Here is a 57,671-nt window from a genome sequence, read left to right as displayed (position 1 = left end):
CTGGGGCCTGTACGACAGCCATTACACCGAACGCTACATGGACCTGCCGGCGCGCAATGAAGCGGGTTACCGCGAAGCGCGCGTGCTGACCCATATCGATGGCCTGCGCTCGCCGCTGCTGCTGATCCACGGCATGGCTGACGACAACGTGTTGTTCACCAATTCGACCAGCCTGATGAGCGCGTTGCAGAAGCGTGCACAGCCGTTCGAGCTGATGACCTACCCGGGTGCCAAGCATGGCCTGTCCGGCGCCGATGCCCTGCATCGCTACCGCGTGGCCGAAGCCTTCCTGGGACGTTGCCTCAAGCCCTGATCCAGAAACGGGAAGGAGCCCGCCGATGACCCTGCCACCGCCGATTCCCGCCCATGACCCGGCATCCGCCGGTTGGTGGTGCCGCCACTGGCGCTGGGCGATGCCGTTGATGGTGGTGCTGGTGCTGGGTGGTGCAGGGGGTGTGGTGACCTGGAGCGTGCTGCGCTGGAGCGAGGCGGCACGCGAGAGCCCGCCGATGCGCGAGGCGCTGCGGCGGGCGGGCTGCAGTATTGAACTGGTGGAAGCGTTCGGTGAGCCGTTGAACATCGAGTCGATGCCGCTGGGCAGCATGCAGACGGCGATCAACGGCCAGCGTGATGTCGGCCTGACCGTAGCCCTGGAAGGACCGCATGCGCACGGGCGGTTGTTCGTGCAGGGTACCCGTCGCGATGACGTGTGGGACTACCCGGTGATGTACGTGTTGGGCGAGGACAAGCAGACCTTCGACCTGACGGCGCTGGATGACGACGAGGCCGCGCAGGAGTGCGAGCTGAAGGCCTGCCGTGATCGCGGCGAATGCCCGCTGACCGCCGCGCTGTGACCTCCGGGCGCAGGCGACTGCGGGACGTCGACTGGGTAGAGTCGACCGGGTAGGGTCGACCGGGTAGAGTCGACTGTCAGTCGACTGCTCTTCGATCAGACAGCGAAAACCCCCGCGCTGCGCGCGATGGTCGACCGGGGTAGAGTCGACTGTCAGTCGACTGCTCTTCGATCAGACAGCGAAAAACCCCGCGCTGCGCGCGATGGTCGACTGACAATCGACTCTACTCCCGCCAGGTTTCCGCGGAGCCCGGCTGCACAACCAGCCCGCCATGACTTCCCACCGATTGTCGCCATCGCCGTGAGCGCGTAGGGTGCGGGCAACCCTTTGCTGGAGTGTCCCATGAAGCCGATTGCGCTCGCCGTTGCCCTGGCCCTGACTGCCGCACCGCTGCTGTCCGCACCACCGGCGCTGGCGGCACCCTCCGCCAAGGCCGCCACCCCGGCCAGCCCGGCCTGGGTCGCCCGCAGCAATGCGCTGGCGCAGATTCTGCTGGACGCCCAGGGCCCGTTCCAGCCGGAGGAAACCGGCTTCTTCGGCGTGCCCGGCTACGACGACAAGGTGGCCGATCTCGGCCCGGACAACGGCAAGCGCTACCGCGCTGCCATGGCCAAGGCACGTGACGAACTGAAGGCAAAGCTGGCCGTCGAGAAGGATCCCAATGTCCGCCAGGACTTGGAAATCATGATCCACGCCGCCAGCCAGAACATCGAAGGCAGCGAGCTCAACGAGAAGTACCTGCTGCCGTGGAGCGATGCGCCGCAGACCGTGTTCAGCGGCCTCAACCTGCTGCTGTCCGACCAGGTGCCGGCCGAGCGCCGGGCCAAGGCGGTCGACCGCCTCAAGGCCTATGCCGGCCTGCAGCCGGGCGGCACCGCCTTCACCACGCTGGCGCGCCAGCGCTACGAGGAACGGCTGAAGGACAGCAGCCTGTTGCAGCCGACGAAGATTGAAGTGCAGCAGTCGCTGGACAACGTCGAGACCTACATCACCGGTATCGAGTCGCTGCTGAAGAAGTACCAGATTGCCGGCGCCGATGAAGCAATGAAGGCGCTGGCCGGGCAGATGAAGGACTACGCCGCCTGGACCCGCAAGGAGGTACTGCCGAAGGCACGTGCCGACGCACGCCTGCCGGCGCCGTTGTACGCCTACCAGCTCAAGCAGGTCGGCATCGACATCGACCCGAAGCTGCTGATGCAGCGCGCACAGCTGGAGTTCATGGAAACCCGCTCGGCGATGCAGCAGCTGGCACCGCTGGTGGTGAAGGACAAGGGGCTGAAGGTGGCCGACCCGAGCGATCCGGTGGCGGTGATCCGCGCGCTGAAGGCCGACAAGATCGCCGACGATCATCTGGAAGGCCACTACCGCAAGGTGATCGATGCGATCGATCCGCTGATCCGCGAGCACGCCATCGTGGACGTGCCCAAGCGCGCCATGCAGATGCGCCTTGGCTCGGCCGCCGAGAGCGCGGCCAGCCCGGCCCCGCACTTCCTGCCGGCCCCGCTGGTCAACAACACCGGGCAGCAGGGCACCTTCGTGCTGCCGCTGGGCAACCCGGCAGCGGGCCCGGGCGCGCAGTACGACGACTTCAACTTCGGTGCGGCAGCATGGACGCTGAGCGCGCATGAAGGCCGCCCCGGCCACGAGCTGCAGTTCACCGCGATGGTCGAGCGTGGTGTGTCGCTGGCACGCACCATGTTCGCGTTCAATTCGGTGAACGTGGAAGGCTGGGCGCTGTACGCCGAAGCCGAGATGGTGCCGTACGAGCCGCTGGACGGGCAGATGATCGCCCTGCAGTTCCGCCTGCTGCGCGCCGCGCGCGCGATGCTCGACCCGATGCTCAACCTCGGCCTGACCGACCGTGCCAACGGCGAGCGCGTGCTGATGGAGCAGGTCGGCCTGTCCAAGGCGATGGCCACGCAGGAACTGGACCGCTACATGGTGCGGATGCCGGGCCAGGCCGGTAGCTACTTCTACGGCTACACCCGCATCCTGGAACTGCGCATGCAGACGGAACTGGCGCTGGGTGCGAAGTTCGACCGCCTCGCGTTCAACAACTTCCTGCTCGACCAGGGCCTGCTGCCGCCGGACCAGTTGGCCGACGCGGTGAACAAGGTGTTCGTACCGAAGTACAAGCGCTGAGCATCACCGGGTAGTGCCGGCCGCTGGCCGGCATTGCCCCTGGCGCAGGAAGGACTCTTGGGGTTGCCGGCCAGCGGCCGGCACTACCTGCGGTGACGCTGCTGCGTCACCGCTGCGGGGTAATCACCTGTGTCGGCAACCGCGCCGGCGGTGCCGGATTCGGCACCCAGATCGCGACGCCTGCGGCGCGCTTCTGCGTGGTCGGAATCCCGATGCCGACGCCGCCACCGACGTGCGAGCCGAACGTGCCCGCGCCCACGGACATGCCTACCGGCGAACCGCTGCTGCCCACGCCCATCAGCACCACGCCGTTGGCGCCCAGCGCTGCGGCTTCACGCTTCAGGCGGGCCACGGCGGCGTCGGTCTGGCCCTGGGTGCCGAAGCCAACGGCGGAAGACGATTCCAGCTGGGCGATTTCCTGGGAGCCGGCCGGTGGCGTCGAATAGATCTGCACCAGCGCCGGATCGATCGGTGCGCGGGCGCGGCCCAGCATCACCTTGGAGGTGCTGGCACAGCCGGCGGCGACCAGCAGCATGGCCGCCAACGCGGCCCAACGGATGTTCATGGCACTTCCCCTGCAGGACTGGTTGCGATGATCGGCGGGCCACTCTGAATCGGCGCCAACACCCGGGCCAGGGCACGCACGACAGCACGCTAGCACGGGTCGGGTGACAGCCCCGCCAATGGCAGTAGGCGGCAGCAACGGGAACGATTATGGTGGGGCCAGGAACCAACTGCGGGAGAGCGGCATGGGTGTGATCAGTCTGTTGTGGGGCGTATTGGCGCTGTTGTGGATGATCCTGGCGTTGATTCCGCTGCTGGGCTGGGGCAACTGGTTCCTGATCCCGTTCGCCGCGGTCGGTGCGGTGATCGCCGCGCTGGGCATCCTGTTCACCCACCCGAGCAAGCGTGGCCGGGCGTGGGCCGGGTTGGTCCTGAACGGTATCGTGGTGGTGGTCGGCATCCTGCGTCTTGGCCTGGGCGGCGGCGTGGTCTGAGCCCGGTCCCGGGTGCGACAGGGCGTCGCAGGCACACGGCCGATGGCCGGGCGGGGGCGTACAATGAATGGCTGCGCGAGCCCCCCGCGTGCCTGTGAATCCGCGCCCCGCGCGGCTGCCCCATGATCATCCGACCCCGTCCCCACGGCTGGCAACTGCTGTACATCCTGCGCGGTTCGATCGTCAAAGCGATCGCGCCGAAGGTGCTGGCCATCCTGATCCTGTCCATCGCCGTGGCTGCGGTGGTCGAACTGGCGCCCCCCACCGGCATCGAACGCGTGTCGGTGACCCCGTTCACCCTGCTTGGCCTGGTGCTGTCGATCTTCCTCAGCTTCCGCAACAGCGCCTGCTACGACCGCTGGTGGGAAGGACGCAAGCTGTGGGGCCAGCTGGTCTACGAATCGCGTTCGCTGGCGCGCCAGGTAAACCTGCTGCTGGCCGACGACGCGGGCCGTCGTCGTCGCGTCGCCTACCTCACCACCGCGTTCGCCCATGCGCTGGCGGCGCGACTGCGTGGTCGCATCGTCGCCCTGGCAGCACTGCCGTGGCTGGACAAGCGCCAGCGCGAACAGCTGGGCCAGCGCGAGAACGTGCCCGATGCACTGCTGGCGATGATCGCGGCCGAACTGGCGCATGCGCTGCGCGCCGGCCAGCTCGAGCCCATCCTCTACACCCAGCTGGAAGAGCGCCTGCACGCGATGTCGTCGATCCAGGCCGGCTGCGAGCGCATCCTCACCACGCCGCTGCCGTTCGCCTACACCCTGCTGCTGCACCGCTGCGCGTGGATGTTCTGCGTGCTGCTGCCGTTCGGCCTGGCCAGTTCGCTGGGCTGGGGCACGCCGGTGCTGTCGGCGGTGCTGGCCTATGCCTTCTTCGGCCTGGACCAGCTGGGCGAAGAAATGGAAGACCCGTTCGGCCTGGAGCCGAACGACCTGCCGCTGGACGCGCTGGTGCGCACGATCGAGATCGACCAGCTCGATGCGCTCGGCGAACGCCCGTTGCCCGAACCCCTGCTGCCGCAGGGCTACCTGTTGCAATAGCCACTCTTCGGAGCCTGCCATGTCCCATCCGCTTTACCGCCCGCGCCGCATGCGCCACGACGAGTTCTCGCGTCGCCTGATGCGCGAGAACACGCTGACCACCGATGACCTGATCTACCCGGTGTTCGTGCACGAACTGGCCGGCCGCACCGCAGTGCCGTCGATGCCGGGCGTGGAGCGGCTGTCGATCGAAGAACTGCTGAAGGTGGCCGAAGAGGCGCTGGAGCTGGGCATTCCGGTAATCGACCTGTTCCCGGTGATCGACCCGTCGCTGAAATCGCTGGATGCATCGGCGGCGTGGGCCGAGGACGGCCTGGCGCAACGCGCGATCCGCGCGCTGAAGTCGCGCTTCCCGGAACTGGGGGTGATGACCGATGTGGCGCTGGACCCGTACACCACCCACGGCCAGGACGGCATCATCGACGACAAGGGCTATGTACTGAACGACATCACTGTCGAAGCGCTGGTCAAGCAGTCGGTGTCGCATGCCGAAGCCGGCGTCGACATCGTTTCGCCGTCGGACATGATGGATGGCCGCATCGGCGCGATCCGCCGTGCGCTGGATGCCGACAACCACGTCAACGTGCGCATCATGGCTTACTCGGCCAAGTACGCCTCGGCGTTCTACGGTCCGTTCCGTGATGCGGTGGGCAGCGCGGCCAGCCTCGGCAAGGCCGACAAGAAGACCTACCAGATGGACCCGGCCAACGGCGACGAGGCCCTGCGCGAGATCGCACTGGACCTGGAAGAGGGCGCCGACATGGTGATGGTCAAGCCGGGCATGCCGTACCTGGACCTGGTGCGCCGGGTGAAGGAGAAATTCGGTGTGCCGACCTTCGCCTATCAGGTGAGTGGCGAGTACGCGATGATGAAGGCCGCCTTCGCCAACGGCTGGCTGGACGAGCGCGCCTGCGTGCTGGAGTCGCTGCTGGGCTTCAAGCGGGCCGGTGCCGATGGCGTGCTGACCTATTTCGCGCCGCAGGTGGCGCGATGGCTGCGCGAGCGCTGACAATAGCGCCACGATAGACGGAGGACTGCGCGATGGGACCCGAACTGGGATGGATGCAATGGCTGATCTGGGGCACCGGCACGCTGGTGTTCGGCGCCATCATCGTCGGTGTCTTCATCGCCGCCTGGCGCGCGGGCAAGCGTCCACCGGAGCAGCTCTCCGCCGCCCGCCACGTGGCCCGTGAGCAGGCCCTGCCGGACAGCGTGCAGGCCGAGCTGGCCGCGCTGAACCAGCGCAAGGACAATGGCCAGCTGAGCGAGATGGAGTACGAGCAGTTGCGCGCCAAGGTGTTGTCGCGCTGACGGGCAATGCCCGGGGTCGGATCCCTTTCCGCAGGAAAGGGCTCTGACCCCTGCGCGGGCGCCATCCACGCGCGGCGTGGATCTACCGCACGCACCCGGCCACCGCCGCCACCTTCGGCACCGCCAACCGGTACACGTCCACGCCACCGGCACGCGGTGCCCTGGCCGCGCTGCTGGCCACCATCATTTCGCCTGGCTTGGCGTTGTCGATCACCGGCGCGCCGGTCCAGCCGCCGGTCTGGTTGAACGACAGTCCCAACGGTTGCAGGGCCGCGCCACTCCACGCGCAGCCGCTGCTCCACACCTGTGCGGTCGTGCCGTTGCCGCGGCTGAACACCACTGCGCCATCGTTGCCCAGCCAGTCGCCGTCGGTCTCGTCATCGGCGCTGTTCAACGCTGTCAATGCGGTGGCCGGGCCGCGCATGCCCTGCGCATCCAGCGTCGCCACGAACAGGTTCCAGCCGGCGCCACGGCCCTGTTGGCGGGCAAACAGCAGCCGCGTGCCGTCCGCGCTCAGGGCCGGCCCGCGCTCTTCGTGGCGTCCACCGTCGCCGGCCATGGGGTGCGCCTTGCCCAGCCGGCCATCGGCTTCCACCGCAGCCCGGTACAGCGCCAGCGCGCCTTCGCGGCCGGCGGCGAACAACAGCCAGCGGCCGTCGCGGCTGAAGTAGGGATCGCGGGCCTCGCCGGCCACGCCTACCGGCAGGGCCTGCGCCTGCTGCCAGCGGCCATCGACCACGCGCGCCTCCCACAGGCCCCAGCCGGCTTCGCCGCGGCGGGCGAAGACGATGCGCTGGCCGTCGGCACTGATCGTGGCGCGGCCCTCGTCGGCACGGGTCGAGACCACGCCCATGCCTTCGATGCCGTACTCGTTCAACGCCATCGCCACGGGGGCAGAGAGTAGACTGGCGGCAAGCACCAGCAGGGGCAGGGTGATGCGCATCATCCGGTTCCATGCACGAACAGAGCATCAGTCTAGCCAGCTTGAGGATTCCATGACCGACCGTTACGCCGTCTTCGGACACCCCGTTGCCCACTCGAAGTCGCCGCAGATCCACGCGACGTTCGGTCGCCAGGAAGGCATCGCGGTGGATTACCGCGCGATCGACCTGGCCCCGGAGGCGTTCCTGGCCGGCCTGGAGGCCTTCGCCGCCGACGGCGGTGTCGGCGCCAACGTCACCTCGCCGCACAAGGAGGCCGCGTTCTCGGTGTGCACCACCCTGACCGCACGCGCGCGCCGCGCCGGTTCGGTCAACACGCTGCTGCGCAAGGGCGACCGCTGGCATGGCGACACCACCGACGGCATCGGCCTGGTGCGTGACCTGACCGACCGCCATGGCCTGGACCTGCGTGGCCGCCGCATGTTGCTGATCGGTGCCGGTGGCTCCGCGCGCAGCGTCGCCCCGGCGCTGCTTGATGCCGGCATCACCGAGCTGGTGGTGGTCAACCGCACGCCGGAACGCGCCGATGAACTGATCGATGCGATGGGTGAGCCGGGTCGCGCGATCAGCCGCTACTGGGAAGACCTGCGTGATCTGGGTGACTTCGAACTGATCGTCAACGCCACCTCGGCCGGCCGCGACCGTGACATCGAGTTCAAGCTGCCGCTGTCGCTGGTCAACTCGATGACCACCGCCGTCGACCTCAACTACGGCGAAGCGGCGATCGCCTTCCTGGCCTGGGCGCGCGCCGCGGAGTGCCGCAATACGGTCGATGGCCTGGGCATGCTGGTCGAGCAGGCCGCTGAGAGTTTCCTGCAGTGGCACGGTGTGCGCCCGCAGACCGACGAGGTCTACCAGTCGCTGCGCCAGGGCTCGGCCGTGCTGGCCGGCGAGGACTGATCGATGGACGGCACAACCCTGCTGGTCACGGTGCTGAGCATGGTGGGCGTGCGCCTGCCGGTGCTGATCGCGCTGTGCGTGGGCCTGGTCTGGGTGGTCGGCGCACCGCGCGATGCCACCCGCACCGGTGCCCTGGTCGGCCTGCTGCTGTTGCTGCTGGCCAGCCTCGGCGGCATGGCGGCGGGCATCCTGCCGATGTGGATGGTCCGCAGCGGTGATTTCAGTGCCGTGTCGAGCTTGAGTGCCATCCTCGGCGTGCTGCATTTCGCGCTGGCGATGGTCGAGGCCATCGGTGTGGTGCTGGTGGTGTGGGCGCTGGTGCGCCTGCTGCGTACCCGTACGCTCCCGGCCGCCTGACCGGTCGCGCCGGGCCATGCCCGGCGTATCTGCCCCTGGGATGGTCCGGTCATTGGACCGGGACCGCCAGCGGGCGTCGTCGCTGGCCCGTTCAGGGTCCCAGCGGCGGTGAATGCGGCCGGCCATGCGACAATGCCCGGCCTGATCCAGCTACGGTAATTCCCGGCGTGACCGAAACCGTCGCCGCTCCGCGCACCCTCGATGACACCTTGAAGGACGCGATCCGCAAGGCGTACACGACGCTGCAGGCCAATACCCCCGGCTTTTCCACCCGTCGCTCGCAGAGCCAGATGATCGGCGTGGTGTCGCGTGCGCTGTCGAAAAGCGGTGGCGTCGGCGTGGTCGAGGCGCCCACCGGCGTCGGCAAGAGCCTGGGCTACCTCACCGCAGGCGTGCCGATCGCATTGGCCAGCAAGAAGAAGCTGGTGATCAGCACCGGCACCGTGGCGCTGCAGTCGCAGCTGGTCGAGCGCGATATCCCGAATTTCCTGAAAGCCACCGGCCTGGAGGCGACCGTGGCGCTGGCCAAGGGCCGTACCCGCTACCTGTGCACGCGCAATGCCGCCGAGGCGCAGGGCGAGGGCTCGCAGGGCGGCATGTTCGAGGATGACGCGCCGCTGTTCGACCGGCCGCTGGCGCCGATCGAAATGGACATCGCCAAGCGCCTGACCGACGCCTTCACCAGCGGCAGCTGGGATGGCGATATCGACAACGCACCGGAGACCATCAGCCCCGGCCTGCGCAGCCGCATCACCACGCCGGCTTCGGGTTGCGCCGGGCGCCGTTGTGCGTACTCGGCACAGTGCGCGGTGCTGCGTTCGCGCAACACCGTGCGTGACGCGCAGATCGTGGTCACCAATCACGCGCTGCTGCTGTCGGCGCTGTCGATCGGCGACAGCGACAACGGCCAGCCGTTGATCGCACCGCCGTCGGACATGCTGCTGGTGCTGGACGAAGGCCATCACATCGGCAACGTGGCGATCGACCAGGGCGCGGCCAGCCTGGCGCTGGACGAGATGGCCAAGCGTACCGGCCGCCTGCAGATCCTGATCGCCGGCGCCTACCGCGCGGTCGACAAGGATCGCCTTGGCAACCTGCTGCCGAACGAAGCGATCGAGGTGGCCAGCAACGTGGCCAAGCAGCTGCGCGCGTTCCGCGATCATATCGAGCGGGTGTGGATGCCGGCGCCGGCGGACGAAGAGCCGATGTGGCGCGCGGCCAATGGGCGACTGCCCGAGGCCTGGCGCGAGCCGATCGAGGCGTTGGCTGACGATACCCGCAGCCTCTACAACTGGGCGCACGCCGCCACCGCGCAGGTGGCCAAGGGCAAGCCGGACGATGCCGCGCGCGAGCGCCTGCAGCGCAACCTGGGCATGGCGCTGGAAATGATCGAGCAGCAGTACAACCTGTGGCAGGCCTGGCGTCGCGAAGACAAGGACGGTGCGCCGCCGATGGCGCGCTGGGTCACCGCCACCCGCGACGGCGACCTGGTGCTGCACGGCTCGCCGGTTTCGGCCGCGCACGTGCTGCGCAAGCTGCTGTGGGATGAAGTGGACTCGGTGGTGATGACCTCGGCGACGCTGACCGGCGGCGGCGATTTCCAGTCGCTGGCGATCGACAACGGCATTCCGGAAGAGGCCGAGATGGTCTCGCTGTCGTCACCGTTCGACCTGCCCAACCAGGCCGAACTGATCGTGCCGAAATTCCCGGTCACTCCGGACGACCGCGAAGGCCATCCGCGCGAAGTGGCGCGCTATCTCGACACCGAGCTGGACTGGGCCAAAGGCTCGATGGTGCTGTTCACCTCGCGCTGGAAGATGGAGAAGGTGGCCGGGCTGATGTCGGCCGCGCGCCGCAAGCAGGTGCTGGTTCAGGGCGAGATGTCCAAGACCCGCCTGATCGACGAGCACCTGCGCCGCGTGGCCGCAGGCGAGGGTTCGGTGCTGTTCGGACTGAACTCGTTCGGCGAAGGCCTCGACCTGCCCGGTGAAGCCTGCACCACGGTGGTGATCACCCAGGTGCCATTCGCGGTGCCGACCGATCCGCAGACCGCCACCCTCAGCGAATGGTTCGAGGGGCGTGGGCTGAATGCCTTCAACCTGATCGCCATTCCGCATGCGTTGCGCACGCTGACCCAGTTCGCAGGCCGCCTGATCCGCACTTCCACCGACACCGGCCGCGTGATCATCCTCGATTCGCGGCTGCTGACCCGCCGCTACGGCAAGCGCATCATCGACGCGCTGCCGCCGTTCAAGCGTGTGATCGGCTGACCGGTAGTGCCGGCCGCTGGCCGGAAAAAAGGGGACGGAGGGAATTAAGTCGTTTATGGCACAAACGACTTAATTCCCTCCGTCCCCTTTTCCCAGATGCCGGCCAGCGGCCGGCACTACCGTATGGCGGTCAATCGCCCAGAAGCGCGGTGTTGCGTACGGCGCCCTTGTCGGCGCTGGTGGCCAGCAGGGCGTAGGCCTTCAGCGCGCTGGTGACCTTGCGTGGGCGCGGCGCGCGCGGCTTCCAACCACGCGCATCGGCGTCGCTGCGGCGCTGGGCCAGCGTGGTCTCATCCAGCAGCAGGTCGATTCGGCGGGCCGGAATGTCGATGCGGATGCGGTCGCCATCTTCCACCAGGCCGATGACACCCCCGCTGGCGGCTTCCGGCGAGACATGGCCGATCGACAGGCCGGAGGTGCCGCCGGAGAAGCGGCCGTCGGTGAGCAGTGCGCACTGCTTGCCCAGTCCCTTCGACTTCAGATAGCTGGTCGGGTACAGCATTTCCTGCATGCCGGGGCCGCCCTTCGGGCCTTCGTAGCGGATCACCACCACCTCGCCCGGCTGCACTTCGTCGGCGAGGATGCCGGCGACGGCGGCGTCCTGGCTTTCATAGACACGCGCGGGACCTTCGAACACATGGATCGATTCGTCCACGCCGGCGGTCTTCACCACGCAGCCATCCACGGCCAGGTTGCCGCGCAGCACGGCCAGCCCACCTTCCAGCGAATACGCATGCTGCAGCGAGCGGATGCAGCCCTCGGCGCGGTCTACGTCCAGCGTCGGCCAGCGCGTGGCCTGGCTGAAGGCCTCCTGGGTGGGGATGCCGGCCGGGCCGGCCTTGAAGAAGGTATGCAGGGTGTCGTTGTCGCTGCGCACCACGTCCCAGCGTTCCAGTGCTTCGGCCAGGCTGGCGCTGTGCACGGTCGGCACCGTGGTTTCGAGCAGGCCGGCGCGGTCCAGCTCACCGAGGATGCCGAACACACCGCCGGCGCGATGCACGTCCTCGATGTGGTACTTCGGCGTATTCGGCGCCACTTTGCACAGCTGCGGTACGCGCCGCGACAGCGCGTCGATGTGGGTCAGGTCGAAGTCGACCTCCGCTTCCTGCGCGGCGGCCAGCAGGTGCAGGATGGTGTTGGTGGAACCGCCCATGGCGATGTCGAGGGTCATCGCATTGGCAAACGCCGCCTGGGTGGCGATGCCGCGCGGCAGCGCGCTCGGGTCTTCGCCGCCATACCAGCGATGGCAGAGTTCGACGATCAGGCGGCCGGCACGGCGGAACAGCGCCTCACGGTCGGCGTGGGTGGCCAGCGTGGTGCCGTTGCCGGGCAGTGACAGGCCCAGTGCTTCGGTCAGGCAGTTCATCGAGTTGGCGGTGAACATGCCCGAGCAGGAGCCGCAGGTGGGGCAGGCGCTGCGTTCGAACGCTGCCACCTTCTCGTCGGAAGCGCTGTCATCGGCAGCCACCACCATCGCATCGACCAGATCCAGCTTGTGCTCGGACAGCTTGGTCTTGCCCGCTTCCATCGGCCCGCCGGAAACGAACACCACCGGGATGTTCAGGCGCAGCGCGGCCATCAGCATGCCGGGGGTGATCTTGTCGCAGTTGCTGATGCACACCAGTGCGTCGGCGCAATGCGCGTTGACCATGTACTCCACGGCGTCGGCGATGATCTCGCGGCTGGGCAGCGAATACAGCATGCCGTCGTGGCCCATCGCGATGCCGTCGTCCACGGCGATGGTGTTGAATTCCTTGGCGACGCCGCCGACCTGCTCGATCTCGCGCGCGACCAGCTGGCCGAGGTCCTTCAGGTGCACGTGGCCGGGCACGAACTGGGTGAAGGAGTTGGCGATGGCGATGATCGGCTTGTGGAAGTCGCCGTCCTTCATGCCGGTGGCACGCCACAGGGCGCGGGCGCCGGCCATGTTGCGGCCGGCGGTGGAGGTGCGGGAACGGTATTCGGGCATGGCTGGCGGAACGGGCGGGCCGTACGACGTGGGGGTCAGCCGATCATGGCCAATTTTTTCGGTTGCTGCTGCAACCACCGGGGAGAGAGCGGCAGGGCTGCGCCCTGCACCCGGGGTAGTGCCGGCCGCTGGCCGGCAACCTCAACAGCAACAGCTGGGCTATCCGTGGGATGGCGGGGTGGGTCCGGCTGCGGGGGACGGCGCAAGTACGTCCATGTAGCCTCGGTCGCGCCATCCATGGCGCTCACGCCCCCGCAACCGGACCCACCCCGCCTTCGACAGTTTCCTGCGATCTGACGGGGTCGGATCCCGTTGCTGCGCGACGGGCTCTGACCCCCGATTCCTGATTGGAGCGACGAAAATGAAAGTCCGTTCATCTTTCGGACTTTGCCGATTCCGGTTGCTGGTCCGGATTTGGCATCATTGGGGCATTGATCCGTCGACAGGGCATGAGGCCATGAAACGTTCCCGCACCACCGCGCTGCTGCTGATGAGCGCCGCGCCGCTGCTGTTCACCGCCTGCCAGAAGGAGCCGGAGGTGAAGGTGCAGGAAGGCCTGTACACGTCGGTCGAGGCCTGCACCGAGGCCACCGGCGATCCGTCGTCGTGCCGCAATGCCTTCGCCGAAGCGCAGAAGCAGGCCGCCGATGCGGCGCCGAAGTACGCCAGCAGGGAAGCCTGCGAGAAGGATTACAAGCCGGAGCAGTGCGTGCAGCAGCACACCTCGGCCGGTACCTCGTTCATCGGCCCGATGATGATGGGCTTCTTCATGTCGCAGATGCTGAGCAACCGCGGAGGCCTGGCACCGCAGGCACCGGCATCGGCGCCGGCCTACCAGGACAAGAATGCGGGTTGGGCGCGCCCGGCACCGGGTGGCACTGGTGGCCTGAACACCGCCAGCGGCATCGGCGCGGGCAAGGCCGGCCTGGCCCCGGTCACCAGCGAACCGAACCGTGCGGTCACTGCCAGCCGTGGTGGCTTCGGCAACACCAGCGCGCGTCGCAGCAGCAGCGGCAGCTACGGCGGCTGATCGACCCATGCAGCGCATCCGGATTGCCGAGCGTGCCCAATGGCGGGCGCGCGCGGAAGAGGCAGGTTTCCGCTTCCACACCATCGACGGCCAGCCGTACTGGGACGAAAGCGCGTACTACGCGTTCACCCTGCGCCAGATCGAGCAGGACATCGAAGACCCCAGCGCCGAGCTGCACCAGATGGCGCTGGACCTGGTCGGCGATGTCATCGCCAGCGAACGCTTGATGGACCAGCTGGCGATTCCGTCGCATTACCGCGACTGGATCGCCGACAGCTGGCGCCAGCGCCAGCCGCATCTGTACGGTCGCCTGGACCTGGCCTACGACGGTACTGGCCCGGCCAAGCTGTACGAACTGAACTACGACACGCCGACCTCGCTGTTCGAGGCCAGCTTCTTCCAATGGCAGTGGCTGGAAGACCAGCGCAACGCCGGTCGCCTGCCGCAGCACGCCGACCAGTTCAACGCGATTCACGAAGCGCTGGTCGAGCGTTTCGGCGAACTGGCCACGCAGCTGCCGCCGCCGCTGTACTTCAGTGCCGTGGGCAGCTCCGAAGAAGACCGCGGCACCGTCGACTATCTGCGCGACTGTGCATCGCAGGCCGGCCTGCATGGCCAGGCCATCGCCATCGAGGACATTGGCCTGTCCGAGGACGGCCGCTTCACCGCGCTGGACGATTCGGTGATCGGCACGCTGTTCAAGCTGTATCCGCTGGAAGACCTGATGGCCGAGGAATTCGGCCGCGCGCTGCCCGGCTCGGGCGTTCAGCTGCTGGAGCCGGCGTGGAAGGCGGTGTTGAGCAACAAGGGCATCCTGCCGCTGCTGTGGCAGCGCAACGTGGGCCATCCGAACCTGCTGGAAGCGCATTTCGATGACGGCAGCACGCTGGCGTCGGGCTGGGTGCGCAAGCCGCTGTTCTCGCGCGAAGGCGCGAACATCGAGATGCATCTGGCCGATGGCAGCACCCAGCGCAGCGACGGTCCCTACGATGGCCCGGCGATCATCCAGCGCGCCCATCCGCTCACCCGCTTCGAAGGCGGCTATCCGCTGATCGGCAGCTGGGTGGTGGGTGACCACGCCTGCGGCATCGGCATCCGCGAAGACGACAGCGCGATCACCCGTGACAGTGCGCGCTTCGTGCCGCATGCGATCGTTGACGAGGCGCCGACGCGGATCTACGTCTGATGGCGGTGCGGCGTTGGCCTGGCCGGCATGGGCGTTCTTCGCCCGTGCCTGGCCGGCACTTCGATGACGGGCGCAGCCTGCAGGCCTTCGCGGACCGTGTCGCGGTGCGTTGCCATCGCTGCGACACCCCCGGCTGGGTGGTCGCCAGCTGGGAACCTTACCGGTGGACCGCGCGATTCCGCTGCACCGGCTGCAGTTCTGCACTGGACAGTGGTGACTGGGTCGGTGCGGTCTACATGCTGGGCCGCCAACCTTGTGGATTCTGTGGGCATCAGTGGCTGCACGTGCGTCGTCGGGTTCCCGCTGGCGTTCCTGCACCGGCGTCCTTCGCTGCTCGATGTGCGCAATGTGATCGCAGTACCGATGTTTCGGTCTCGGTGCGTCCATTGCGTGATGCCGAGCCTACCGATCCGCACTTCGGATTGCCGCTGTGCCTGGTCGAACAGACCCGCGCAGGCCTGCTCTGGGCCTATAACGCTGAACATCTGCACGCATTGCACGAGTACGCGAGCGCGACATTGCGCGAAAGCCGCGGCCATCACCGATCCATGTTCTCGCGCCTGCCGCAGTGGATGAAGCTGGCCCGCAACCGGGTGTTGCTGCAGCGCGCGGTGGAGCGATTGCAGCGGCGATTGCTGCAGGGGTAGTGCCGGCCGCTGGCCGGCAACCGTTGCTGGTAGATGCCGACCCTGGTCGGCGCTGTGGGTTTCGTGCCAACCAAGGTTGGCACCTACCAGAGCGATGTGTCGGTAGTGCCGGCCGCTGGCCGGCAACCGCTCCCGGTATCAGAGCAACCCTTCGCGCTTCACCGCCAGATAGCGCTCCACCAGTGCACCGGGCAGGGCGTCGGCGGTCACGTCCAGCACCATCACCTTCTCGCTGCGCAGCGCTTCATGCGCTTTCGCGCGCTGCTGCAGGTACAGCGCCGCGGCGCCGGCCTGTGCCGCGTCCTCCAGCGACTGCACCTCTTCATCGAGGACAGCATCCAGTTCGCGCTCGCGCAGGCTGGCCACGCACACCAGGTGGCGTTTCTGCAGCAGGCGCACCGCCGCCAGCAGATCCTCGATGTCTTCGTCGCGCACGTTGCTGACCAGCATCACCAGCGCGCGCCGGCGCTGGCGCAGCGACACTTCGGTGGCGGCGGCCAGGTAGTCGGTGGCCACCGCGCGCGGCTGCAGATCGTAGCTGGCACGCAGCAGGTGCTCGACCGTGCCCATGCCACGCTGCGGTGCCACCCAGCGGCGCTCGCCACCGGTGGCGAACAGGCCGGCAGCATCGCCCTGGCGCAGCGCCAGGTAGGCCACCACCAGAGAGGCGTTCAATGCATGATCGAAGTGCGAGAGCCCGCCTTCGCTGGCCAGCATGCGGCGGCCACTGTCGAGCATCAGCAGCAGCTGCTGGTTCTTCTCGTCCTGGTACTCGCGCGAGACCAGCTTGCGCGCACGCGCGGTGGCCTTCCAGTCCAGCTGGCGCAGGCTGTCGCCGATGCGGTACTCGCGCATCTGGTGGAAGTCGGTGCCTTCACCACGGCGGCGCTTCACGTGTGCGCCGACCAGCCGCGAGGCCTGGTCGGCACTGAACAGGGCGAAGCGAGTGAGCGGTACGAAGTTCGGATAGACCCGCACGTCCAGCACGGGAGGCAGCGTGCGTTGCTGCCACCACAGCCGCCATGGCGAGCGCATGCGCAGGTGCACGCCGTCGAAGCGGAAGCGCCCGCGCTGCAGCGGCTGCAGGTGGTAGTGCAGGGTGGACGCGCTGCCGGGCTTCAGGCGCACGCGCTGCGGCAGCGACTCCAGCGGCCAGCCGCCGGGGACCAGGTCGAACACCTGCACCGTCATCGATGCGTCCGCCTGCAGCCGCAGCGCGGCCTCGCGGCGCACGCCCAGTGCCAGCGCTTCGGGCAGCTCACGCTGGATCTGCGGCGATGGACGCCGCGTCTGCCGCCACAGATCCATCAACGCTGGCACGGCAATCGCCACCGCCGCCAGCGCCCAGCTCCAGCGCGGCAGCAGGCCGCCCAGCACCAGGCCACCCAGGGCGGCCCAGGCCAGCAGCAGCGCCAGCAGCAGCGGGGCCGGCCTCATCGGCGCGGTGCTTCCACCTTGGCCAGCAGTGCACCCAGCACGTCGTCGGCGTCCTGGCCTTCGATCTGCAGTTCCGGTGCCAGCGCGATGCGATGGCGCAGCGCGGGGCGCGCGATGTCGCGCACGTCGTCGGGGGTGACGAAGTCACGGCCGGCCAACACCGCCTGCGCGCGCGAGGCACGTACCAGCGCGATGCTGCCACGCGGGCCAGCGCCGACCGCGATACCCGGCCACTGCCTCGTGGCCGCCACAATCCGCACCGCGTAGTCGATCACTTCGTCATCGACGGTGATCGCCGCCGTGGCACGTTGCAGTTCCAGCAGTTCGCCGGCACCGAGCACGCGCGGCACCTGGCTCAGGTCGAAATCGCTGGCGGCGCGGCCGCTGGTGATCGCGGTCACCATGCGCTTCTCGTCCTCCAGCTGCGGGTAGTCGATCAGCACCTTCAGCAGGAAGCGGTCCAGCTGTGCTTCGGGCAGCGGGTAGGTGCCTTCCTGCTCCAGCGGGTTCTGCGTGGCCAGCGCCATGAACGGCGGCGCCAGGGTGAAGGCCTTGCCTTCGATGGTCACCTGGCCTTCCTGCATCACTTCCAGCAGCGCCGACTGGGTCTTGGCCGGTGCGCGGTTGATCTCGTCGGCCAGCAGCAGGTTGGTGAACACCGGGCCGCGACGGATCTTGAAGCTCTCGCTCTTCGGGTCGTACACCGCGTGGCCACTGACGTCGCTGGGCATCAGGTCGGGGGTGAACTGCACGCGGCCGTAATCCAGTTCCAGGGCCTGTGCCAGCGCGCGCACCAGCAGGGTCTTGCCCAGCCCGGGCACGCCCTCGATCAGCACGTGGCCACCGGCCAGCAGGGCCACCAGGATCTGGTCCAGCACATCAGCCTGGCCGATGAAGGCGTGGCCGACGGCATCGCGGATGGCATCGACGCGTTCGATCAGGCGGGCGTTGGCGGCCGCCGGCAGCTCGGGGACTTCGGTCATAGCAGGGATCTCATCTGGAGCAGCAAGCGGATGCGCTCGCGCAGGGCGGAGGAATCGTGCGGCGGAGGGGGCGTGAGCGCGCTGGCAACGCGGCCTTGCGGCCACTTCAGCAGCTCGGCGATGGCCTGATCGCGCGGCGCACCATCCAGTGCGGCGGCAATCGGTGCGCGCAGGCGCAGGCGGTGCAGGAACAGGGCGAGTACGGCCTCGTACAGGCGCGCGCCGTGGCCGAAACGCAGCAGCAGTTCACCACTGGCGCGCACGTGCTCCAGCAGCGAACGGCGTTCCAGAACCGGCGACGGCAGCAGGCTGCCGAAGCGCTGCGAGCGGCCCCACAGCCAACCCAGCAGGGCCAGCAGCAACGGTGCCCACAGCGGCCAACCCTGATAGAACATGCGCGACCACAGCGACGGCGGGCGGCTGGCATAGACCAGCCAGACCGCACCCTTGCCGTAGTTCGGATCGAGCAGGTAGCGGGTCAGGTCGCGATGCGACGCGTCGTGCAGGCCGTCGCTGGCCTTGCCCCCTGCGGAGGCCAGGCGCGCCGCCGGTGAGTCCACCTCGCTGCGCATGAACTCCATGTCGGCCAGCACGCTCACCTTGCCCTGGCCATGGCGCAGGCGCGCGAACACCAGGTCGCGATCCGTGCCCCAGCGACGTTCGGCCTGCGCACTGGCGGCAAAACCCAGGGTGAAGCGACGGCCACCGCAGAATTCGACGTGGCCAGGATCGTCGTCGACATGGAACGGCTGGCAGTCGCTGCGCTGGAACAGGCTGTCCACGCCCAGCCGGTCCAGCAAGGGGCCCTGCGTGCTGCCGGCATCGTCCTCGGCCGGCGGCGGTGTACGTACCAGCAGGTGGCCGCCACCGTCGACCCAGTCCAGCAGCGCGCTGGCAACGGGCGGCGGCAGTTCGCTGCTGTCCTGCAGCAGCACCACCGTATCGTTCGGCCCCAGTGCCATCTGCTGCAGTTCCAGCCGTGGCCGCGAGTGCACGTCAATGCCATCGGCGCGCAGCGCCTGGCCGAGTACGTACAGCGGGTTGTAGGCGGCTTCGCCCTGTGGCGGCAGCCGGATCGTCTCGGTCACCCGTTCGTGCGTGCGCAGGTAGAGGATGGTCAGCGGTACACCGAACAGCACCAATGCACCGAGCAGCAGCGACCAGAACAGGCGCGGACTCATGCCTGCCACCCGTACTGCTGGCGCAGGGTATCGGCCAATGCATCGAAATCGGCGCGGCTGGGCAGGCGGCCACCGTAGGCGGCGTACTGCCACATGCGCACGATGCGCGCGAATAGGTCACGGTCGCTGGCCTCGGGCATGCGCCGCGACGCGCGCAGGCATTGCGCTTCGGTGGCACCGGGTGGAAGCGCGATACCGCTGCGCTCGCCCACCGTGCGCACACTGGCGCGGTACAGCAGGGCCAGCGCCTGCCGCGGCCGGCCCTGGTCCCAGAGCAGGCCAGCCTGGGTGGCCACGTCCGGCGGCAGCACCACCGGCAACTCCACCTGTTCCTCCAGCACCTCCGGTGCAGCGTCGGCCTTGCGCCGGCCACTGCCACGCAGCCATGGCAGCCACAGCCGCGCGGTCAGCAGCAGCACCAGCAGCAGGATGCCGAGCAGGCCCCACAGGCCCCATTCGGCCAGCCGTGCCAGCCAAGCGATGCCGTCCCTGCGCGCTTTGCGTTCACCTTTGCTGTTGGTGTCACGCTGCAGCTGCTTGTCTTCCTTCTTTTTTTCCTCGGCCTGCTCGATCGGCTTCCAGCGGGTGACCTCGCGGGTCGGGCGCTGCAGCGGGTCCTCATAGGCGCGGTTAACCGCTTGACGGAAACCGGCGGTGTCCACCGGCGTGCCACCGAAGATCGTTGCCGGCGTGTCGGCCGGGTCGATGGTCGGTGCTTCGTTTCCTTCCTCGGCGTCGATGCCATGGTCGTTGGGCTTGCCCATGGCACGTTCGGGCTCGGCATCTGCGACCTGCGCGTGCACCGGGGCGGAGACCAGTGGCAGTGCCAGGCACAGCAGCAGCGCCAGCGTCGATGCCGCCGGCAGCAGGCGATCGCGCAGGCGGCGCAGGGCGATTTCGACGTCCCAGGCTTCCATCTGCGTACGCCGGTTCAAGTACAGGCCAAAGCCCGCACCGACGAAGAACGGGCCGATCAGCGCCGAGGCCAGCCAGTAGGCCAGATTGAAACCGAAGCGTGCCCATGCCGGCGTGTCCTTGCCGATCATGTCCCACGCCGCACGCCAGGATTCGGACATCAGGTCCAGTGGCATGAACATGAACACTGCACCGATGGCACCAGATACCAGCACCGCTTCGAACGCCATGCAGGTCACGGTCAGCACTGTCGCCGCACCTGCGGCGCCGGCAGCCACCGCACGGCGGCGTGGACCGCGCTGACCCGGTGCGTTGCCTTCCAGCAGGTTCACCGGCAGGCACAGGCTGCGCAGCACGCTGAAGCGACGCCAGCCCAGGTAGCCCCAGGAACCAGTGTTGCCCCAGTGGCGCTGCGCACGCAGGGCCGAAAGTGTGCTGACCGGTTCGCCGAAGATGCCGCGCGACAGCACATACAGCGGCGCACGCTCGAACAGTGGCTTGCACCACCACATCGCCAGCCAGGCCCAACCGAAGGCATCCAGCCACCATCCCAGCCCGTTGAAGATCACGAACAACGGAGCACTGGCCAGCAGCCAGCTGCCCCACACGGCGCGCGCATGGCGGCGGGCGAGGGCACTGCCCAGCTCCATCGCTTCCCAGCCGCTGCGTGCACGCAGCACCACGTCCAGACGGTCAATGCGCATGGCCGCCTCCACGCCCGCCACGCCATAGCCACAGCAGCACGCCGGCCCAGAGCACTCCGGCGACGCCGAACTTGGTCCATGCGGGGACTTCGGCGATCGACGACCAGAACGCTTCGATGAAGGCTGCGACCAGCAGCATGAACGCCACGCCCAGGCACAGCCGCGCACCGATGCGGCCACCGTCGACCAGCGCGTCCAGGCGGCTGCGCCGGCCCGGTGCCAGCAGCTTCATGCCCAGCTGCAGGCCGGCACCGCCGGCGATCACGATCGCGGTCAGCTCGAACGCGCCATGGCCGGCCACGAAGCGCCAGAATGGTCCACCGTGTCCGATGTGCTGCAGGTGGCCGGCCACCGCGCCGATGGTGACGCCGTTGAACAGCAGCACCAGCAGCGTACCCAGCCCGGCCAGCAGGCCGCTGGCGAAGGTGCGCAGGGCAATGCTGATGTTGTTGAGGATGTAGTGGCCGAACATCATCCAGTCGGTACCGCTGTCGCGGCCCAGTCGTTCGGCGGCAGGGTCGTACATGCGCTCCATCGCGGCGATCTGGCGGTTGTCCATCAACGTATGGATCAGGTCCGGGTAGACCTGTACAAGCACGAAGCAGGCGATTGCCGGCAGCGCGAACATCGCCAGCGCCACCCACATGCTGCGTGCCTGGCTGCGCACGAGCAGCGGGAAGTCGGCCACCAGGAATTCCAGCGCGGCGCGCCAGCGCGTCGGCCGTGTGCGGTACAGCACACTGTGGCCCTGCTGCATCAGCTGCTGCAGGCGCTGGACCAGCTGCGGGCTGTAACCGCGCTCGCGGGCCAGCGCCAGCTGCTGGCACAGGCGCCGGTAGCGCTGCGGGACGGCGGTATCGTCCAGTGCCAGGCCGCTGGCCTTGCGGCGCGCGCGGCGCGAGGCGCCGGCACGCAGCAGCAGCCACTGTTCCAGCTCCTGCCATTCCTGCTGGTAGCGGGCGACGAACTGTTCCTGTTTCATCGCCGCCCCAGCAGCCAGTTGGCCATGGCGTACAGGCGCAGCACGGCGACCTGGCCGTGGGTACCGGTCAGGGGCTCGGCAATGCCGGCCAGCTCCTGCTGGCGGGCCGCCGACAGCCGTGGCGCGCGCTCGGCGAAGGCCATCAGCGCGGCCTGTTCCTCCGGCCGCAGTGGCTGCGGCGGGGCCAGCACGCTGTCGATGGTAGGTGGCGGCGGCAGGTACAGCACAGGCGCGTGCACCACCACGGTGCCGGCCACCAGGTCGCCGAGGCGGCGGCCGTGCGGATCGAACAGGCTGCTGACCAGGCCCAGTGCATAGCCGAACGGCAGCATGTCCACCGTGCGCAGCAGGTTGCGGGTGATCGCCGCCATCCAGCCCACGGGCGCGCCATCGCGGGACAGCACGCGCAGGCCCAGCGCGCGCTTGCCCAGGGTACGGCCCCACAGCGCCTCGCACACGATCGGGTAGACCCAGTAGACCAGGAACATCAGCACCAGGTTGAGGCCGGAGCCGAATTCGTCCAGCACCGCCAGCGGAATCGCCATCAGCACCAGTACCGCGATGCGCACGCCAAGATCGACCAGCCAGGCCATGGCCCGCGGCAGCGGTCCGGCTACCGGCAACTGAAGCAGCACACCCTCCGGCGTCACCACCTCACGGTAGGTATCGAGCATCGGTGCGGCCATCAGCGCGGTGGCCTTCGTTGTGGGCGCCGGAGTCCTCTCCGGCTGGCAACCACAGGCATGGGGGTCTCGACAGGTCCTGGTCGGGCCCAGACTTTAGCAGAGCCGCGCGGCAGCGTTGGCTGCTCAGCCCCGGTATTCGTCCTTCAGCCGCACGTAGTGGTCGGCCGAATAGTGCAGCGACTCGATCTCCTTGTCGCTCAGCGTGCGTGCCGGCCGGGCAGGGTTGCCGACCCACAGCTCGCCTTCGCCCACCACCTTGCCGGGGCCGATCACCGCACCGGCGCCGACGAAGCCATGGCGCTCCACGCGGGCACCGTCGAGGATGCAGGCGCCCATGCCGATCAGGCTGTAATCGCCGATCGTGCAGGCGTGGATGATGCAGCCGTGGCCGACGGTCACGCCTTCGCCGATCAGGGTCGGGTAGCCGGCCTTGTTGTACGGGCTGTGGTGGCTGACGTGGATGATGGTGCCGTCCTGCACGTTGGTGCGTGCACCGATGCGTACGTAATTGACGTCACCGCGGATGACCGTGCCCGGCCACACCGACACGTCGTCGCCCAGTTCCACGTCGCCGATGATCGTGCACGACGGGTCGATGTACACGCGCTCGCCGAGGATGGGCATCTTGTCGCGGAAGGGGCGCAGCGGGTTCATCGGGGTCTCCGGAAATCAGGGCGTTCGCGACGATGATACCCGTGTGGTAGTGCCGGCCGCTGGCCGGCAACCGCGCGGCACGCCTGGATTTCCGTGGTTGCCGGCCAGCGGCCGGCACTACCAGCGGCAGGTGCGGCTCTTCATGCAGGCGCGTGCTCGGCCAGCATCTGCCGGAACAGCTCATCCAGCCACGCAGCATCACCTCGTCCGGCGGGCAGCTGTGGCGCCTGCGCAGTCCGGATGGCCAGTTCACGATCGATGTAGTCGCTGATCGCCGCAATGCGCGGCCCGGCGGCGACCTCGGCGCTGGCCCGTTTGACCGCCAGCAGGGCATCGATGACTTCACGCACCGCACCGTCTGGCAGCAGCCGGTCCAGCAGATCCTCAAAGGCCATCGGCGGGGGTGTCTGTTCGTGCTCTATCCACTGGCAGGCCAGCAGTGGGCGCAGCACGTACAGGTACTTCTTGGTGCGCACCGTTTCGCCACGCAGGTAGCCGCGATGGTTCGAGCGCGCCATGTTGAAGTAGTGCCACCACGTGCCCAGCGGCGAATGGAACGCTTTCGCTGCTTCCCACAACTGTGACACCGCCGCCTGATCCTGCTGGTAGACGATCGGCGAGCGCAGCCACTCGATCAGGGTCGGATTGGATTTTGAAACCAGTCGCAGTGCCTTGCGCAGGTCCCAGCCGCTCACGTCGAGCTCATCGTCGATCGGCAGTTCGATCACATCGCGCTGCGCTTCGCCGGGACCGGTGCTCTCGTTGACGCTGAGATACCAAGGCTGGCGATGCACGTAGATGAAGCGCGCGTCGTAGTCGCTGTCGGGCGAGGAAAAGCCCCAGCCGCGGCTGCCCGACTCGCAGGCCAGCAGCACGCGTACGTCGTAGCGCTGTTCGATGTCAGCCAGGGTGGAAAGGATGGCGGCGCGCTTGTCCGGCGCGATCGGGTGGATGTCGTCCATGCAGTTGTGTTCGTAATGTCGAGCGTGCTCGACTGTAACGCAAGTGCGCACCGGTAGTGCCGGCCGCTGGCCGGCAAGCTCACGGGCGCACTTGGAATTCTGCGGTTGCCGGCCAGCGGCCGGCACTACCGGCTAGGGCTCGTAGCTGTAGCCCATGCCGTACACCGAACGGATCGGCTCGCCTTCCATGCCGGCGTCGGCCAGCTTGCGGCGCAGGTTGCGCACATGGCTGTCGACGGTGCGGTCGACCACCACGCGATGGTCCAGGTACAGCCGGTCGAGCAGTTCATCGCGCGCCCAGATCCGGCCTGGGGTGGCCAGCAGCGTGCGCAGCAGGCGGTACTCCACCGGCGTCAGATCCAGGCCCTTGCCGTTCCAGGTGGCGCGTGCGGCCGGCTCGTCGATGTGCAGGCCACCGTTGGCGCGCGCACCCGGGTCCGGGCGGTAGCGGCGCAGCACCGCCATCACCCGCGCGACCACTTCGCGCGGACTGAACGGCTTGCAGATGTAGTCGTCGGCGCCGATCTCCAGGCCCAGCAGGCGGTCGATCTCTTCCACCCGTGCGGTGACCATGATGACCGGTACATCGCTGCTGGCACGCAGTTCGCGGCACAGGTCCACGCCGTCGCGCTGCGGCAGCATCAGGTCCAGCAGCACCAGGTCGGGCTGGTAGCGCACGAACGCGTCGATCACCTGGCCACCGTCGTCCACCCACTCGCTGGCCATGCCGGCGGCGGCCAGGTAGTCGCGCAGTACCGAGGCCAGGCGTGGCTCGTCCTCGACGATCAGGATCTTCGTGGACGTGGCGGGCGACGCACTCATGCAGGCTCCGGCAGGGTGATGACCACGCGCAGCCCGCCCAGCGGCGAGGGCGCGGCGTGGATGACGCCGTGGTGGGCGAGGATGATGTTGTGGCTGATGGCCAGGCCCAGCCCGCTGCCGCCACTGGCGCGGTTGCGCGAACTTTCCACGCGGTAGAAGCGTTCGAACAGCAGTGCACACTTGTCGGGCGGAACGCCCGGCGCGGTGTCTTCCACGACCAGCTGCACGCCGGCAGGCACGCGCGCTGCCTGCACGCGTACGCGGCCACCGGCATGGGTGTAGCGCAGTGCGTTTTCCAGCAGGTTGGCCAGTACCTGCTGCAGGCGCCGTTCGTCACCGGACACCTGCAACGGCGTGGCGGGCAGGTCTTCTTCCAACGCCAGGCCTGCATTGGCGAAGCGCACGCGCATGCCATTGAGTTCGCTGCGCAGCAGCGCCACCATGTCCAGTGGCGCGAAGCGGTACGCCAGGCCGCCGGACTGGGTCATCGACAGGTCGTGCAGGTCGTCGATCAGCTTGCCCAGCTGGCGGATCTCGCCCTGCAGGCCCACCAGGTTGGCCCGGTCCAGCGGACGGATGCCATCTTCGATCGCCTCCAGCTCGGCGCGCACCACGGCCAATGGCGTGCGCAGCTCATGCGAGATGTCGGCAATGAAGGCGCGGCGGTTGCGTTCGGTATCGTCCAGCGCCTGCGCCATCCGGTTGAAGTCGTTGACCAGCGCGTCCAGCTCATCGTCACTGGTGCGCTCGATGCGGGTGGCGTAGTCACCGGCGGCCAACCGGTGGGTGGCAGCGGCCAGCTTGGCAAGGCGCTGGCGCAGCGCACGCGATACCAGCCAGGCCAGCAGTACCGTCACCAGCAGTAGCGCGATGCCGATCACCCACCAGGCGCGCACCTGGGTGTTGTAGAAATTCAGGTCGTTGGTGGCGATGACAGTCTGGAACGGCACCATGCCCAGCCAACCGACGGTCTGCCCGTCCACCTGCACCGCATGCGGCTCGTCATCGCTGGTGGCGTCGGGGTTGCCGGCCACGAAACGGTGCTGCGCGTCGAACAGGCCCAGGCGCGACGGCACGCCGGTCTGGTCGGACAGCGACGGCACCGGTCCTTCGTGCCCATGGGCCAGGTCCGGGCGCAGCAGCCGCGCCCAGCGGTCGCCATCACCGTGCAGATGCTCCCAGCCACCGTGCTCGCGGTACTCGCGCTGCAGGTGTGGCATCAGCCGCTGCATGCGCAGGTCGCCCTGGTCGTTGAGGTAGTCCAGGAAGCCGGTCTGGAAGGCCACGCGGCTGGCAATACCGTTCACTGCCAGCACCAGCAGGCAGGCGGTGAAGATCGCGAGGAAGGTCTTCGCGGTCAGGCCGAATTTGAGTTGGAACTTCGCCATCGCGAAGGCCATTAGCGGCGCATGCGGCGCCGAAAGCAAGCGCCAGCTGAGCCCGTCGCACAATCTCCATATTCTCTGCACAGTTTCACGGCAGCGTGCACGGGTCAACGCAAGGCCCCCACGCCCCCCCATGTCCTTCCTGCGCCCGCTGTCCCGTTCCCCGCGTCCCCTGCTGTTGCCCCTGCTGCTGGCCCTGGCGGCCTGTTCGGCGGGCAGGACCGATGCCCCGGCCATGCCCGAAGTGGGCGTCATCATCGCCAGCGCGCAGCCGCTGGCACTCCAGCAGACCTTGCCCGGCCGTGCCGTGCCGTTCGAGATCTCCGAGGTGCGGCCGCAGGTCGGCGGCCTGATCCGCCAGCGGTTGTTCACCGAAGGCCAGCAGGTCAAGGCAGGGCAGCTGCTGTACCAGGTCGACCCGGCACCGTACCAGGCGGCCTTCGATACCGCGCGCGGGCAGCTGGCGCAGGCCGAGGCCACCGTGTTGTCGGCACAGCCGAAGGCCGAGCGCACCCGCGCGCTGGTGAGCATGGATGCAGCCAGCAAGCAGGACGCCGACGATGCCACCTCGGCGTTGAAGCAGGCGCAGGCCAACGTGATTGCCGCGCGCGCTGCATTGCAGGCTGCCCGCATCAACCTCGACTACACCCGGGTGACCGCCCCCATCGACGGCCGCATCGGCACCTCCAGCGTCACCGCCGGCGCGCTGGTCGCGGCCGGCCAGGATACGGCACTGACCACCATCCAGCGGCTGGACCCGGTGTACCTGGATGTCACCCAGTCCAGCACGCAGATGCTGGCGCTGCGCAAGCAGCTCGATGCGGGCCTGGTGAAGGCCATCGATGGCAAGGCACAGGTAAAGGTGCTGCTGGAGGACGGCAGCACCTACGCGCATGAAGGCACGTTGGAGTTCGTCGGCAGCGCAGTGGATCCGGGCACCGGCAACGTGAAGCTGCGCGCGGTCATTCCGAACCCGGACGGCCTGCTGTTGCCGGGCATGTACCTGAAGGCGGTGCTGCCGATGGCCACCGACGCGCGTGCCCTGCTGGTGCCGCAGAAGGCGGTGGTGCGCAACGAGCGCGGCGAACCGCTGCTGCGCCTGCTCGACGCCAAGGATCATGTGGTCGAGCGCCGCGTCAGCACCGGCCAGGTGGTCGGTAACCAGTGGCAGATCACCAGCGGCCTCAAGGCTGGCGAACGGGTGATCGTCAGCAACGGCAGCGCGGTATCGCTCGGCCAGCAGGTGAAAGCGGTGGCGGCCACGACGGCGCAGTTGGCGGCGATGCCGGCGGTCGATCCGAACGGCAACACCGACGAAAAGTCGCACTGAGGCCTGGCCCACATGGTTCGTTTCTTCATCGACCGGCCGATCTTCGCCTGGGTGATCGCCATCGCGGTCAGCCTGCTCGGCCTGCTCGCGATCCTGATCCTGCCGGTGGACCGCTACCCGCAGATCGCCCCGCCCACCATCACCATCCGCGCCACCTACACCGGCGCCTCGTCGCAGACCGTGGAAAACGCGGTCACCCAGGTCATCGAGCAGTCCCAGCAAAGCCTCGATCACCTGATGTACATGACCTCGACCAGTGCCTCCGACGGCTCGGCGCAGGTCAACCTGGTGTTCGCCACCGGTACCAATCCGGATACCGCGCAGGTGCAGGTGCAGAACCAGCTGCAGGCCGCCATGGCCACGCTGCCGCAGGCGGTGCAGCAGAACGGCCTGACCATCACCAAGTCCAGTGGTTCGATCTTCGAGGTGCTGTCGTTCACCAGCGAAGACGGCAGCATGGACAACTTCGATGTCGCCAACTTCATGGAAGCGCGCATCGATGACCAGATCAGCCGCGTCAGCGGTGTCGGCAACATCCAGCCGATCGGCCAGGAATACGCCATGCGCATCTGGCTGGATCCGGAGAAGATGCGCCAGTACGCGCTGATGCCCTCGGACATCGAGACCGCACTGCAGGCACAGAACACCGATGTCTCCGCCGGTGAGCTGGGTGGCCAGCCGGCGCTGAAGGGCCAGCAGCTCGACGCCACGGTAACCGCGCGCAGCCGCCTGCACACGCCCGAGCAGTTCGCGCAGGTGGTGCTCAAGGCCGATGCCAACGGCAGCGTGGTGCGTCTGGGCGACGTGGCGACGATCGGCCTCGGGCCGGAAAGCTACGACAGCATCAGCACCTTCAACGGCAAGCCGTCGGCGTCGCTGGGCATTGAACTCAATGCCGGTGCCAACGCGATCGCCGTCTCCAAGGCCATCGATGCACGGCTTCAGCAGCTGCAGAAGTACTGGCCGCATGGCTATACCGCCCACGTGGCCTTCACCACCACGCCATTCGTGACCATCTCGCTGAAGGAAGTGGTGATCACCCTGATCGAAGCGATCATCCTGGTGGTGCTGGTGATGTACCTGTTCCTGCAGAACTGGCGCGCCACGCTGATCCCGACCATCGCGGTGCCGGTGGTGCTGCTGGGCACGTTCGGCGTGCTGGCTGCATTCGGGTATTCGATCAACACCCTGACCATGTTCGCACTGGTGCTGGCCATCGGCCTGCTGGTGGACGATGCCATCGTGGTGGTGGAGAACGTGGAGCGGGTGATGACCTTCGAAGGGCTGGCGCCGAAGCCGGCCACGCTGAAGGCGATGGGCCAGATCACCGGCGCGCTGGTCGGCATCGTGCTGGTGCTGACCGCGGTGTTCCTGCCGATGGCGTTCTTCAGCGGTGTAACCGGGGTGATCTATCGCCAGTTCTCGGTGACGATCGCCGCCGCGATGATCCTGTCGGTGCTGGTGGCGATGACCATCACCCCGGCACTGTGTGGCAGCATCCTGCACCAGATTCCCAAGGGCGGCCATCCGCATGGCGACCACGGTGGCGAACCCAGCCTGCTGGGCAAGTTCTTCATCTGGTTCAACCACCGCTTCGAGCGCACCTCCAACGGCCTGCGTCACCGCGTGGATCGTTTCCTCGGCCGCCGCACGCTCGGCGTGCTGTTCTACCTGGTGCTGAGCGTGGCCACCGGCCTGTTGCTGTGGCACCTGCCGGGCGCGTTCCTGCCCGATGAAGACCAGGGCATGCTCAACGCGCTGGTGAAGCTGCCGGCCGGTTCCACGCTGGAGCAGACGCGGGCGGTGATGGATCGTCTGAGTGCCGTCGCGGTGAAGGACGACGGCGTGCTCTCGATCCAGGCCACCGCCGGTTTCAGTGTTACCGGCAGCGGCCAGAACGTCGGCCAGGCCTTCATCCGGCTGAAGGACTGGGATGACCGCAAGGACGACGCCGATACCATCGCCGCACGCTTGACGCGGGCGATGGCCAGCGTGCCCGATGCGCAGGTGTTCATCACCTCGCCACCGGCCATCCTGGGCCTCGGCGATGCGGGTGGCTTCACCCTGGAACTGCAGGACGAAGGCGGTGCAGGCCATGCCGCCGCCGTGGCCGCGCGCAACACGCTGCTGAAGGAAGCCGCCAAGGACCCGAAGCTGGTCAACGTGCGCTACGCCAGCCTGGAAGACGCGCCGGTATACGCGGTGAAGGTGGACGACGCCAAGGCGCAGGCGATGGGCGTGAACCCGCAGGACGTCAATGACACCTTGAACGCGGCGTTGGGCGGCGACTTCGTCAACAACTTCATCTACAAGGGCCGCATCAAGAAGGTGTTCATCCAGGGCACCGCCGAAGCACGCATGCAGCCGCAGGACATCGAGCGCTGGAGCGTGCGCAACCAGGCCGGGCAGATGGTGCCGCTGTCGTCGTTGATCAGCACGCATTGGACCAGCGCGCCGGCCGCACTGCAGCGCTACAACGGCATCTCGGCGATGGAAATCACCGGCCAGCCGGCACCGGGCGTCAGCTCCGGCGAGGCGATGGCCGAGATCGCGCGCCTGGCCGACACGCTGCCGGAAGGCTTCAGCCATGCCTGGTCGGACATGGCCTACCAGGAACAGCTGTCGGGCAACCAGGCGCCGATGCTGTACGCCATCTCGCTGCTGTTCGTGTTCCTGTGCCTGGCCGCGCTGTATGAAAGCTGGGCGGTGCCGTTCGCGGTGATGCTGGCGGTGCCGGTGGGCATGTTCGGCGCCGTGCTGATGATGAACCTGCGTGGCCTCAACAACGACGTGTACTTCCAGGTCGGCCTGTTGACCACGATTGGTCTGGCAGCGAAGAACGGCATCCTGATCGTCGAGTTCGCGCGCATCCTCGAACAGCAGGGCAAGAGCACCCGCGAAGCGATCCTGCAGGCCGTCTATCTGCGGCTGCGGCCGATCGTAATGACCTCGCTGGCGTTCCTGATGGGCGTACTGCCGCTGGTGTTCGCCACCGGCGCCGGTTCGGCTGCGCGCCGTTCGCTGGGTACCGGCGTGGCCGGTGGTACGGTTGCCTCGATGGTGCTGGGCATGTTCTTCGTGCCGTTGTTCTACCTGCTGGTGCGCCGCCTGTTCCCGGGCCGCGCGCCGGCCGACGCCACTGTCCCGGAGACAAGCCCATGAAGCCGATGCTGCTGCGCGCCCTGGCGGCCGCAACGATGACCGCCGTGCTGGGCGGCTGCGTGAGCATGGCCCCGCACTACCAGCGACCCGAGGCGCCGGTGCCGGCACAGTTCGGCAATGCCGGCACCGGCGAGGCCGAACCGGCACTGGCGATGCCGGCCTGGCGCGACGTGTTCCTGGAACCGCGCCTGCAGCAGGTCATCGCGCTGGCGCTGCAGAACAACCGCGACCTGCGCGTGGCGGTGCTGCAGGTGGAAAAGGAGCGCGCGCAGTACCGCATCCAGCGCGCGGCACTGCTGCCGTCGGTAGATGCCAGCGGCAGTGTCACCCGTTCGCGGGTGAGCGATGCCAACAGCGAGACCGGCGTCACCCAGGTGACCGAATCCGATGCCGTGCAGGTGGGCATCAGCAGCTGGGAGCTGGACCTGTTCGGGCGTATCCGCAGCCTGAAGAACGAGGCGCTGCAGAACTGGCTGGCCAGCGCCGAGAACCAGCGCGCCGCGCGCACCAGCCTGGTGGCTGAAGTGGCGACGGCGTGGCTGGCGCTGGCGGCCGACGAGCAGTCGCTGGCATTCACGCAACAGACGCTGGACAGCCAGCAGCAGACCCTGCAGCGCACCGAGGCCCGCCATGCACAGGGGCTGGCCTCGGGCCTGGACCTGTCGCAGGTGCAGACCAGCGTGGAAGCCGCGCGCGGTGCGCTGGCGAAGCTGCAGGCCCAGCAGGCGAAGGATCGCGATGCATTGCGGCTGTTGGTGGGGGCGCCGCTGGATCCGGCCCTGCTGCCGACAACGCAGGTGCTGGAAGGCAGCGTCGCGCTGGCACCGCTGCCCGCCAACCTGCCCTCCAGCGTGTTGCTGCAGCGCCCGGACGTGCTGTCCGCTGAGCATGCGTTGCAGGCAGCCAACGCCGATATCGGTGCCGCGCGCGCTGCATTCTTCCCGACGCTGACGTTGACTGCCAACTACGGGCACAGCTCCACCGCGTTGTCGACGCTGTTCTCGGCCGGCACCCGTGGCTGGTCGTTCGTGCCCAGCATCACCGCGCCGATCTTCCATGCCGGTGCACTGAAAGCCTCGCTGGATGCCTCGAAGATCGGCAAGGACATCGGCATCGCGCAGTACGAGAAGGCGATCCAGCAGGCCTTCAGTGAGGTGGCCGATGCGCTGGCCACGCGCGATCACCTGACCGCGCAGCTGGACGCGCAACGCGCGTTGGTGGCTGACAGCCAGCGCAGCTACACCTTGGCCGAGGCGCGCTACCGCACTGGACTGGATGGCTACCTGCAGTCGTTGGATGCGCAGCGCAGCCTGTATGCCGCGCAGCAGGACCTGATCGCCCTGCAGCAGCAGGAGGCGGGCAACCGGGTGACGTTGTTCAAGGTGTTGGGTGGTGGCGCGGACGCGCGGTAACGGGCCCGCCAATGTGGGTGTGCCTTCCGCTCCGGTAGGTGCCGACCTTGGTCGGCACAAATGCATGCAGCATCGCGATCTGATGATTCGTGCCGACCAAGGTCGGCACCCACCAGGGCAGACTCATGTGCCGACCCAGGTCGGCCCCCACCAGAAGCAGGTGCGACCGCTTATGCCACGCGGCCGCGGCGCGCCCGCTCCAGATGCACCAGCAGCAGCGAGATCGCTGCCGGGGTCATGCCCGGGATGCGCTGCGCCTGGCCGATGGTCTGCGGGCGCACGCGCTCCAGCTTCTGCAGCGCTTCGGCCGACAGCCCGCGTACCGTCGCATAATCGAAGGCTTCAGCGATCGGCGTGGCTTCGTGCCGCTGCTGCCGCTCGATCTCCTCGCGCTGGCGATCCAGGTAGCCGGCGTACTTCACGCCGATCTCCACCTGCTCGGCCACCTTGGCGTCGGCCACGGCCGGGCCCAACGACGGCACCTGCATCAGCTGCGCGTAATCCAGCTCGGGGCGCTTGATCAGGTCCAGCACATTGGTTTCGCGGCTGACCGCCACGCCCAGCGTGTCCTGTACCTCGCGGCCCAGTGCATTGGCCGGGGTCGCCCACAGTGCGCCCAGGCGCGCGCGCTCGGCGGCGACGGCGGCCTGCTTGGTTTCGAACGCGCTCCAGCGATGGTCATCCACCAGGCCCATTTCGCGGCCGGCGGGGGTCAGGCGCTGGTCGGCATTGTCCTCGCGCAGCTGCAGGCGGTATTCGGCGCGGCTGGTGAACATGCGGTAGGGCTCGTTGGTGCCGTGGGTGATCAGGTCATCCACCAGCACGCCCAGGTACGCCTCGTCGCGGCGCGGGCACCAGCCATCCAGTCCACATACCTGGCGTGCGGCGTTGAGGCCGGCCAGCAGGCCCTGCGCGGCCGCTTCTTCATAGCCGGTGGTGCCGTTGATCTGGCCGGCGAAGAACAGGCCGTTGACCAGCTTGGTCTCCAGCGAGGCCTTCAGCCCGCGCGGATCGAAGAAGTCGTACTCGATCGCGTAGCCGGGGCGGGTGATGTGTGCGTTTTCGAAACCACGGATGCTGCGCACCATCTCCAGCTGCACGTCGAACGGCAGCGAGGTGGAGATGCCGTTGGGATAGATCTCGATGATGCCCAGGCCTTCGGGTTCGACGAAGATCTGGTGGCTGGCCTTCTCGGCGAAGCGCACTACCTTGTCCTCGATGGACGGGCAGTAGCGCGGGCCGATGCCTTCGATCTGGCCGCTGTACAGCGGCGAGCGATGCAGCGCGTCGCGGATGATCTGGTGGGTCTGTTCGGTGGTGTGGGTGATCCAGCAGCTGACCTGCTGCGGATGCTCGTCCACCGAGCCGAGGAAGGACATCACCGGGCGCGGGGAATCACCGGGCTGTTCGTCCATCACGCTGTAGTCCAGCGAGCGGCCATCGATGCGCGGCGGCGTGCCGGTCTTCAGGCGGTCCACCTGGAACGGGCGCTCGCGCAGGCGCGCGGCCAGCGTGGTGGCCGGCGGGTCGCCCATGCGGCCGGCGGCGTACTGGGTGGGGCCCACATGGATCTTGCCGGCGAGGAAGGTACCGGCCGTCAGCACCACGGCCCCGGCGTCGAAACGCAGGCCGGTCTGGGTGATGACGCCGCGCACGGCGTCGCCTTCGATGACCAGATCGTCCACTGCGGCTTGGAACACGGTCAGGTTGGCCTGGCCTTCGACGATGGCGCGTATCGCCATGCGGTACAGGTTGCGATCGGCCTGGCAACGGGTGGCACGCACGGCCGGGCCCTTGGAGGCGTTCAACGTGCGCCACTGGATGCCGGCGCGGTCGGCGGCATGCGCCATCGCACCGCCCAGGGCGTCGATCTCCTTGACCAGGTGGCCCTTGCCGATGCCGCCGATGGCCGGGTTGCAGCTCATCGCGCCCACCGTTTCGATGTTGTGGGTCAGCAGCAGGGTGCGCACGCCGGTGCGGGCCGCGGCCAGCGCGGCTTCGGTGCCAGCGTGGCCACCGCCGATGACGATGACGTCGTAACGATGGAAGGACGGATTCATGGGGGCTGTTCAGCTGGGGGCGGGCGCGGCCGGGGGGCGGCGCCGGGGTGGCGATTTTAGCGCCATTCGGGGCCGGGACGTCGGTACCGGCCGGCCGGCGCCGAAATCAGCCCTAAAGTTGGCAGGATTTTTGCAGATAACCCAATAGCACCCACCGTGGCTGGCGCCGTAGGCGCCCGTGACCGGAATTGGAACAGGGGCCGGTACAGGCGCACGGTGGGGGAGCAGAGGGCCGGCAGTCGGGGGACTGTCCGGCCCTGTTTTTTTGGGGTGCCGGGAAAGGCCCGGTCCACGCATGGCGTGGATCCACCGACGCTGGGGCTCTCGCCGGTTGGCGGCCCGGCAAAACAAACGGCCCCGCATTGCGGGGCCGTCTGCCTTCAGAGGTGCCGACATCCGACAGGGCCGGAACAGGGGGGATCCAGATGTTCCTGTCGGATATCGACGTAGAGCTTTTTGCGGCGGCCCGTGTCGTTTTTGTCACTTTGTGACGCGGGCCGTCACTGTCCGCGTAGATTGCGGGTTGGACCGTGTGAAATGCAAGACGGTTCAGCGCTCAACTGTGCGCTGCGTCGCACGATCCATGTTGCGCCAGGGGGAACCGTTCATCCTCGGCGCACTCGGTGCCGGGGACGGGCGGGCCTGCGGCGCGGGCGACGGCGGCTGCATGTTCGATTGCGGCGGGCGGCGCATCGAATCCATGTTCCGCCACGGGGAACCGCCGTTGTACGACGGCCGCGGCGGCGGCGGCGGACGATTCTCGCCGCCGTTGCCGGGCGGACGCGGCGGCGGGCGGTGGTTGTGCGGCGGGCGGTAGATCGGGCGCGAGTAGTACGGGTTGCCATAGCCGCCGTAATAGCCGCCATAGCCACCGTAGTACGGGTAGCCGTAGTTGTAGGGATAGCCGGCCGGGTAGCGGTACTCCACCGACGGCGCGCCGTGGTAGTAGCCGCCACCGCGGCCACCGCCTACATAGTCGTAGGTGGTGCAGCCAGTCAGGCCCAACAACAGGCCACCGGCAAGCAACAGGCGCATTTTCATGGTGGGTCCCCCCAGAGGACGGATGTGCAGCCAGCTTCGTGCGCGGGCATTGAATCGGCCCTTAATTCGGCTGGCCAGGATGAATGGCGGCGTAGGCCTGCATGCTGGCATGACCTGTGCCCCGGTCGCCAGCGCGGGGGCATACGTTAATCTTGCGTCATGAGCGATTCACTGTTGCCCCGCGCCGATGATGTCCTGCTTGCTGCTGCGAGGATTGCCCCGCATGCCAGCGTGACCCCGGTGCTGCGCTCGCGCACCCTCGATGCAATGACCGGTGCGCAGTTGGCCTTCAAGGCCGAGCACCTGCAGCGTGGTGGCGCATTCAAGTTCCGTGGTGCCTGCAATGCGGTGTGGTCGCTGGATGCCGACCGCGCCAGTGCTGGTGTGGTGACCCATTCCTCCGGCAACCACGGCGCCGCGCTGGCCCTGGCCGCACGCACCCGGGGCATCCCCTGCCATGTGGTGGTGCCGGAGGGGGCGGTGGCCGCCAAGCTGGCCAACATCGCCCGCCACGGCGCCACGCTCTGGCGCTGCCCGCCGACCATCGCCGACCGCGAGGCCACCTGCGCCAAGGTGCAGGCCGATACCGGCGCAACCCTGGTGCATCCCTATACGAACCCGGCGGTGATGGCCGGGCAGGGCACCGCGGCCCTGGAACTGCTGCACAGCGACGGCCCGTTCGACGCGCTGGTGGTGCCGGTGGGCGGCGGTGGCCTGGCCAGCGGTACCGCGCTGGCCCTGCAGCACGCCAGTCCGCAGACCCGGCTGATCCTGGCCGAGCCGGCCGGCGCCGATGACACCGCGCGCTCGCTGGCCATCGGCGAGCGCCAGGGCGCGTTCACCCCGGACACCATCTGCGATGGCCTGCGTACCCTGATTGGCGCGCCCAATTTCGAGTTGCTGCGCGCCGCCGGTGCCGAGGTGATCGTGGTCGATGACGCCGCGACGCTGGCGGCGATGCGCCTGCTGTGGGACGTGCTCAAGCAGGTGGTGGAGCCCTCTTCGGCCACCGTGCTGGCTGCGGTGCTGGCGCAGCCGCAGCGCTTCGCCGGCCTGCGCGTGGGCCTGGTGTTGTCCGGCGGCAACGTCGACCTGCCAGCGCTGCGCTGGGGGGCGGCGTGAGCCGCGGGCGGCACCGCGAACGCACCGGCCTGCTGGGCTGGTTGTGGCGGCTGTTCGTGCTGCTGGTGATCTGGCTGCTGGGCGTGACCGCCTGGATCGTCTGGGTGGGTGAACGCGACCAGGCCGCCAAGGCCGACGCCATCATCGTGCTGGGTGCGGCCGCCTATGACGCCAAGCCGTCACCGGTGTTCGAAGAACGCATCCGCCACGGGCTGGATCTGTATGAAGCACGCTATGCGCCGCTGCTGATCTTCACCGGTGGCTATGGCGGCACCGGTGCGCGCTTCTCCGAGTCGCAGGTGGCGCGGCGTTACGCGCTGAAGCATGGCGTGCCGGACGATGCGATCCTGATCGAAACCGCTTCGCGCAATACCGTGCAGAACCTGGTTGAAGCCAAGCGGCTGATGGACCAGCGCGGCCTGCACCGGGTGATCGTCGTCAGCGATCCGCTGCACATGGCGCGCGCGCTGCGCCTGAGCAAGGCGCTCGGCATCGATGCGCTGGCCTCGTCCACGCCCAGCACGCGCTTCCGCAGCTTCCACACCAGTTGGCGCTTCCTGGTGCAGGAAATCTATTTCTTCCACCGCGACCTGGTGCGCCCGCCGTTGAGTTCGCCGGCCAATACCTGAGGGCGGAAGCCTGCGTTGCGCACGGCCTCGCATTTGGTAGTGCCGGCCGCTGGCCGGCAGATGCCCACCAGGGAATCGTGAGGTTGCCGGCCAGCGGCCGGCACTACCAGACGATCAGGTCTGCTTGCGGCGGATCGGAATCGCCGACACCGCTCGGAATTGGCAGGTGCCAACCTTGGTTGGCACCATCTGTCAGATCGCGATGTCGCCGGCACTGTGCCGACCAAGGTCGGCACCCACCAGAGCGATTCGCGTAAGGCGTCGCATTGGGTAGTGCCGGCCGCTGGCCGGCAGATGGCCACCAGGGAATCATGAGGTCGCCGGCCAGCGGCCGGCACTACCAGACGATCAGGTCTGCTTGCGGCGGATCGGAATCGCCGACACCGCCCGGAATTGGTAGGTGCCAACCTTGGTTGGCACCATCTGTCAGATCGCGATGCTGCCTGCACTGTGCCGACCAAGGTCGGCACCCACCAGAGCGATTCGCGTATGGCGTCGCATTGGGTAGGGCCGGCCGCTGGCCGGCAGATGCCCACCATGGAATCGTGAGGTTGCCGGCCAGCGGCCGGCACTACCACACGATCAGGTCTGCTTGCGGCGGATCGGAATCGCCGACACCGCCCGGAATTGGCAGGTGCCAACCTTGGTTGGCACCATCTGTCAGATCGAGATGCTGCCGGCACTGTGCCGACCAAGGTCGGCACCTACCAGAGTGACGGCCGGCGCCTACCGGAGCGATTCGCGTATGGCGTGGCATTTGGTAGTGCCGGCCGCTGGCCGGCAGATGGCCACCAGGGAATCATGAGGTCGCCGGCCAGCGGCCGGCACTACCAGACGATCAGGTCTGCTTGCGGCGGATCGGAATCGCCGACACCGGCACCGAGGCGACGTCATGCCCGCCTTCGCGGATCGGCGCGCCCGGATCCGGTGCCCAGGCGTGGGCGTAGATCACTTCCCAGCTGCTGGGCAGCTTGCCGTCGGCACGGCGCATCGGCTCGTATGCAGCGGCGGCAGCGGCGAAACGACCACGCCCGGTCAGCGTATGGCGGCGGTCCACCCGCGCGTTGGTCGCGCCCATCGCGCGCAGTTCGCGCATCAGCGAGGGCAGGTCGTCGTAGGTCAGGGTGAACAGATCGCGGTCCAGCACCGGGTCGCGGAAGCCGGCCATCATCAGCGCGTCGCCGAACTGGGCGATCTGCGCGAAGCGGCTCACGTGCGGACGATCATCGGCGGCGGCGAAGGCCTCGTTGAGTTCGATCAGGGTTTCCGGGCCGAAGGTGGAGCACAGCAGCAGGCCACCGGGCTTGAGCACGCGACGGAATCCGGCGAACACCGCCGGCAGGTCGTCCACCCACTGCAGGCACAGGTTGCTGAAGATCACATCCACGCTGTTGTCGGCCAGCGGCAGCGCGGCGGCATCGCCGCACAGGCGCTGGAACGGCTTCCACCACCCGGCCTGGCGCTTGGCCTGGTCCAGCATCGGCAGCGCCACATCCAGCGCGATCACCTGCGCCTTCGGCCAGCGCTTCTTCATCAACGCGCTGGCATGGCCGGTACCCGCGCCGATGTCCAGCACCACCTCGGGCTTGCGTGCCTCCAGGTAGTCCAGCGATTCGATCAGTCGCGACTGCACCTCGCGCTGCAGGGCGGCGGCGGCGTCGTAGCTGCTGGCGGCACGCGCGAACGCGCGGCGGACGTGGCGGGAATCGAAGTGGGACGGCATTGCGAAAGTCTCTTAGAACGTACCGGGGTAGGCGCCGCCGTCGATCAGCAGGTTCTGCCCGGTGAGGTAACCGGCCTGCGCACTGCACAGGAAGGCGCAGGCGGCGCCGAACTCGTCCGGCGTGCCGAAGCGGCCGGCGGGAATCTGCTGGCGGCGGCGCTCGGCCACTTCGCCAGCATCGCCGTCCTTGCCCGCGCTGTGGGCGAAGTTGGCGCGCAGGCGGTCGGTGTCGAACTGGCCGGGCAGCAGGTTGTTGATGGTGACGTTGTGGGCCACGGTGCGGCGCGACAGGCCGGCGACGAAACCGGTCAGGCCGCTGCGCGCGCCGTTGGACAGCGCCAGGATGTCGATCGGGGCCTTCACCGCCGACGAGGTGATGTTGACGATGCGGCCGAAGCCACGCTCGATCATCGCGTCGACGGTGGCGCGGATCAGCGCGATCGGCGCCAGCATATTGGCGTCCAGCGCGGCGATCCAGTCGTCGCGCTCGAAATTGCGGAAATCACCGGGCGGCGGGCCGCCGGCGTTGTTGACCAGGATGTCCACCTGCGGGCATGCGGCCAGTGCCGCAGCACGGCCGGCCTCGGTGGTGACATCGGCGGCAACCGCGCGCACCTCGGCAGCGCCGGGCACGGCACGCAGTTCTTCAGCGGCGGCCTGCAGCGCAGCGTCACCACGGGCCACGATCACCACGTTGACGCCCTCGCGCACCAGCGCACGCGCGCAACCCAGGCCCAATCCCTTGCTGGCGCCGCAGACCAGTGCCCAGCGGCCGTTGATGCCCAGATCCATGCGTCAGTCCTGCGGAATTCGGAAGGTGCTCATTGTCCGCCATCAGCCGGCGACAGGGCGGCAACGAAGTGTTGCAGGGCGGCGGCTACTTCGTCGGCATGGCCAAGGAACGGCGCGTGGCCGCCGTGGGCGATGGTCAGCGCCTGCGCACCCGGGGCCAGTGCTGCGGCGGCCTGCATCGCCACCGGAGACACCAGCCGGTCACGCTGGCCGGCGATCCACAGGCTGGGCTTGCCCAGCGTTGGCAGTGCGCCGCGCAGGTCAGTGCTTTCGAGCAGGCGCAGGCCTTCCAGCAGGGCGCGTTCGGTGGGCGCACCGCGCTCGACCAGGCGCTGGCGCAGCGTGCGCAGCTCCTCGCGGGCGTGCGCCGAACCCATTACGTCCAGCGCGAGGAAGCGTTCCAGCGTGCCGCCGAAGTCGGTCGCCAGCTCGCGGCCGAACTGCTCGAACACCGCCGGCTCCACCGCGTGCGGCCAGTCTTCGCCTCGCACGAAGCGCGGCGTGGCGGCGATCATCGCCAGCCCGCGCACCTTTGGCAGCGTGGCCGCCGCGTGCAATGCGAACAGGCCGCCCAGTGACCAGCCGCACCACACCGCCGGCGGCGTAGCCGCGGCAATGGCACCGACCACGAACGGCAGGCGCAGCGGCGTGGTGTCCTCGCGGCTGTGCCCATGGCCGGGCAGGTCGACCAAGTGCAGGGTGAACTGGTCCGCAAGCCGCTGCACCAGCGGCGCGAACACGCCGCCCTGCAGGGCCCAACCGTGGATCAGCACCAGGTCCGGCCCACGGCCGGTGACGTCAATATGCATGGGCAACGACACGGAACTCAGGCAAAGACAGGCAGCGGCGGTGGCGCGGCTTCACGCACGGCCAGGGCCACGCGTTCGCGCGCGCTGGCGATGGCCTCGACCAGCCCCCGCACCTGTTCCGGCGTGTGCAGCGCGGACAGTGTCACCCGCAGGCGCGCCTTGCCTTCCGGCACGGTCGGCGGGCGGATCGCACCGACCAGCCAGCCGGCCTGTTCCAGCGCCGTGGACATGGCCACGGCGGTGTGGTCATCGCCGCAAAGCAGCGGTTGGATCGGCGTGTCCGAAGCCATCAGGTCCAGCCCATGGCGGCGTGCTTCGCTGCGGAACAACGCGATCAGGTCGGTCAGTTTGGAACGGCGCCAGTTGTCCCTGCGCGCCAGGCGCACCGCTTCAAGCGCAGCGGCGGCCATCGCCGGTGGCACGGCGGTGGTGTAGATGTACGGGCGTGCGGTCTCGGCCAGATGCTCGATCAGGTCGTCGCGGCCCAGCACCAGTGCACCGGAACCGCCCAGTGCCTTGCCCAGCGTGACCAGCTGCAGCGGCACATCGTCCACGCCCAGTCCGGCGGCGGCCACGGCACCCCGGCCATCACCGACCACGCCTACACCGTGCGCATCATCCACATAGAACAGCGCCTGCTGCAGGCGTGCCACAAGCGACAATGCACGCAGCGGTGCGATGTCGCCATCCATGCTGAAAACACCATCGGTGGCCAGCATTGCCGCGCCATCGGGCGCATGCTTGAGCTGACGCATTGCGCCTTCCGCATCCAGATGCGGATAACGGCGCAGGCGTGCACCGGCCAACCGGGTGGCATCGAGCAGGCTGGCGTGGTTGAGCTTGTCCTGTACGCAGACATCGTTCTCTTCGCTCAGCAGCGCCTGCTGCACCGCCAGGTTGGCGGCGAAGCCACTGCCGAACAGCAGCGCACGCGGATAGCCAAGCCATTCGGCCACCTCGCGTTCCAGCGCCTCATGCAGGGCATGATGGCCGCAGACCAGGTGCGAGGCACCTGCGCCAGCGCCTTCGCGTGCGGCGGCGTCCTGCAGCGCGTTGACCACGCTGAACTGCTGGGCCAGGCCGAGGTAGTCGTTGCTGCAGAAGCCGGTCAGCCACTGGCCGTCCACTTCCAGGCGCACGCCATCGCGACGGGTGACCGTGCGTCGCGGGCGGCGACGGCCTTGGGCATCGCGCAGGGCGCGCTGGGCGTGGAGGCGGGCGGTCAGGTCGGGGCGGGCCATGGTGGCTGAATGCGTCGACGGGGCGGCTAGGGTAGCGCGTTGCCGCGGCGCCTGCTTGCGGCCCGTCTCAGGCCGCGTGAGCGCAGCCGCAGCCGGGCGTATCGGCACTGATATCGGCGTGCACGGTGCCGCCGTGGTCGTGGCCCTCGGCATCCACCTGCACCGCCATCGGCTGCAGGCCCAGCCGGGCGAACAAAGCCAGGTCGCGCTCGCTCTCCGGGTTGCCGGTGGTCAGCAGCTTGTCGCCATAGAAGATCGAATTGGCACCGGCAAGGAAACACAGCGCCTGCAGTTCGTCGCTCATGGCTTCGCGCCCGGCCGACAGCCGCACCATCGAGCGCGGCATGGCGATGCGCGCCACTGCAATCATGCGCACGAACTCGAACGGGTCCAGCTCGGCACTGCCATGCAGCGGCGTGCCCGCCACCTGTACCAGCTTGTTGATCGGCACCGAATCGGGGTGTGCCGGCAACGTGGCCAGCGCCAGCAGCAGGCCGACGCGCTGCGCGCGCGTCTCGCCCATGCCGACGATGCCACCGCAGCAGGTCTTCAGGCCGGCATCGCGCACGTGCTCCAGCGTATCCAGACGGTCCTGGTACTGGCGCGTGTGGATGATCGAATCGTAGTAGTCCGGCGCGGTGTCGAGGTTGTGGTTGTAGTAGTCCAGGCCCGCATCCTTCAGCGCACGCGCCTGCTCGCCGCTGAGCATGCCCAGCGTGGCGCAGGTCTCCAGCCCCAGTGCCTTCACCCCGGCGATCATCGCCGCCACCTTCGGGATGTCGCGGTCCTTCGGCGATCGCCACGCGGCGCCCATGCAGAAGCGCGATGCACCGGCGGCCTTGGCCTGGCGCGCCTTGGCCAGCACCGCGTCGGTCTCCATCAGCTTCTGCGCGTTCACCCCGGTGCTGTAGCGCTGCGCCTGCGGGCAGTACGCGCAGTCTTCCGGGCAGCCTCCGGTCTTCACCGACAACAGCGTGGACACCTGCACCTGCGCCGGATCGAAGTGCTCGCGGTGCACCGCGGCGGCGCGGAACAGCAGCTCGGGAAACGGCAGATCGAACAGCGCCTGCAGTTCGTCGTGTTGCCAGTCGTGGCGGATGGCAGCAGCCATGGCGGGACCTTGGATACGAGTGGAGCGAGGGCGGCAGTGTGGGTGGGCGCGGGGAGGCTGTCAACCATCTATATTTTAATTTGGTTTACGGATCGTTGGTGCAATAGAGCATCGAGCGAAGCGCCGCATTTCACCGCATGCTGCAAGGCGTCCAGCCACAGTGCCTGCTGCACAACGCAAGTGCTGGCGCGCAGACTCTTTCCCATGTTTGATCTTTACCGCCTTCGTGGCCGCATCACCGCGCTGGTCCTCAGCGAGGCCTGGCGCCGCCGCGCCGCGCTGTGGGGCGGCGCGGTGGCCGTGGCACTGGTGGCGATCCTGTTTGCCAAGGCCAGCGATGCGGCCTTCCATCTGTTCCAGCGCATCACCTCGCACTCGCCGTGGTGGGCCCTGCTGCTCACGCCGGGCATCTTCGCGCTGCTGGCCTGGCTCACTTCCGGCGTGCTGAAGCCCACGCGGGGCAGCGGTATTCCGCAGGTCATCGCTGCGCTGGACAAGGCTGATGAGCCGTTCCGGAAAACCAACCTTTCCCCAGCGGTTTCGGCCGGCAAGCTGCTGCTGACCTCGCTGTCGCTGCTGGGGGGCGCATCGGTCGGGCGCGAGGGACCCACCGTGCACGTAGGCGCCAGCCTGATGTATCTGTTCGGCCGCTGGTTCGGCTTCAAGGATCCCCGCGAGCTCTCGCATTTCCTGTTGGCCGGTGGCGCTGCTGGTATTGCGGCGGCGTTCAACACGCCGCTGGCCGGCATCGTCTTCGCCATTGAGGAGCTCAGCGGCCGTTTCGAACATCGCTTCTCCGGCACCCTGTTGACCGCGGTGATCGTCGGTGGCGTGGTATCGCTCGGTCTGTTGGGCAATTACACCTACTTCGGCCATGTGAGCGCGCGTCTGCCGCTCGGCCAGGGCTGGCTGGCGATCCTGCTGTGCGGCGTGGTGGCGGGCCTGCTGGGTGGGCTGTTCGCACGTGCGGTACTGGCCAGCGCGGCGGGCCGTCCGCGTTGGCTGGGCCAGCTGCGGCAGCGGCATCCGGTATTGCTGGCCGCGGGCTGCGGCCTGGTGGTGGTCGTGCTGGCCCTGGTGTTCGGCGAAGGCGCGTTCGGCACCGGTTACGAACAAGCGCGCAGCCTGGTGCAGGGCCAGGCGCTGGTCGGCCACGAGTTCGGGTTGATGAAGCTGCTGGCCAACCTGGCCTCGTACGTGGCGGGCATTCCCGGTGGCCTGTTCTCACCTGCGTTGGCGGTCGGCGCGGGACTCGGCCACAACCTGTCAGTGCTGATGCCGGGCGTGGACCCGCGCGCGTTCGTGTTGCTGGGCATGTGCGCCTACCTGACCGGTGTGACCCAGGCGCCACTGACCTCGGCGGTGATCTCGCTGGAGCTGACCGACAGCGGCGATCTGCTGCTGCCGATCCTGGCCACGGTGCTGATCGCGCGTGGTGTGTCCGGGCTGGTGTGCAGGGTACCAATCTATCGCGGGCTGGCGGAGCTGTTGATGGAGCCGAAAACGGCTGAAGATGTGGCTGTCGAGGCGCCTGCTGTGCGAACCTCCCGCACCCGCGAAAATGGAGATGACTAGGAGCAATGCAGCCTGGAGCAGCAATTCTCCTCCCAGAGGAGGTGTTGGCGACGTTACGGTGCTACTTCGTGACCGATGATGGCTCGCTTCCGGAAGTGGAGCTCGCGTACCGTGAGGCCGCCGGAACGGCCGATGCGTTCGCCTATCTGTTTGCCTGCGGTGCCCGCGTCGCGGGTTCTCGAAGCGTGCAGCTCTGGCACCGTGCGGAAGATCTTGGTCAGCCGTTCATGGGACCGGGCGACGCGCGACGCGTTCTCCAGGACGAAGTGGAACCCTTCCATGTCGGCCTTGCAGACATTGCCTGCGGCGGCGTTCTTCTGCCAGAACTGGGCGTGCTCGTCATGCGCCATGGGTTGACGCTCGATTACCGCATGGGAGCGTCATGGGGCCAGCGGGAGGTCCAGGCCTTCCTGCTCCTTCTGCACCAGTTGCAGCGGCGGGGTGGCGTGATGACTGTTCCCTGGTGGGGTGAAGAGGGCCAGCACAGGTTCGAAACCGCGTTGGCAGCCGTTGAGATTTCTTGAGCGGGTTTTGTCGCAAGGCAGGCACGCAACGGATAGACAACGATCATTGCTTCAATCAATGCGATCAATCAGCCCTCCATCTTCACTCCAGCAGTGAAGCTGATTCCGCGTTGCACCGTCTACCCGATGCCACGCGCGACGCAGAAGATGCGTCGACGCCGGGGCTGCACCCGGACCTGCATCGAGAGCGCGACCATGATCAACTGCCGTATCCGCAGCCTGGCGGCTGCCGTCCTGGCCCTGGCCAGTTCCCCCGCGCTGGCGATGTCCGGCGCGCCCCTGCTGCCCAGCGAGCGCAGCATCGGCACTCTCGAACCGGTGGCGCGTTTCGAAGGTGCCATGCCCACCAGCGTGGCGGTATCTGAAACCGGGCGGATCTTCGTCAACTTCCCGCGCTGGGGCGATGAGGTGGTCTACAGCGTGGCCGAATGGCGCGACGGCCGCGCCGTGCCCTATCCGGATGCGCGCATCAACCGCAAGGACGGTCCCGATCCGGCGGCCCATTTCATCAGCGTGCAGAGCGTGGTGGCCGATGGTCAGGGCCGGTTGTGGGTGCTGGATACCGCCGCGCCCGGGTTCTCTGCGCCACAGGCCGGCGGTGCCAAACTGGTGGCGATCGACCTTGCCACCAACACCGTGGCCAAGACGCTGGTGTTCCCGGCCAACGTCATCGACGCGCGCACCTATGTCAACGATGTGCGCTTCGATTTCCGTGTTGGCCGCGAGGGCGTGGCCTACGTGACCGACTCGTCGCTGAGCGGTATCGGCGGCATCATCGTGATCGACCTCGCCACTGGCGTCGCGTCCAAGCGACTGGTCGGTCATGTGTCCACCTCGGCCGATGCCGCCTTCGTGCCGATCGTGGAAGGGCGGCAGATGCGACTGCGTAACGCCGATGGTTCGTCGGCGCCGTTCACCGTGGCCGCCGATGGCATCGCCCTGTCGCCCGATGGTGGCACCCTGTTCTACACGCCCTTGTCCAGCCGTCATCTGTACAGCGTGCCGACCGCGCTGCTGCGCGACCCGAAGCTGAGTGAAGCGGAACTGGCGACAGCGGTGGTCGACCTGGGCGACAAGGGCGCCTCCGATGGCATGGAGATGGACGCCAACGGGCGGCTGTATGCCAGCGACTACGAGCACAACGCCATCCATGCCCGCGACGCGCAGGGGCGATGGACGACGGTGGTGCACGACCCGCGCATCCTGTGGCCGGATACGCTGTCGATGGGGCCGGACGGCTATCTGTATTTCACCGCCAACCAGCTGCATCGACAGGCCGGCTTCAATGGTGGCGTGGATCGCCGGCAGACGCCGTACATGGTGTATCGCACGCGTGTGGATGCGAAGCCTGCGCCAACGCGGTGAAGTGCTCCATAAACGGGTAAAGATGCCTACAGGTCAAGGAGCGTGCGTCTGATGGCCTCGGGGCACCGGCGCGTTCACGCTGTAGCGCATGCCGGCCCTGTTCAAGTCCACTCGCCTCCTGCAGGCGGCACTTCGCGTGGTGCTACCGCTGCGCTGCCTGGTCTGTGGCGAGCCGGGCCACGATGAACTTGACCTGTGCCGCGCCTGCTTTGCCGAACTGCCCTGGGCCGGTCGTGCCTGCCTGCGCTGTGCACTCCCGCTACCCGAGAACGCCCTGATCGTCTGCGGTATATGCCGCGACGAGGTACCGCCGCAGGCCGCCACACATGCCAGCCTGCTGTACCTTCCACCCGTGGATCAGCTGCTGGTGCGCTACAAGTTCCATCAGGATCTGGCGGCAGGTCGCCTGCTTGCGCAGCTGATGCAGCGCGCACCACCCCCCTGGTCGTGCGCGCCGCTGGTGCCGGTGCCGCTGCATGGGCGGCGCCTGCGCCAGCGCGGCTACAACCAGGCCGCCGAACTGTGCCGGTTGCTGCCGATGCCGGTCTGGCAGGGCCTCTACCGGCGCCGCCACACCGCGCCGCAGTCCGAGCGCAGCGCAGAACAGCGCAGGGACAACCTCTTTGACGCATTCGGCACGCGCTTGTCGCCGCCGACACGGCTGACCGTGGTGGACGATGTGATGACCACCGGCAGCACAGTGATGGAAATCGCCGAGACGTTGCGGCTGGCCGGTGCCAGGGACGTGCGGGTATGGGTGTGCGCACGTGTGCCGTAACGGCCGCAGCGATTGACGACGTATGACGGCTGCTGAAGGATGCCCATCCTTCAGCGTGTGGTGCTCGACTGCGTCGCCGCAATGGGTACACGGATGCAAAGACCCTAAAGTTCCGCGCACTCCCGCCGATAGCGGTTGGCGGTCGAGTCGGTGCTGGCCGCATGTTCTCTCTGCACGATGTCTGCTCACAGCCTCAGGTCTGTACCAATGCTGGACAAGGAAGTCGTTGATGGGTAACAGAAAAGCAGGATGCAGCGTGCGTGCCGTTCTGGGCACTGCGGGACTGTTGTGGGTCGGCGTCGTGCATGCACAGTCGGCCAGTCCCTCGTTCGCCGAGCAGCAGGAACTGCGCGAACGCGCCGAGCGCGAGGCGCGCGAGCGTGAGCAGCGGCAGGCATTGCCGGATGTATCACGCGAACAGCCGGCCGCCGCCACCGATCTGCATTCGCTGGAACTGCCGGACGAAGAACCGTGCTTCACGCTGCAGCAGCTGCAGCTTGACGGCGCGCATCTGGGGCAGTTCGCGTTCCTGCAGCGCTATCTCGACCGCTACCGTGGCCGCTGCGTGGGCCAGCAGGGCATCGCGCTGATCGTGCGGCGTGCTTCGGATCTGGCGCTGGCCAAGGGCTACGTGACCACCCGCATCGGCCTGCCCGAGCAGAGCCTGGGCAGCGGAACCCTGCGCCTGCAGCTGGTGCCGGGCGTGATCCGGCAGATCCGCTTCAACGCGGAAGAGATACCCGATTCGATGTGGAAGAGTGCGTTTCCCGCGCGGCCGGGGGACGTACTCAATCTGCGCGCGTTGGAACAGGGCCTGGAGCAGCTCAAGCGCGTTCCGTCGCAGGACGTGAACATGGAACTGGTGCCGGGCGAGGTGCCCGGCGAGTCGGACGTGGTCATCAGCATCCGCCACGGCAAGCGATGGCGTGCCTCGGTGTCGCTGGATGATGCCGGCAGCCGTGCGACCGGAAAGCAGCAGGTCGGCGCGACCGCGTGGGTAGACAACCTGGCTCGCGTCAACGACCTGCTCAGCATTGGCGTCAGCAGCGACGGCAGTGCCGACAAGGGCCGGGGTACCCACGGCTTCAATGCATCGTGGTCGGTGCCGCTGGGCAACTGGCGTTTCAGCACCGGCACCTACAGCTCGCGCTACAAGCAGACCATCGCCAGCAACGCCGACACGTTCGCCAGCACCGGCACCTCCAGCAACGTCGACCTGGCCGTGGAACGGCTGCTGGTGCGTGGCCAGAGCTATCGCAGCGGCATCGAGCTGCGCGTGGCGCAACGGTCGTCGCACAGCTACGTGGAAGGCGTGGAGATCGAAGGCCAGCGCCGGCGTACCACCTCGGTCGAGCTGGCGCTGCTGCACCGCCAGTACCTGGGGCGGGTCCAGGCCGATATACGCCTGGCGCACCGCCGCGGCGTGCCGTGGCTGGGAGGCGATGATGACGCCGTGGGCCGTGATGACCTGGCGCCGACGTTCCGCTATGGGCTGACCACGCTGGATATCGGCGCCGGTGGCGCCCTGACATCCGGGCCGCGTCCGCTGGCATGGAACACCGCGCTCCGCTACCAGTGGAGCAAGGACACGCTGTACGGCTCGGAGTTCATCAGCGTCGGTGGCCGCTATACCGTCAACGGCTTCGACGGCGAGGTGCCACTCGGCGGCAGCCGTGGCGGCTACTGGCGCAACAGCATCAGCTGGATGGCACATCGCGCCATCGCACCCTATGCGGGCATCGATATCGGCCACATCGAGCGCGACGACCGCCAGGGTATCGGCGGCGGAACCCTCAGCGGCGCCCACCTGGGTGCACGTGGCGAGCTGGGCGGACTGGCGTGGGATGGCTTCGTCGGCGTACCGATGAGCCGCCCGGCGTGGCTCAAGCGTGAGGCACGCGGTCACGTGATCGGATTCCGCGCGTCCTGGCAGTTCTGATTCGACTGGAAGCACCGTCGCCACGTGGCGACGTGATCGGGTTGTTGTGTGTGCAGTTCCCCCTGGGTTGATGGAAGCACCTGGCATGAAGAACGTATTCCGCAGTCTGTCCCTGTCCGCTTCGGGCGCCGGTTGGGCCACGCGCCTGCGCACCGCGATGGCGAGCGCCACCCTGGCATTGGCGTTCCTGGCCCCGGGCAGCTCGTTTGCCCAGGTGCAGGTACAGGCCGGCGAGCAGGCGCGGGCCGACCAGGCGGCGAACGGCGTGCCGGTCATCCAGATCAACCGGCCCAACGCGGGCGGCGTATCGCACAACCGCTTCCAGGACTACAACGTCGGGCGTGAGGGGCAGATCCTCAACAACAGCGCGAGCACCGTGCAGACCCAACTGGGTGGCTACATCCAGGGCAACGGCAACCTGCAGCCGGGCCAGTCGGCACGATTGATCCTCAATGAGGTGACATCCACCAACGCGTCGCGCCTGCAGGGCCACATCGAGGTGGCGGGGCGCTCGGCGGCGGTGATCGTCGCCAACCCCAATGGCATCACCTGCGATGGCTGCGGCTTCATCAATACCACCCGTGGCACGCTGACCACCGGCACCCCGGTGTTCGGCAACGATGGCAGCCTGTCTGCGTTCCGGGTGTCGCGCGGAACGATCCGCCTGGAAGGCAACGGCCTGGATGCCGGCAACCTGGAAGGCGTCGACCTGCTGGCCCGCGCGGTGCAGCTCAACGCGGGCCTTTGGGCGCGCCAGGTGAACGTGGTCACCGGCGCCAACCAGATCGATGCCCAGACCCTGGCGACGCAGGCGATCACCGGAGAAGGCGAACGCCCGCAGTTCGGCCTGGATGTTGCCGCCCTCGGGGGCATGTATGCAGGCAAGATCCGGTTGGTCGGTACCGAGGCCGGCGTGGGCGTGCGCAGCACGGGCCAGATGGTGGCCGACGCAGGCGACTTCATCCTGACCCAGGCCGGCGATGTCCGCCTGAGCGGACGCACGGCGGCCGCAGGCCGCCTGCAGATCGAAACCGACGGTGACCTGAAGGCCGACGGCACCCAGTACGCGCAGGGAGATCTTCAGATCCGTGCCCGGCAGGCGTCGCTTGCCGGTTCGACGTCGGCGGGCGCTGCGTTGGCCGTACGCGCCAACCAGAATCTGGACCTGGCCGGCAGCGCGCAGGCCGCACAGATGCAGCTGGACGCCGGTGGCACGCTGACCCTGGCTGACACGGTGAAGAGCGCGGGCAGCATCGCGCTGGCTGCCGCGCAGGTGCAGAACCGTGCACAGGTGACCGCAGGTGCCGGGCTTGCCGTGCGCGCCGACACGCTGGCGCAGGACAAGGGCGCGCGCCTGGGCGCACAGGTGCTGGACGTGCAGGCCCGCCAGGTGGACAACGCCGGCCTGCTGCTGGGCAACCAGGGCGTACGGATGCAGGCCGCGCAGCTGCACAACGCCGGCCAGCTGTACAGCGACGCCGACGTCGAACTCGATGCGGCCAGCATCGACAACGAGGGCATCATCGGTGCCGGTGCCAACCTGCGTGCAGCGGCCGACCGCATCACCCAGCTGAAGGGTGCCGAGCTGTCTGCGGGCGGGCTGCTGAAGGTCCAGGCGCGCCAGCAGCTGGACAACGCCGGACGCATCCTCTCCGAGCAGGCGCTGGAACTGTCTGCCGGCGGCGTGGACAACCAAGGCACCCTTGAGGCCCGCCAGGCCACGCTGACGGTCGATCGTCTGCGCAACAGCGGCACGCTGCAGGCGGTGGACCTGCTGGCATTGAAGTCCAACGCACGCATCGACAATGACACCACCGGCAGCATCCAGGGGGGCAAGGGCCTGCAGGTCGACGCCGATGTGCTGGACAACGCCGGCATCATCGGCAGCGCAGCCGATGCCCGCCTGTCCGTTGCCACGCTCGACAACCGCAACCGGCTTGAAGCCGGCGGCACCCTGACCCTGCAGGGCGGCGTTCTGCGGCAGCAGGCGGCCGCCACGGCGCTGGCACGCGTGGTGGCCGTGGACGTGCAGAAGGTCATCAACGACGGTCGCCTGCATGGCCAGCAGGCAATGGATCTGCGCGCCACTGAGCTGAGCAACAGTGGTGTGATCTACGGTCGCGACCGCTCACAGCTGCGCACCACCACATTGGACAATGCCGGCGTGATCGCCAGCGATGGCGCGCTTGACGCGCGTACCGACGCGCTGCACAACCGCGCCGGCGGCAACCTGTCCAGTGCGCAGTCGCTGCAGCTGGATGCGGTGACGCTGGACAACGCCGGCAACGTGTTCGCCAAGGGAGCACTGACGGCCAAGGCCGATGTGATCGACAACCGTGGCGACCTCTATGGCGCCGGCGATGTCGATGTCACCGTGCGCGATTCGCTGGACAACCAGGGCAGCCTGGTGGCCGGCCAGACGTTGCAGGTGCGGGGCCGGACCCTGCGCAGCGAGGGTGAACTGGGCAGCGAGCGCGGCAACGTGCAGCTCAGCAGTGACCAGGCCCTGGTGCTGGGCGGGCGCACGTTGGCTGCCGGCACACTGACCGCGCACGCGGGCGGCAGCCTGGAGCAGTCGGGCAAGGTCTTTGCGCAGCAGGGCGTCGTGCTGTCCGCCGATGCCGGCGTGACGCTGAAGGGAACGATCGACAGCGCCGCTGATCTGCAGGTGCGCAGCGATGGCGACCTGGACAACCAGGCGGCGTTGTTCGCCAGCGGCGCGCTGTCGCTGCAGGCTGCGCAGGCACTGCGCACTGCGGCCGACGTTCAGGCGCGCACGGTCACGCTGCAGGCCGCCCAGGCCAGCAATCGCGGGCGCGTGCTGGCCTCGGGTGACATCGAATTGCGGGCGGGGCAGATCGACAACAGCGGCGTGATCGTGGCGGGCCTGCTGGCCGACGGCAAGGTCGGCAGCACCGGCAGCGTCACCCTTGATGCGCGTCAGCAGCTGCGCAACGCCGGCCAGATCAACGCCGGCCAGCAGGTTCACCTGCTGGGCGACAGCCTGCTGCTGGAGGGTGGCCAGGTCTGGTCCGGTGGCACCCTGCTGGCGCAGGCGCGCAGCGGTGAGTGGCGCAATATCGGCGGCAGCCTGACCGCCATCGGTCTGCTCGACCTGCGTGCCACCGACCTGCTGCGCAATGCGGGCAGCCTGCAGGGTACGCGCATCGGCCTGTTGGCGGCCGCGCTGGACAACAGCGCCGGCGAACTGCTGCAGACCGGCACCGATCCCTTTGAACTTGGCCTGACAGGTGCCCTGCGCAACACCGGCGGGCGCATCGCCGCCAATGCTGGCAGTGTCCACCTGAAGGCTGCGCAGCTGCTGAACCAGGGTGGCCGCATCGAGCATGCGGGCACGGGTGTGCTGAAGATCGAGACCGGCACACTGGACAACAGCAATGCCGGCCTGATCGTCGGCAACGGCGAGGCGGACGTGGCCGTTGCCGGGCGCCTCGACAACAGCGGCGGTACGCTCACCGCAGGCAGCGGGGCACGCGTAACCGGCACGGAGATCGTCAACACCGGTGGCAGGCTCGATGCTGGCGGCAACCTTACCGTGGACGCTGCCGGGGCGTTGGACAACCGCACTGGCACCATCGTGCAGCGCGGCTCCGGCCAGCTGCAGGTGCTGGCCTCCCAGCTGGACAACAGCAATGGCCTGCTGGGGGCCGAGGGCAATGCGCGCGTGACCAGCCGCACGGGCGACCTGCGCAACGTGGATGGCAACCTGTACGCCCGCCAGCAACTCGCGCTCGACGTGGCCGGTGCGCTGGCCAACCAGCGTGGCCTGGTCCACGGCGGCACCTCGCTGGATCTGCAGATCCGCCAGGCACTGGACAACAGCCAGGGCAACATCGAAGCACAGGGCGCTGCGAACATCCGCGCTGCCTCAGTGGGCAATCGTGGCGGCCGCATCGTGGCCAACGGCACCGGGCAGCTGTCGCTGGAATCGGCCGCTGCGCTGGACAACCGTGGCGGCACCCTGGGCAGCACCGGTGGTGCGCTGACGCTGACCGCAGGCAGCGTGGACAACCGCGCCGAAGGCGGCCAGGCCAAGCTGGTGGCCGGAACCGACCTGCGCCTGCAGACCGCATCGCTGGACAACGCAGGCAGCATGGTCCACGCCGCCAATACCCTGTACCTGGAGCGCGCCGGCGCACAGGTATTCAACGTTGGTGGCCAGCTCAGCGCAGGCAACCTGCTGCGCCTGGATCTTGCCGCGCTGGACAATAGCAACGGCCGGCTGCTCAGTCGCCAGAGCCAGCTGACGCTGGGCAGCCTGGCCAATGGTGGCGGCGAAATCAGCGCCTATGAAGCACTCGGCGCACGCCTGCAGGCCTTCAGCGGCATCGGCCGCCTGTTCGGCGGCAGCGAGCTGCGCCTGACGCTGGCGGGCGATTACGTGCATGGCAATGGCCAGCGCCTGGAGAGCAACGGGCTGCTGAAGCTGGACGTGGCCGGCGCACTGGTCAACCAGGGGCGCCTGGAGAGCAAGGGCACGCTTGAAGTCTCGGCGGCGCGGATCGAGAACACCGCTGGCGGGCAGTTCAACGCCACGGCAGGCAATGGCAGTGGTCGCGTCGCGCTGAGTACGGCCGGCGATTTCAGCAATGCCGGTCGCGTGGACGGCGATACGGTGGAGGTGTCGGCTGCCAACATCACCAACACCGGCACCGTGATGGGCAACGCGCTGGAACTGCGCGCCTCGCGCATCACCAACGGCCGCGACCTGGGCAACACGCTGGTCGCACGCGATTACAACGAAGGGCTGATGGCGGCCACCGGCCGCATCAACCTGTATGCCAACTACATCGACAACCTCGACGGCGAGCTCTTCAGCCTGGGCGACATCCGCCTGCAGGGCTGGAACGGCGGCAACGCCCAGCAGATCCGCAACCGTTCCGGGCGCATCCAGGCCGAGAACGATCTGATCCTGGCTGCACTGGGCGTGGCCAACGAGCGTCGTGTGCTGGTCACCCAGCACAAGGTCTACAGCGGCAACGAAGGCGCTGCCGACCCGGACAGCGGGACGTTCAGGGTCGACGGCATCGACGGCCCGGTGCCGCCGGGCAAGCTGTGCCCGGGCGACTGTGCCGTGCTGGAAGTCTGGACCGAGCACAAGGACCTGGTGCTGGAAGGCACCACCGTCATCGCCGCCAGCGCGGCATCGCAGCTGATTTCCGGTCGCGACATGCAGATGTCCGGCGGCTCGGTCGACAACCGGAACTCGGCCATCGCCGCCGGTCGCAACCTCTCGATCAACGGCCGCGGCTCATCCAACAGCGAAGACCCCAACGACTGGGCCGGCGTGGTCAACAACGAGGCGCTGGCCGGCTACAAGGTGGTCCAGCGCACGTCGACGATCGACTACACCTACCGCCCTTGCCCCAGCCGCTGCGACTTCGAGATCTATGGCGGCAGCCGCGCGCTGGGCACCAGCACGGTCACCAAGCAGGTCACGCTGGCCGGCGGCAATGCCAGCATCACCGCCGGCCGCAAGGTGCAGATCGAAGCGCGCGAGGTCAACAACGCCGTGGTCACCGCGCACAGCGGTGGCACACCGTTGGACGTTGCCGGTTGGCAGGGCAACAACGCCTACGCACCCGAACTGGGCCAGCAGCAGGGCGCCGGCGCGGTCGGCGGCAATGCTGGCGCACCGGGTGCACAGCAGGGCGTGGCCACCGGGCCTGCCAGCGCGCAGGCGCAGGGTGCGGGCACGGCCGGTGATACCGGCTCCCCGGGCCCTGGCCGTGTCACCACGGTGCCGCCGCCGCAGGTGGTGGGCAGCCCGCAGAATCCGCTGCCGGGCCTGTCGCTGCCCAGTGGTGGCCTGTACACGGTCAATCCGGGCAACCAGCGCTGGCTGGTGGAAACCGATCCGCGCTTCGCCAACTTCGGGCAGTGGATCGGCTCGGACTACATGTTCCAGCGCCTGAACCTGGACCCCGACAAGCAGCTGCGTCGGATGGGTGACGACTTCTACGAGCAGCGCCTGGTGATGGAACAGATCACCGGCCTGACCGGGCGTCGCTACCTGGATGCCGACCAGGGCGATGGCATGGGCCAGTACCGCGCCATGATGGATGCCGGCGTGACCGAAGCCGCGCGCCAGCAGCTGAGCGTGGGCGTGGCGCTGTCGGCCGAACAGGTGGCCGCGCTCAACGAAGACATCGTGTGGATGGTCGCCCAGGAAGTGGACGGCCAGAAGGTGCTGGTGCCGGTGGTGTACCTGTCCCAGGCCACCGCCAACCGCCTGCAGCTGGGGGGCGCCGCCATCGCTGGCGAGTCGGTGGAGATCCGCGCCGGCAATGTGTCCAACCAGGGCATGATCCGCGCCGATGATCGATTGACCATCGATACCGGCAGCCTGCTCAACGATCGCGGTGGCATTTCCGCGGGCGGCAATGCCCGCATCACCGCCGTGGAGGACATCCTCAACAACAGCGGCCTGATCCAGGGTGGCAACGTGGCCCTGGTGGCCGGCCGTGACCTGAAGAGTGTCAGCGGCATCGACGTGGCCAGCATCCGCAGCGGCGGCAGCCTGGCGCTGGAAGCCGGACGTGACCTGGCACTGGTCGGTTCGCAGACCCGTGCCCGCGGCAACGCGGCGCTGGAGGCCGGCCGCGACCTCAATCTCACCACGCAGATGCAGGGTGATGGAAGCCTGCGTCGCACCACGCTGGACGTGGGCGGCGGCCTGTCGCTGGACGCCGGCCACGATCTGAACCTGACGGCAGTGACCGCCAAGGCCGGCGGCAGCGTCCATGCCACGGCCGGCAACGACATCAACCTCAACGCACTGACCACCACCGAACAGGGCGGCTGGGGCAGCAACCGCTACACGCGCGAAACCCTCAACGCCAGCGGCATCGAGGCTGGTGGCTCGCTGGGCATGCAGGCCGGGCAGGACGTGAACCTGCAGGCCGCGCAGCTGAAGGCCGGCGACGGCCTGGCCGTGGTGGCCGGGCGCGACCTCAACCTGCAGGCCGAAACCACCACCAACACCAGCCAGCAGCAGAGCCGTGGCAAGCGTTTCTCGCAGACCACGCAGAGCATGGACGAGACCGTGCACGGCACTTCGCTGCAGGCCGGCGGTGACATCGCGCTGGTGGCCGGGCGCGATGCCAACCTCACTGCCACGCAGGTCGGCAGCACCGACGGCGGCATCAGCATTGCCGCTACGCGCGACGTGAACCTGCTGGCGGCGCAGGAGGACCACAGCTGGGAGCAGGAAACCACGCGCAGGAAGAAGGGCCTGCTGTCGAGCAAGACCACCACCACTTACGACGCGACCCGGGACAGCCTGGTGGTGGGCACCACGCTCAGCGGCGAGACGGTGACCATCGGCGCCGGACGTGACGTCGTCGCGCAGGCGGCGCAGGTGGCTGCCACCGGTGATGTGGTGGTGGCCGCCACCCGCGACCTCACCATCGGCACGGCCACCTCCACGCACAGCGAAGAGCATGACAAGACCGTCAAGCGCTCGGGCGTGTTCGGCGGTGGTGGCTTCAACCTGACCATCGGCCAGAGCAAGCTGGAAAAGGGCCTGGAGATCGAGCAGAGCGCGCCACAGGGCAGCCTGATCGGCTCAACCGATGGCCGGGTCAACCTGAGCGCCGGCAACACGCTGCACATCACCGGTTCGGACGTGCTGTCGAAGACCGGTACGCAGCTGGTGGGCGGGCAGGTGGTGATCGACGCGGCACAGGGCACCACTGACGTACACCAGAGCACCAAGCAGAAGAGTGCCGGTATCAACGTCGGCCTGACCGGCGGTGTGGTGGATGCCGCCCTGGCCGCCTACGGTGCGGCCAAGGCGGCCGGCAATGCGCAGGATGACCGCCTGAAGGCGCTGTACGCGGTGCAGGCGGCCAATGCCGCCGCTGGCGTGGGCGGCGCCATGCAGCAAGGTGCTTCCGGCGCCACCGACGGCGTGAGCCTGCGCATCGGCATCGGCGCCTCCAGTTCCAGTGCCAGCCAGACCAGCCACGACCAGTCGGCGGTGGGCAGCACCATCCGTAGCCAGGGCGACGTCAGCATCGTGGCCACCGCCGGTGACCTGAGCATCATCGGCAGCCAAGTGAAGGGTGACAACGTGGCGCTGGCCGCGCGGGACAACATCACCCTGCGCAGCGAAGCGGAAGACCACACGCAGTCGTCGAAGAACAAGAGCGGCAGCGGTGAGATCGGTTTCAGCATCGGCGCGCAGACCGGTTGGTACGTGTCGGCCAGCACCGCCAAGGGCAAGGGCAGCGGCAACGGCACCACGCACGTCGAAACCGTGGTGGACGCCGACCGCAACCTGACCGTCATCAGCGGCAAGGACACCACGCTGCAGGGTGCCCAGCTGAGTGGCGACAAGGTGGTGGCCAGCATCGGCGGCAACCTGTCCATCATCAGCGAGCAGGACACCGACGACTACGCCAGCAAGCAGACCCAGGCTGGCGGCACCTTCGTGTATGGCAGCGGCGGCAGCGTCAACATCGGCCAGCAGAAGGTCGAGAGCCACCTGCGCAGCGTGCAGGAACAGAGTGGCATCGTTGCCGGCAACGGTGGCTTCGACATCACCGTGGGTGGCAACACGCACCTGGAAGGCGGCGTGATCGGCAGTACTGCCGATGCGTCGAAGAACCGCCTGGATACCGGCAGCCTGACCGTTGTCGACATCGAGAACGAATCCCGCGCCAAGACCAGTGGCGGTG

At 68.1% G+C, this 57,671-nt stretch carries 44 protein-coding genes (1 of these 44 running past the window's edge); 24 read left to right on the top strand and 20 right to left on the bottom strand.

The features are described from left to right. The 3 genes from AC5P78_RS18640 to AC5P78_RS18630 all read left to right on the top strand — a co-directional run. Positions 1-313: the 3' portion of a S9 family peptidase gene (locus AC5P78_RS18640; protein ID WP_188246433.1), read on the top strand. It extends 1,913 nt beyond the left edge of the window; the window shows 313 of its 2,226 coding nt (coding positions 1,914-2,226); its start codon lies beyond the left edge, outside the window; its stop codon occupies positions 311-313. Between the two features lie 25 nt (positions 314-338). Continuing rightward, complete coding sequence (locus AC5P78_RS18635) at positions 339-854, top strand: cytochrome c oxidase assembly factor Coa1 family protein (protein WP_049403671.1); 516 nt, start codon at positions 339-341, stop codon at positions 852-854. A gap of 342 nt (positions 855-1,196) precedes the next feature. Further along, on the top strand, positions 1,197-2,996 hold the full coding sequence (locus AC5P78_RS18630) for a DUF885 domain-containing protein (protein WP_005411550.1): 1,800 nt from the start codon (positions 1,197-1,199) through the stop codon (positions 2,994-2,996). Positions 2,997-3,102: 106 nt separating this feature from the next. On the opposite strand, the gene AC5P78_RS18625 is transcribed toward AC5P78_RS18630, so the two are convergent. Further along, positions 3,103-3,561 carry a hypothetical protein gene (locus tag AC5P78_RS18625; protein WP_024958198.1) on the bottom strand — a complete coding sequence of 153 codons (459 nt, stop codon included), beginning with the start codon at positions 3,559-3,561 and terminating at the stop codon, positions 3,103-3,105. A gap of 184 nt (positions 3,562-3,745) precedes the next feature. Here AC5P78_RS18625 and AC5P78_RS18620 point away from each other — a divergent pair, with 184 nt between their 5' ends. From AC5P78_RS18620 to AC5P78_RS18605, 4 genes are all read left to right on the top strand, one after another. After that, positions 3,746-3,994 carry a hypothetical protein gene (locus AC5P78_RS18620; protein ID WP_005411548.1) on the top strand — a complete coding sequence of 83 codons (249 nt, stop codon included), beginning with the start codon at positions 3,746-3,748 and terminating at the stop codon, positions 3,992-3,994. Between the two features lie 122 nt (positions 3,995-4,116). Beyond that, positions 4,117-5,034 carry a bestrophin family protein gene (locus tag AC5P78_RS18615; RefSeq protein ID WP_005411547.1) on the top strand — a complete coding sequence of 306 codons (918 nt, stop codon included), beginning with the start codon at positions 4,117-4,119 and terminating at the stop codon, positions 5,032-5,034. A 19-nt stretch (positions 5,035-5,053) separates the two neighbouring features. Continuing rightward, positions 5,054-6,043 (top strand): porphobilinogen synthase, encoded by a 990-nt coding sequence (gene hemB, locus AC5P78_RS18610; protein WP_005414824.1) that lies wholly within the window; start codon positions 5,054-5,056, stop codon positions 6,041-6,043. 32 nt (positions 6,044-6,075) lie between these two features. Beyond that, positions 6,076-6,345 (top strand): hypothetical protein, encoded by a 270-nt coding sequence (locus AC5P78_RS18605; protein WP_005411545.1) that lies wholly within the window; start codon positions 6,076-6,078, stop codon positions 6,343-6,345. An 82-nt stretch (positions 6,346-6,427) separates the two neighbouring features. On the opposite strand, the gene AC5P78_RS18600 is transcribed toward AC5P78_RS18605, so the two are convergent. Next, entirely contained in the window at positions 6,428-7,291 is an 864-nt protein-coding gene (locus AC5P78_RS18600) for a TolB-like translocation protein (RefSeq protein ID WP_049417654.1), read from the bottom strand. Positions 7,292-7,340: 49 nt separating this feature from the next. Here AC5P78_RS18600 and aroE point away from each other — a divergent pair, with 49 nt between their 5' ends. The 3 genes from aroE to dinG all read left to right on the top strand — a co-directional run bounded on the left by aroE (position 7,341) and on the right by dinG (position 10,813). Next, entirely contained in the window at positions 7,341-8,186 is an 846-nt protein-coding gene (aroE, locus tag AC5P78_RS18595; RefSeq protein ID WP_012481556.1) for a shikimate dehydrogenase, read from the top strand. A 3-nt stretch (positions 8,187-8,189) separates the two neighbouring features. Next, entirely contained in the window at positions 8,190-8,543 is a 354-nt protein-coding gene (locus AC5P78_RS18590) for a hypothetical protein (protein ID WP_005411542.1), read from the top strand. A 167-nt stretch (positions 8,544-8,710) separates the two neighbouring features. Next, positions 8,711-10,813 (top strand): ATP-dependent DNA helicase DinG, encoded by a 2,103-nt coding sequence (gene dinG, locus AC5P78_RS18585; protein ID WP_005411541.1) that lies wholly within the window; start codon positions 8,711-8,713, stop codon positions 10,811-10,813. A 130-nt stretch (positions 10,814-10,943) separates the two neighbouring features. Here the strand turns inward: dinG and ilvD are convergent, their stop codons facing one another. Continuing rightward, positions 10,944-12,782, bottom strand: a complete 1,839-nt coding sequence (gene ilvD, locus AC5P78_RS18580) for a dihydroxy-acid dehydratase (RefSeq protein WP_049397685.1) — start codon at positions 12,780-12,782, stop codon at positions 10,944-10,946. A gap of 457 nt (positions 12,783-13,239) precedes the next feature. Between ilvD and AC5P78_RS18575 the strand changes: the two genes are divergently transcribed. From AC5P78_RS18575 to AC5P78_RS18565, 3 genes are read left to right on the top strand one after another with little or no spacing between them, the layout of a single operon-like run. Further along, positions 13,240-13,812: a DUF1190 domain-containing protein gene (locus AC5P78_RS18575; protein ID WP_005411539.1), complete on the top strand. Its 573-nt coding sequence runs from the start codon at positions 13,240-13,242 to the stop codon at positions 13,810-13,812. Between the two features lie 7 nt (positions 13,813-13,819). After that, complete coding sequence (locus AC5P78_RS18570; RefSeq protein WP_049397686.1) at positions 13,820-14,998, top strand: glutathionylspermidine synthase family protein; 1,179 nt, start codon at positions 13,820-13,822, stop codon at positions 14,996-14,998. After that, on the top strand, positions 14,998-15,645 hold the full coding sequence (locus AC5P78_RS18565) for a hypothetical protein (RefSeq protein WP_049397687.1): 648 nt from the start codon (positions 14,998-15,000) through the stop codon (positions 15,643-15,645). Before AC5P78_RS18570 ends, AC5P78_RS18565 begins: the two co-directional genes overlap by 1 nt. Before the next feature lie 138 nt (positions 15,646-15,783). On the opposite strand, the gene AC5P78_RS18560 is transcribed toward AC5P78_RS18565, so the two are convergent. From AC5P78_RS18560 to baeS, 10 genes are all read right to left on the bottom strand, one after another. Beyond that, entirely contained in the window at positions 15,784-17,082 is a 1,299-nt protein-coding gene (locus AC5P78_RS18560; protein ID WP_049397688.1) for a DUF58 domain-containing protein, read from the bottom strand. Then, a complete protein-coding gene (locus tag AC5P78_RS18555) occupies positions 17,079-18,065 on the bottom strand; it encodes an AAA family ATPase (protein ID WP_005411535.1) in 987 nt (328 codons plus the stop codon). Before AC5P78_RS18555 ends, AC5P78_RS18560 begins: the two co-directional genes overlap by 4 nt. Then, positions 18,062-19,246 (bottom strand): DUF4350 domain-containing protein, encoded by a 1,185-nt coding sequence (locus tag AC5P78_RS18550; RefSeq protein ID WP_049397689.1) that lies wholly within the window; start codon positions 19,244-19,246, stop codon positions 18,062-18,064. Before AC5P78_RS18550 ends, AC5P78_RS18555 begins: the two co-directional genes overlap by 4 nt. Next, positions 19,243-20,865, bottom strand: a complete 1,623-nt coding sequence (locus tag AC5P78_RS18545) for a DUF4129 domain-containing protein (RefSeq protein ID WP_323157139.1) — start codon at positions 20,863-20,865, stop codon at positions 19,243-19,245. The genes AC5P78_RS18550 and AC5P78_RS18545 overlap by 4 nt, the downstream gene beginning before the upstream one ends. Further along, positions 20,855-21,847: a stage II sporulation protein M gene (locus AC5P78_RS18540; protein WP_005411532.1), complete on the bottom strand. Its 993-nt coding sequence runs from the start codon at positions 21,845-21,847 to the stop codon at positions 20,855-20,857. The genes AC5P78_RS18545 and AC5P78_RS18540 overlap by 11 nt, the downstream gene beginning before the upstream one ends. Beyond that, positions 21,844-22,533, bottom strand: coding sequence for an RDD family protein (locus tag AC5P78_RS18535; RefSeq protein ID WP_005414811.1), 690 nt, complete (start codon positions 22,531-22,533; stop codon positions 21,844-21,846). Before AC5P78_RS18535 ends, AC5P78_RS18540 begins: the two co-directional genes overlap by 4 nt. Positions 22,534-22,656: 123 nt before the next feature. Then, complete coding sequence (locus tag AC5P78_RS18530) at positions 22,657-23,187, bottom strand: gamma carbonic anhydrase family protein (RefSeq protein ID WP_005411530.1); 531 nt, start codon at positions 23,185-23,187, stop codon at positions 22,657-22,659. A 140-nt stretch (positions 23,188-23,327) separates the two neighbouring features. Continuing rightward, entirely contained in the window at positions 23,328-24,149 is an 822-nt protein-coding gene (locus AC5P78_RS18525) for a nucleotidyltransferase domain-containing protein (protein ID WP_005411529.1), read from the bottom strand. Between the two features lie 132 nt (positions 24,150-24,281). Then, positions 24,282-24,971 (bottom strand): response regulator, encoded by a 690-nt coding sequence (locus tag AC5P78_RS18520; RefSeq protein WP_012481546.1) that lies wholly within the window; start codon positions 24,969-24,971, stop codon positions 24,282-24,284. After that, on the bottom strand, positions 24,968-26,371 hold the full coding sequence (baeS, locus tag AC5P78_RS18515) for a sensor histidine kinase efflux regulator BaeS (protein ID WP_049397691.1): 1,404 nt from the start codon (positions 26,369-26,371) through the stop codon (positions 24,968-24,970). The genes AC5P78_RS18520 and baeS overlap by 4 nt, the downstream gene beginning before the upstream one ends. A gap of 118 nt (positions 26,372-26,489) precedes the next feature. Between baeS and smeA the strand changes: the two genes are divergently transcribed. From smeA to smeC, 3 genes are read left to right on the top strand one after another with little or no spacing between them, the layout of a single operon-like run. Then, positions 26,490-27,686 carry a multidrug efflux RND transporter periplasmic adaptor subunit SmeA gene (smeA, locus tag AC5P78_RS18510; RefSeq protein WP_049397692.1) on the top strand — a complete coding sequence of 399 codons (1,197 nt, stop codon included), beginning with the start codon at positions 26,490-26,492 and terminating at the stop codon, positions 27,684-27,686. A gap of 12 nt (positions 27,687-27,698) precedes the next feature. Further along, positions 27,699-30,848: a multidrug efflux RND transporter permease subunit SmeB gene (gene smeB, locus AC5P78_RS18505; protein ID WP_495217320.1), complete on the top strand. Its 3,150-nt coding sequence runs from the start codon at positions 27,699-27,701 to the stop codon at positions 30,846-30,848. Next, a complete protein-coding gene (gene smeC / locus AC5P78_RS18500) occupies positions 30,845-32,260 on the top strand; it encodes a multidrug efflux transporter outer membrane subunit SmeC (protein ID WP_099470420.1) in 1,416 nt (471 codons plus the stop codon). Before smeB ends, smeC begins: the two co-directional genes overlap by 4 nt. A 170-nt stretch (positions 32,261-32,430) precedes the next feature. Here the strand turns inward: smeC and mnmG are convergent, their stop codons facing one another. Both mnmG and AC5P78_RS18490 read right to left on the bottom strand, forming a co-directional pair. Further along, a complete protein-coding gene (gene mnmG, locus AC5P78_RS18495; RefSeq protein WP_043035561.1) occupies positions 32,431-34,320 on the bottom strand; it encodes a tRNA uridine-5-carboxymethylaminomethyl(34) synthesis enzyme MnmG in 1,890 nt (629 codons plus the stop codon). Between the two features lie 549 nt (positions 34,321-34,869). Further along, entirely contained in the window at positions 34,870-35,361 is a 492-nt protein-coding gene (locus tag AC5P78_RS18490) for a hypothetical protein (RefSeq protein WP_005411522.1), read from the bottom strand. A 159-nt stretch (positions 35,362-35,520) separates the two neighbouring features. Here AC5P78_RS18490 and AC5P78_RS18485 point away from each other — a divergent pair, with 159 nt between their 5' ends. After that, positions 35,521-36,483, top strand: a complete 963-nt coding sequence (locus AC5P78_RS18485) for a pyridoxal-phosphate dependent enzyme (protein ID WP_049451257.1) — start codon at positions 35,521-35,523, stop codon at positions 36,481-36,483. Next, a complete protein-coding gene (locus AC5P78_RS18480; protein WP_024958800.1) occupies positions 36,468-37,112 on the top strand; it encodes a YdcF family protein in 645 nt (214 codons plus the stop codon). Before AC5P78_RS18485 ends, AC5P78_RS18480 begins: the two co-directional genes overlap by 16 nt. Positions 37,113-37,950: 838 nt before the next feature. On the opposite strand, the gene bioC is transcribed toward AC5P78_RS18480, so the two are convergent. The 5 genes from bioC to bioB all read right to left on the bottom strand — a co-directional run bounded on the left by bioC (position 37,951) and on the right by bioB (position 42,788). Then, positions 37,951-38,835: a malonyl-ACP O-methyltransferase BioC gene (gene bioC / locus AC5P78_RS18475; protein WP_414498614.1), complete on the bottom strand. Its 885-nt coding sequence runs from the start codon at positions 38,833-38,835 to the stop codon at positions 37,951-37,953. A 12-nt stretch (positions 38,836-38,847) separates the two neighbouring features. Then, positions 38,848-39,627 (bottom strand): SDR family oxidoreductase, encoded by a 780-nt coding sequence (locus AC5P78_RS18470; RefSeq protein ID WP_043034223.1) that lies wholly within the window; start codon positions 39,625-39,627, stop codon positions 38,848-38,850. Between the two features lie 29 nt (positions 39,628-39,656). Beyond that, positions 39,657-40,436: a pimeloyl-ACP methyl ester esterase BioH gene (gene bioH, locus AC5P78_RS18465; RefSeq protein WP_012481536.1), complete on the bottom strand. Its 780-nt coding sequence runs from the start codon at positions 40,434-40,436 to the stop codon at positions 39,657-39,659. Between the two features lie 17 nt (positions 40,437-40,453). Beyond that, positions 40,454-41,677: an 8-amino-7-oxononanoate synthase gene (bioF, locus tag AC5P78_RS18460; protein ID WP_005411516.1), complete on the bottom strand. Its 1,224-nt coding sequence runs from the start codon at positions 41,675-41,677 to the stop codon at positions 40,454-40,456. Between the two features lie 67 nt (positions 41,678-41,744). After that, positions 41,745-42,788 carry a biotin synthase BioB gene (bioB, locus tag AC5P78_RS18455; RefSeq protein ID WP_005411515.1) on the bottom strand — a complete coding sequence of 348 codons (1,044 nt, stop codon included), beginning with the start codon at positions 42,786-42,788 and terminating at the stop codon, positions 41,745-41,747. A gap of 204 nt (positions 42,789-42,992) precedes the next feature. Here bioB and AC5P78_RS18450 point away from each other — a divergent pair, with 204 nt between their 5' ends. The 6 genes from AC5P78_RS18450 to AC5P78_RS18425 form a co-directional block, all read left to right on the top strand. Next, positions 42,993-44,363 (top strand): chloride channel protein, encoded by a 1,371-nt coding sequence (locus AC5P78_RS18450; RefSeq protein WP_012481535.1) that lies wholly within the window; start codon positions 42,993-42,995, stop codon positions 44,361-44,363. Between the two features lie 68 nt (positions 44,364-44,431). Beyond that, the gene (locus tag AC5P78_RS18445; RefSeq protein WP_157804459.1) at positions 44,432-44,887 is read left to right on the top strand and encodes a hypothetical protein; all 456 of its coding nucleotides are present in this window, start codon (positions 44,432-44,434) and stop codon (positions 44,885-44,887) included. A 195-nt stretch (positions 44,888-45,082) separates the two neighbouring features. Further along, positions 45,083-46,252: a major royal jelly family protein gene (locus AC5P78_RS18440; protein ID WP_235643400.1), complete on the top strand. Its 1,170-nt coding sequence runs from the start codon at positions 45,083-45,085 to the stop codon at positions 46,250-46,252. A gap of 88 nt (positions 46,253-46,340) precedes the next feature. Next, entirely contained in the window at positions 46,341-47,030 is a 690-nt protein-coding gene (locus AC5P78_RS18435) for a ComF family protein (protein ID WP_012481533.1), read from the top strand. 256 nt (positions 47,031-47,286) lie between these two features. Further along, the gene (locus AC5P78_RS18430; RefSeq protein WP_235643399.1) at positions 47,287-48,969 is read left to right on the top strand and encodes a ShlB/FhaC/HecB family hemolysin secretion/activation protein; all 1,683 of its coding nucleotides are present in this window, start codon (positions 47,287-47,289) and stop codon (positions 48,967-48,969) included. A gap of 85 nt (positions 48,970-49,054) precedes the next feature. After that, a partial coding sequence (locus tag AC5P78_RS18425) for a hemagglutinin repeat-containing protein (RefSeq protein ID WP_495217319.1) occupies positions 49,055-57,671 on the top strand: 8,617 nt, incomplete at its 3' end.

Source organism: Stenotrophomonas sp. YJH_SMC_133, from assembly GCF_059370655.1.
Note: the sequence above shows the minus strand (reverse complement) of the source record. Positions and strands in the feature narration are given on the sequence as shown.

What these genes read in the sequence shown, in the direction of transcription:
- AC5P78_RS18635 (WP_049403671.1), top strand. Translation starts at nt 339, where the DNA reads ATGACCCTGCCACCGCCGATTCCCGCCCATGACCCGGCATCCGCCGGT.
- AC5P78_RS18630 (WP_005411550.1), top strand. Translation starts at nt 1,197, where the DNA reads ATGAAGCCGATTGCGCTCGCCGTTGCCCTGGCCCTGACTGCCGCACCG.
- AC5P78_RS18625 (WP_024958198.1), bottom strand. Translation starts at nt 3,561, where the DNA reads ATGAACATCCGTTGGGCCGCGTTGGCGGCCATGCTGCTGGTCGCCGCC.
- AC5P78_RS18620 (WP_005411548.1), top strand. Translation starts at nt 3,746, where the DNA reads ATGGGTGTGATCAGTCTGTTGTGGGGCGTATTGGCGCTGTTGTGGATG.
- AC5P78_RS18615 (WP_005411547.1), top strand. Translation starts at nt 4,117, where the DNA reads ATGATCATCCGACCCCGTCCCCACGGCTGGCAACTGCTGTACATCCTG.
- hemB (WP_005414824.1), top strand. Translation starts at nt 5,054, where the DNA reads ATGTCCCATCCGCTTTACCGCCCGCGCCGCATGCGCCACGACGAGTTC.
- AC5P78_RS18605 (WP_005411545.1), top strand. Translation starts at nt 6,076, where the DNA reads ATGGGACCCGAACTGGGATGGATGCAATGGCTGATCTGGGGCACCGGC.
- AC5P78_RS18600 (WP_049417654.1), bottom strand. Translation starts at nt 7,291, where the DNA reads ATGATGCGCATCACCCTGCCCCTGCTGGTGCTTGCCGCCAGTCTACTC.
- aroE (WP_012481556.1), top strand. Translation starts at nt 7,341, where the DNA reads ATGACCGACCGTTACGCCGTCTTCGGACACCCCGTTGCCCACTCGAAG.
- AC5P78_RS18590 (WP_005411542.1), top strand. Translation starts at nt 8,190, where the DNA reads ATGGACGGCACAACCCTGCTGGTCACGGTGCTGAGCATGGTGGGCGTG.
- ilvD (WP_049397685.1), bottom strand. Translation starts at nt 12,782, where the DNA reads ATGCCCGAATACCGTTCCCGCACCTCCACCGCCGGCCGCAACATGGCC.
- AC5P78_RS18575 (WP_005411539.1), top strand. Translation starts at nt 13,240, where the DNA reads ATGAAACGTTCCCGCACCACCGCGCTGCTGCTGATGAGCGCCGCGCCG.
- AC5P78_RS18570 (WP_049397686.1), top strand. Translation starts at nt 13,820, where the DNA reads ATGCAGCGCATCCGGATTGCCGAGCGTGCCCAATGGCGGGCGCGCGCG.
- AC5P78_RS18565 (WP_049397687.1), top strand. Translation starts at nt 14,998, where the DNA reads ATGGCGGTGCGGCGTTGGCCTGGCCGGCATGGGCGTTCTTCGCCCGTG.
- AC5P78_RS18560 (WP_049397688.1), bottom strand. Translation starts at nt 17,082, where the DNA reads ATGAGGCCGGCCCCGCTGCTGCTGGCGCTGCTGCTGGCCTGGGCCGCC.
- AC5P78_RS18555 (WP_005411535.1), bottom strand. Translation starts at nt 18,065, where the DNA reads ATGACCGAAGTCCCCGAGCTGCCGGCGGCCGCCAACGCCCGCCTGATC.
- AC5P78_RS18550 (WP_049397689.1), bottom strand. Translation starts at nt 19,246, where the DNA reads ATGAGTCCGCGCCTGTTCTGGTCGCTGCTGCTCGGTGCATTGGTGCTG.
- AC5P78_RS18545 (WP_323157139.1), bottom strand. Translation starts at nt 20,865, where the DNA reads ATGCGCATTGACCGTCTGGACGTGGTGCTGCGTGCACGCAGCGGCTGG.
- AC5P78_RS18540 (WP_005411532.1), bottom strand. Translation starts at nt 21,847, where the DNA reads ATGAAACAGGAACAGTTCGTCGCCCGCTACCAGCAGGAATGGCAGGAG.
- AC5P78_RS18535 (WP_005414811.1), bottom strand. Translation starts at nt 22,533, where the DNA reads ATGGCCGCACCGATGCTCGATACCTACCGTGAGGTGGTGACGCCGGAG.
- AC5P78_RS18530 (WP_005411530.1), bottom strand. Translation starts at nt 23,187, where the DNA reads ATGAACCCGCTGCGCCCCTTCCGCGACAAGATGCCCATCCTCGGCGAG.
- AC5P78_RS18525 (WP_005411529.1), bottom strand. Translation starts at nt 24,149, where the DNA reads ATGGACGACATCCACCCGATCGCGCCGGACAAGCGCGCCGCCATCCTT.
- AC5P78_RS18520 (WP_012481546.1), bottom strand. Translation starts at nt 24,971, where the DNA reads ATGAGTGCGTCGCCCGCCACGTCCACGAAGATCCTGATCGTCGAGGAC.
- baeS (WP_049397691.1), bottom strand. Translation starts at nt 26,371, where the DNA reads ATGGCCTTCGCGATGGCGAAGTTCCAACTCAAATTCGGCCTGACCGCG.
- smeA (WP_049397692.1), top strand. Translation starts at nt 26,490, where the DNA reads ATGTCCTTCCTGCGCCCGCTGTCCCGTTCCCCGCGTCCCCTGCTGTTG.
- smeB (WP_495217320.1), top strand. Translation starts at nt 27,699, where the DNA reads ATGGTTCGTTTCTTCATCGACCGGCCGATCTTCGCCTGGGTGATCGCC.
- smeC (WP_099470420.1), top strand. Translation starts at nt 30,845, where the DNA reads ATGAAGCCGATGCTGCTGCGCGCCCTGGCGGCCGCAACGATGACCGCC.
- mnmG (WP_043035561.1), bottom strand. Translation starts at nt 34,320, where the DNA reads ATGAATCCGTCCTTCCATCGTTACGACGTCATCGTCATCGGCGGTGGC.
- AC5P78_RS18490 (WP_005411522.1), bottom strand. Translation starts at nt 35,361, where the DNA reads ATGAAAATGCGCCTGTTGCTTGCCGGTGGCCTGTTGTTGGGCCTGACT.
- AC5P78_RS18485 (WP_049451257.1), top strand. Translation starts at nt 35,521, where the DNA reads ATGAGCGATTCACTGTTGCCCCGCGCCGATGATGTCCTGCTTGCTGCT.
- bioC (WP_414498614.1), bottom strand. Translation starts at nt 38,835, where the DNA reads ATGCCGTCCCACTTCGATTCCCGCCACGTCCGCCGCGCGTTCGCGCGT.
- AC5P78_RS18470 (WP_043034223.1), bottom strand. Translation starts at nt 39,627, where the DNA reads ATGGATCTGGGCATCAACGGCCGCTGGGCACTGGTCTGCGGCGCCAGC.
- bioH (WP_012481536.1), bottom strand. Translation starts at nt 40,436, where the DNA reads ATGCATATTGACGTCACCGGCCGTGGGCCGGACCTGGTGCTGATCCAC.
- bioF (WP_005411516.1), bottom strand. Translation starts at nt 41,677, where the DNA reads ATGGCCCGCCCCGACCTGACCGCCCGCCTCCACGCCCAGCGCGCCCTG.
- bioB (WP_005411515.1), bottom strand. Translation starts at nt 42,788, where the DNA reads ATGGCTGCTGCCATCCGCCACGACTGGCAACACGACGAACTGCAGGCG.
- AC5P78_RS18450 (WP_012481535.1), top strand. Translation starts at nt 42,993, where the DNA reads ATGTTTGATCTTTACCGCCTTCGTGGCCGCATCACCGCGCTGGTCCTC.
- AC5P78_RS18440 (WP_235643400.1), top strand. Translation starts at nt 45,083, where the DNA reads ATGATCAACTGCCGTATCCGCAGCCTGGCGGCTGCCGTCCTGGCCCTG.
- AC5P78_RS18435 (WP_012481533.1), top strand. Translation starts at nt 46,341, where the DNA reads ATGCCGGCCCTGTTCAAGTCCACTCGCCTCCTGCAGGCGGCACTTCGC.